Raw genomic sequence first — 50,302 nt, 5'->3', positions numbered from 1 at the left:
GGAACGCTGGAACGCTGGAACGCTGGAACGCTGGAACGCTGGAACGCTGGAACGCTGGAACGCTGGAACGCTGGAACGCTGGAACGCTGGAACGCTGGAACGCTGGAACGCTGGAACGCTGGAACGCAGGTTGTTGTTGACTTGGGGTCGGTCTATGCATCTGATTTAAAAGTACAAGGGCAGGCGCCTACTAATTATACACCGAAAGAAATAAAGATCCCAATTCAATGTAACGATATTAGTGCAACGGCCAATCTGACAATGCGAATTGAAGGGACTCCTTCCGCCGATGTTCCTGACGCTATTCAGTCTGATAATAAAGATGTAGGCGTTATTGTTACTGATGAACACAATGTCCCATTAACGCCGAATAATAGCAGCCGTGTTGTTCCATTTAAGCTGGATGATAGCTATCGCTCAAATGTAATATTATATGCCTATCCTGTTGGCACCACAGGGAATCCTCCTCAGGAAGGACTGTTTACAACGCTTGCTTACCTTCGGGTTGATTTTTCCTGAGACAGTTGTGCCGGATAAGCTGCGTTGTGAGTTACGTTGCTATTGATACAGGTAAGTAGGGTAATCAACGATCGTTCATGTAGAAAATCCTTCTGGGCCTTTATACCATTCACCGGCTTTGTTGAATAAATCGAACTTTTGGCCATAGTCAGGATCAGATCACCACACCCCTGATCCTGCAGCGATATCCCGTGGTCGTCCTCAACCTTATTCTGGGCTCGCTATTTCTACCATACTGATGCTCAAACGCGTTTTTCGCCTGACGCTGCGTGACTACGATGGACAGGTTGGTGAGGCTAAGGCCATGATCCGTGCCTTAAACAAAATGACGCGTACAGGGATGCCGGAAAGTGTGCGGATTGCCTGAGGAGGTCAGTGACGGGAGGCGCTTTTATCTAAATCCGATTTATTCAACAACGCCCTTGAATCAATTAGGATTTATCGCCTTGTCGTTATCGTTCCTGAAAAATAGAGTAATAGCCGGACTCTGATAAAAGGAATAGTTAAAATGAAAAAGACAGCAATCGCTTTGTCCCTTCTGTTTGTCGCTACCGGTGCAATGGCCCAGGGCGAAATGCAGCATGCAACAGATGAGACCGTTCAGGCCGCCCATACTGGCGCCGACACAGCTAAAGAAAAACTGCATCAGACCGAACATCGTACTCAGGAACAAATGAGCAAAGCGGAAAGCGACGGCTCAACCACTGACAAGATGAAGCAGGATGGTCAGAAAGCCTGGAACAATACCAAAGAAGGCAGCGAGAAGGCCTGGGATAAAACCAAACAGGGTTCTGAAAAAGCCTGGAATGGCACCAAAGAAGGTAGTCAGAAAGCCTGGGATAAAACCAAAGACGGCAGCCAAAAAGCATGGGATGCCACAAAAGAAGGCAGCACTAAGGCATGGGATAAAACCAAAGCCGGTGCCCAGGATGTGAAGAAAAGCGTCTCTGAATAATACGGTTCAACCGTTATAAATAATAAAGCCCGCGTTTATCGCGGGCTTTTGCTTTTGGTTTACTCAGTTTTATCACGCACGTCGGTGCTGGCACCGTTTTTCTGCACTGACGCAATGCCTTTTTGCGCCGCCGCCTTGCTGGAATACATTTCGCTGCGGGCGATCACCTCATGGTTGCCGGCCTTCAGCACAAAGTAATACGGTTCCTTCGTATCCTTATCGGATTTTTTGATTTCGAAATAGCCCATCACCTTCTCCTCAGTTGAGTGCACAAATGATTTTATAATCATAGGTCTTCGTGCCAGCGATGCCAGTCAGGTATTAATGTCCGTCCTGGAAGAGTAAATCCATCAGGTTATCGGTATCCATATTTTCGCCGCTCAGTTTGCGCAGCAGCATTTCACTGGCGAGAGTTTGCAGGGAAAAAACGATATCCGTCTGGACGCGTTTTATCTTACTCAGGTTTTTATCAGAATTGACCAGCGCGAGGATTTTGGTGTCGCCAGTGACCACTTCTTTCGCCGCCAGCACGATAAAAGCGTTATCTGAATCGTCGTTGCGCAGCACAAGAATATAGCGGGCCTTTTCCGCGCCCGCTAATATCGGGACCGGCTGATTTCATCGGGCATTTCGGACTCAGCTTTTGAAAACGTAGCAAGCCAGGTAACAATCGGCAAATGGAATTTACAGTAAGCCGCAAAGCAGGATGTTAAGGTTCACCAGAATGAGCCAAGTTCGGAGAGAAAGATGAAATCGGCAGTTACCCTAACGTTACTGATGCTGGCGGGGGCCGTGCAAGCCGCGCCAACCAGCCAACAACAGATGCGTCAGCATTTTACCGACACAATGGTAAAACCGTGTGAAGGTAAAAAAGCCGGAGACACGGTGACGATTACTGACCGACGTGGCGGGAAACATATGGCAATTTGCACGCTGACCGCCTTGCCTGTTGCGGAATAACGGTGGAATACCAGCAGGGTGGCGAAAGACCACCCTGTTTTTATTCAACGCTTCTGATAGCGCGGGGCAGGCACACCCGTTCTGGAGGTGGTGAACAGCGCCAGACGAGCGTGTTCGTAAGTATCCCACAAGGTAAGGTCATGCACCGGTGGCAGTGTGACCTGTTCGGCGTTATCCAGCCCGGCAAGTGCTGCATCGACCAAATCCTCCGCACTCATAACCGAATCTTCCGGTAACGTGTCGGGTGCAACACCTGACAAATCCCAGATTTCCGTCGCCGTGGCCGCAGGCAAAACCGCCTGAATGCGTACGGCACTATCGGCAAATTCTTGCTGTAGTCCACGTGTGAAGTTGACGACCCAGGCTTTGGTCGCGCTGTAGACCGCACTGCTACCGAGGGCGTGGAAGGCGAGGACCGACGCGATGTTGATCAAAGTACCGCTGTTTTGCGCGGAAAAGCGCGCCAATGCCGCGTAGCTCAGACGCATCAACGCCGTGGTGTTCAATGTATGAATAGTTTCATGCTCATCGATATCAACCGACAGAAATGCTCCCATCCGCGCCGATCCGGCATTATTCACCAGTAGCGCAACGCGGGCGTCGCTTCGCAGACGCTGCTCTACTTCGCGGATCCCGTCGTCATGGCTGAGATCGGCTTTTAAGGTCGAGACCTCAATGGCGAATTGTTGCTGCAGACGCAGCGCGAGTGACTGGAGTCGATCTTCCCGACGGGCTACCAGCAGTAAATCGTAACCGCGAGCGGCAAGGCGATCGGCATAAATGGCGCCGATCCCGGAAGAAGCGCCGGTAACGACGGCGACAGGGCGTTGTGCGTTCATGGAAGTTCCTCAGCGTAATAATATGGTTGCAAAATGAAACCAAATTCAGCATGGTTTAAATGGTTTTAATATGCAACCAATTGGCGAGGATTATTTTAGTTTTGAGGAAACTCGTGTTCGACCGGCAGCCAGGCATTACCCCATTCGGCTAACGAATCCAGCACGGGCTGGAGCGCCCGACCTTTGTCTGACAGTACGTACTCCTGCCAGGCGCTGCCATCTGAGGCGGGCCGTAATTCGAGAATACCTTCTTGCACCAGCAGCTTAAGGCGAGCAGTGAGCATGTTCCTGGCGATCCCCAGACTGCGCTGAAATTCACTAAAGCGGCGTTTGCCGTGAAAGGCATCGCGAACGATAAGCAACGACCACCAGTCGCCGATAATGTCCAGCGAGCGGGCGACAGGGCAGCAGTTTTCTTCGAGGCGGGTACGTTTCACGTGAACTCCAGATAGGGCGATAAGTTTTATTATAAAACCATTTAGCCACAAGAGAAGAGAAAATCACCAGTTTGCGGCCCACTTCCCGGTAAAGTGTCATAAATCTGTCACACTTGATTCAGTTCATTAACGCATGAGGACAAAGGGATGAGAAAAAGCGTACTGGCCGTGGCGGTTATCGGCTCAATGATGGCGGGCTTTGCGGCCCAGGCAGAAACGACGCCGGAGGGGTATCAGCTCCAGCAGGTGTTGATCATGAGCCGGCACAACCTGCGTGCGCCGCTCGCCAATAATGGCAGCGTTCTTGAACAATCCACGCCGAATAAATGGCCGGAGTGGGATGTACCCGGCGGACAGCTCACGACTAAAGGCGGCGTGCTCGAAGTGTATATGGGCCATTACATGCGGGAATGGTTGGCGGAAAAGGGGATGGTGACCACCGGTGAATGCCCGTCGCCGGATACGGTGTATGCCTACGCCAACAGCCTGCAACGCACCGTCGCCACCGCGCAGTTCTTCATTACCGGTGCGTTCCCTGGCTGTGATGTGCCGATCCATCATCAGGACAAAATGGGCACCATGGACCCGACATTCAACCCGGTGATTACCGACTCGTCAGCGGCCTTCAGCCAACAGGCAGTGAAGGCGATGGACGAAGAGCGGCAGAAAATGAACCTCGGCGAAAGCTACAAGCTGCTGGAAACGCTCGTTGATTACAAAAACTCTCCGTCCTGCAAAGAGAAGAAAGTGTGCTCCCTGACCGATGGCAAAGACACCTTCAGCGCGCCATTTGAAAAAGAACCTGGTGTCGACGGACCGCTGAAAGTGGGTAACTCACTGGTTGATGCTTTCACCCTTCAGTATTACGAAGGTTTCCCGGCCGATCAGGTGGCGTGGGGACAAATCAAAACCGACAAGCAGTGGCGCGTGCTGTCAGAGCTGAAAAATGGCTATCAGGACAGCCTGTTTACCTCGCCAGAAGTGGCCCGCAATGTGGCTGCGCCGCTGGTGAAATACATCGATAAAACACTGGTCACCAACGCCGGAAAAGGTCCAAAAGTGACGCTGCTGGTGGGGCATGACTCGAATATCGCATCGCTGTTAATGGCGCTGGATTTCAAACCGTATACGCTCCACGATCAGTACGAACGCACGCCGATTGGCGGCAAAATTGTGTTTGAACGCTGGCGTGACGCGGCCGGTAACCGCGAACTCATGAAAATCGAATATCTGTATCAGAGTACGCAGCAGTTGCGTAATGCGGATGTGCTGACGCTGCAAGCGCCGCCACAGCGTGTCACGCTGGAGCTGAAAGGTTGCCCGGTAGATGCAGACGGATACTGCCCGGTAGATAAGTTCAATGAAGTGCTGAATAACGCGGCGAAGTAAAACGCATTCTCCCCCGCCTGGCGGGGGAGTCTGTTTCAGACGTTTTTACGCTCGATGGTTTGTTCGCCCCAGAACAGCGAATCCTTATCGGTTTTCTTAAAGGCCAGCGCCAGCACTTCATCGCTGCCTTCTTCCCAGACTTTTTCAGCCAGTTTTTCGTCGTACTTAACCAGTTCGAAAATGGCCTCGGCGATTTCCGGTGAGGTGTTTCGCAAGCTCGCCCATTCACCTACGTGATGCGCTTTGGATTCCTGTGTTGGCATAGTATTCCTCCTGACAGACGTTTAGCTTTTCAGTTTGCGCGCCAGATTGGCAACGTGTTGTCCCTGATAGCGGGCAATCGCCAGTTCTTCCTGGCTGGGCTGACGCGAACCATCCCCGCCTGCAATGGTCGTCGCGCCATACGGCGTACCGCCGCGTACCTGAGAGACATCAAATAATTCCTGCGCGCCATAGCCGATCGGCACAATGACCATGCCGTGGTGGGCGAGGGTAGTCCATGTCGAGGTAATGGTTTGCTCCTGACCGCCGCCGGTGCCAGTGGAGCTAAAGACGCTGGCAAGTTTGCCGTACAATGCGCCAGATGCCCACAGGCCACCGGTTTGATCGAGGAAAGTGCGCATTTGTCCGGCCATGTTGCCGAAGCGGGTAGGCGTTCCGAAAATGATAGCGTCGTAATCCGCCAGTTCCTGCGGTGTTGCCACCGGGGCGGTATGTGTTTTGCCGCCCGATTTCGCGAAAACTTCCGCCGACATCGTTTCAGGCACGCGTTTTACCGTTACATCAACGCCATCCACCTGGTTCGCACCGTCCGCAATAGCCTGCGCCATTGTTTCGATGTGTCCATACATGGAATAAAAAAGAACCAGAATTTTTGCGTTTCCACTCATAGCCTTATTCTCCGTAATGACACTGTGTATACCCGCCATACTTCAAGCTGCATCTTTGTTGGCTGCGTTCACTCGCCCGAATCACTTAGCTTACTAAGCTCATCGGGACTCATTCTCTTGCCGCCGTGATGCGACTCGAATTATTTTGGGTATAAGGAAGATTCTCCTGAAAGTGTTGGTCACATACCGGGTCTGGTCAACTGTTGGCCGGGATTAAAGCGGCAGAGAACAAGGCGGTGGGGATTTTTTCAAATGAAACCCTGTTTCACATCTTTCCTACAAATCCTACTGTCTAAGCTATTTGTGCTGTAACAATAGTAAACAGTTACCCTCCTGAATTGTTTACAACTCAAATTTTTCTCATGTGAAACATTTTGAAAAATTATTTTAAATCAATTTTTACACTTTCCTGTGCCTCTAAAATCACTCCCACTTCACCGGATATCACCAGGGTAAAAGGATTTTTATTTGTAAGGTGTCATTCCAGGTTTCAGCTCAGGGATATTTGTACTGATATTTCCTCGACCTTTAAATATTGATCTGATGGTAATTTAATGAAATTCTCAATATCCGCGTGCTTAATTTTCTCTGCTCTGGTTCCTTCTGCCTATGCGTTAACGGGTGCCGATCTTGATGCGGCCAATGCCTATTTTACGTTGCATCCTGAAATTCAAAAGTCCGTCCCTGATGTTTACAATTTAGTCATGAGCGCGAATACGCTTGAGCAAGCCAATGATTTTCTGTCGAACAATAAGCCGTGGAATCCCGTGACAAACGATTATTGGATATTCGATCCGATCCCACGCAGCACAATCCAGAGCGTGCCAATGGTCAATCTTACCCCGGCAATCGCGCCGCCTGTCCACGTCTCAGATACTGATTCCCATAGCTATATGGATAACCAGATTGCGCCGTTAAAAACCACGCTTGATCAAGATAACCAACAAATTGCGCAGAACGTTGCAGGTATTACGCAGAACCATAATGATATTGCAGAGAACCATCACGATATCGTGAAAACGCAAGGTGAAGTTGCCGAGAATCAGGATGCTATTCACCGCACCCGTGAAGTGGTGACAGAGAACAGCGAGCATATCGCACAGAACAACGATGCTATTCACCGCACCCGTGAAGTCGTGACGGCAAATAGCAAAGCGATTATTAAGGACGAACACGATATCGAAAAGAATCAGGAAGGTCTTAAGCAGACTCATGAGCAAATCCAGCGCACCCGCGAAGTGGTTGCAGAGAACAGCGGCCATATTGCTGATAACAGCCATGAGATTGACCGCAACCATAAAGGTATCGAGCAGAATCAGGATGCGATCGTAAAAAATAGCGACACAATAAAGCAGGATGAGAAATTCATCGGCAATAACCAAAAGGCCATTACTGAAAACCGTCGTGATATTGATGCCAACGGAAATAACATCAATACCGTTCATTCCGAAGTACGTGCCACGCAAGCGCAGACGGAAAGTAATACCGGGCAAATTAATAAACTGAACAGGAATTTCAGCAACCTCAAATCTGAAGTCAATGAAAATAAAAAAGAGGCTTCAGCGGGGATTTCCGGGGCAATGGCGCAGGCCAATATTCCGCAGGTGATTCAGGGACAAACTTTTGCCATTGGCGCAGGCGTGGGTGGCTACGAAGGCGAAAACGCCGTCGCGGTAGGGATGTCGGCACGCGTATCGCAAAGCGTCATCGTCAAAGCCACCATGTCAGACGACACCCAACAAAATGTCGGCTACGGCGCAGGCGTGTCAATCGGTTGGTAATCCATTTCTATCGGGGCTAAACCCCCACAAAAATAAAATTCCGTCCTGAACGGAAATAAAGAGAGTGAATGATGATGAGCATGAAGTCTGTTGTGTCAGGTCTGCTGCTGGCTGGAACCTCGTTGTTCTGCCAGGCGGCAACACATACGCCGCACAGTTACACTGGGTATGGCGTCAGTTTCCGCATGGATAATGGCTATTTCGCCTATCTGGATGACAAGCCGTGTGCGCTGGATGAGAAAACGTCCAGCGCCACCGTTTACAGCGCCGGTTTGTACCAGGTGATTGTTTATAAAACGGGAAAAGTGGCGCTGATGAAGCAAGGGGTTTACGTCGGTAATTTACACGGCTGATGCGGGGCCAGTTAAATCGGGAAAACATTCATTAATTCAGTCGGTTGAATGTGATGGCATGCGGCAATGATTCTGTAGCAAAATGACACACTTTCCTGTGCGTTTTTTTCATAAGCCATAAGAGTCGCTTATGCGTCGCGGAGCGGCAAACTCATACTTTCCGCTGAGCGCATGTTGCAAGATATTACCGTTTACTGGAGGAATGAGAGGCTTCCACTAAGCTTAGTTCCACGCGGCGATAAACAGGCCTCTGGCCCGTCACCGCGTAGTGGAATATTCCACATCACGTAATGCAATATGATGTCTGAACAATTGATTGGAGGTCCGTAATGGCAAACCATCGTGGCGGTTCGGGTAATTTCGCCGAAGACCGTGATAGAGCATCAGAAGCAGGTCGTAAAGGTGGCCAGCACAGCGGGGGTAACTTCAAGAATGATCCTCAGCGTGCCTCTGAAGCTGGCAAAAAAGGGGGGAAAAACAGCCACGGCAGCAATCGCAATAGCTAGTGGACTGACGCCGTACGATGTGGCGACCTGAGCCCCATCAAATCCCCACCGCCGGGCTTTCCCGGCGGTTTTTTTATGCCTGCTGGTTGCAGCAGTCCGCGGTAATCTGCACACTGTTGGGCTGAATGTTATCCCGGCGGTACTATGTCCTTTCTTTCTCGCTATCAATTTTCCGTAAAGCCTCAGGAAGCGCTCCTGATTGTCATCACCATGTTCTGGGGTGGCACGTTTCTGGCGGTGCAATACGCCGTCACCATGAGCGACCCGTTCTTTTTTGTCGGACTGCGCTTCGCCACCGCGGCTATCGCCGTGGGTCTGCTCTCACTACGCTCCCTGCGTGGGTTAACGCGGCTTGAATTGAAAGCGGGCGTGATGATTGGAATCGCTATCGCGTTTGGCTACAGCCTGCAAACCTGGGGCTTACAGTCTATTTCCAGCAGTAAATCCGCCTTTATTACCGCGATGTACGTGCCGCTGGTGCCATTATTGCAATGGTTGTGCCTCGGGCGTATGCCGGGGCTGATGTCCTGCGTCGGGATTATGCTGGCGTTCATCGGCCTGATTTTACTCGCCGGGCCGGACGGAAACTTACTGGCGCTTGGTGCCGGGGAAATCATTACCCTCGCGGGGGCGCTGGCTATCGCCGCAGAAATTATTCTGATCAGCGCGTGGGCCGGGAAGGTCGATGTGCGCCGGGTCACCGTCGTGCAGCTGGCCACCGCGTCGCTGGTAGCATTTACCATGATGATCCCCGCCGGAGAATCCGTTCCGTCATTTTCACCGGGTCTGCTGGTGGTTGCCCTGGGTTTAGGGATTTTCAGCGCCATTATTCAGGTGGTGATGAACTGGGCCCAGCGCAGCGTTTCCCCGACGCGTGCGACGGTGATTTATACCGGTGAACCCGTGTGGGCGGGCATCTTTGGCCGCATGGCGGGTGAACGCTTACCGATGCTGGCCCTGCTTGGCGCGGCGTTTATCATCGCGGGCGTGTTGGTCAGCGAATTGAAATTCAAAAAGAAAAAGGCGTTACCACAGGTGGTGGAAAACGCAGAAAACAAATGTACCGCGCAGGAATAAGGAGAGCGTCATGGCTCAGGCAGCCGTAAAAAAAACCGGGAAACGTAGTCTGGCGGTGAGCGCTAAAAAAGAGGCCATTCTGACGGCAGCGCTGAACACCTTTTCTCAGTTCGGCATTCACGGCACGCGTCTTGAACAGGTGGCGGAACAGGCGGGCGTCTCGAAAACGAATCTGCTTTATTACTATCCGTCGAAAGAAGCGCTGTACGTGGCAGTCATGCGCAATATCCTCGATATCTGGCTGGCGCCGCTGCGCGCCTTTCGCGAAGAATTCACGCCGCTGGTGGCGATTGGTGAGTATATTCGCCTCAAGCTGGAAGTTTCGCGAGATTACCCGGAAGCCTCGCGCCTGTTTTGTCTTGAGATGTTGCAGGGCGCACCGCTGCTGATGGCGGAATTGACCGGGGATTTAAAATCCCTTGTGGCAGAAAAATCGGCGATCATTTCAGGCTGGGTCGCGGAGGGCAAGCTGGCGCCCATCGATCCGAACCATCTGATCTTCATGATTTGGGCCGCCACGCAGCACTATGCGGACTTCTCCACTCAGGTCGAGGCGGTCACCGGTAAAACGCTGCGTGATGAGGCGTTCTTCCAGCAAACTGTGGAAAATGTGCAGCGCATGATTATTGAAGGGATCCGTCTGCGTTAACGCGGCGGGAAAACGCAGCTCACATCGCCTTCTTCACAGGTGAGAGTGCTTTTCAGCAGTTCGATACGTTCGCGGGTTTTGTCGGTCATGCACTGGGCGTGAACCATCGGGGCGACGGAGGCGCCGTCAGCGCCGGAGGTCAAAAATGCGCAGTCGGCGTCGCGAAAGGCGAGCCACGCTTTTTGCGCGGTTACGAGCTGAGTTTTCTGTGTCGAGGTGGCGAGTTTCATCGCCTCTTTATAGGTCTGATTGAGCAAGTCATCCTGCTTTTTATATTCATTGCTGGCACACTCGTTAAGTCCCGCCTGGGACGTGGCGGATTCACAGCTGTCCGCCAGAGCGGAAGTGCTCATCAGCAGGGCGGCAGCGGCGATAATAGTCAGTTTCATCGTGTGATCTCCAAAAAAGCCCGGTGGCGTTGTCGCTTACCGGGCTTACAGGGTGATGGGGCGCATTGCCACTAATTAATCACAAGCTTAGCCGATTGTCATCAGGCTGGCGTTGCCGCCCGCCGCAGCGGTATTGACGCTCAGGGAGCGTTCAACGTACAGGCGTTCCAGCAGCAGATTAGTTTCCCCACGAGCAAAGCCCTGTACCGAGATAATCGCCCCATCGCGAGCCGCCACCTGCTGGCACAGTTCACGCAGCTGATCTGAATCACCGTGATAAATCACCGCATCAAAATCTTCGTTCACAATCTGCTCGCGTTTGGCGAAGCGAATGCGCTCGTTGACCGCTTTCGGCAACTGTTTTGCCAGCCCACGATGCAGACTTTCATCCGGCCACAGGATTTCACTGCCGACGGAGGTAACGGCGGCGAGCTGCACCAGCGCATCTTCTTCATTATCCGCAAGACACAGTACGCGTTCACGCGGCATCAAAGTCCAGGTATTGCGCTCGCCGGTTGGGCCTGGCAATAAACGCTGGGTCCCGGCCTGCGCCAGTTCGCCGTAACGATGACAAAGTGTGCTCAGTTCAGGACGACCGTTGGCCCATTCGCGCAGGGCGACCAGCGGTTGTTCCAACAGTGTTTTCAGCTGTGCATCCACCGGACGCCCGGCATCCTGACGGTTCAGCGTGGTTAATAGCGCGTTTTCCGGGCGGCTGGAGAGCAGGCGATAGAGGTACATCGGGCCGCCGGCTTTCGGACCTGTACCGGACAAACCTTCGCCGCCGAACGGCTGCACGCCGACGACCGCGCCCACCATATTACGGTTCACGTACAGGTTGCCGACGTTGGCGCTGCCGGTGACCTGGGCGATGGTTTCGTCGATGCGGGTATGCACCCCGAGGGTCAAACCGTAGCCGGAGGCATTAATCTGGGAGACCAGTGCATTAAGGTAATTGCGGTTGTAGCGCACCACGTGCAGCACCGGGCCGAACACTTCTTTTTGCAGCTCATCGAAGCTTTCCAGCTCAATCAGCGTCGGCGGCACGAAGGTGCCGGTGGCCCATTCGTGGCGGTCTTCACCGTTATCACGTGCGGCCTGGAACACCGGTCGACCTTTGCTGCGCAGGGTCTGAATGTGACGCTCGATATTGCCTTTGGCTTCGGCATCAATCACCGGGCCAATATCCGTGGTCATCCGTCCTGGGTTGCCCATTCTGCATTCCGCCATCGCACCCTTCAGCATCGTCAGGGTGTGGTCGGCGATATCGTCCTGCAAACACAGCACGCGCAGGGCAGAGCAGCGCTGCCCGGCGCTGTCGAACGCGGAGGCCAGAACGTCAATCACCACCTGTTCGGTCAGCGCAGAGGAATCAACGATCATCGCGTTCATCCCGCCGGTTTCGGCGATAAGCGGTGTCGGACGACCCTGCGGATCGAGGCGGCTGGCGATATTACGTTGCAGCAGGGTTGCCACTTCGGTGGAACCGGTAAACATCACCCCGCGCACGCGGTTGTCGGACGTGAGCTGCGCGCCGACGGTTTCACCGCGACCCGGCAGAAGCTGCACCACGCCCGGCGGTACGCCCGCTTCCAGAAGAATATTGATGCCCTGAGCGGCTATCAGCGGCGTCTGCTCGGCAGGTTTCGCCAGCACGCTGTTTCCGGCGGCGAGTGCTGCGGCGATTTGTCCGGTGAAGATGGCCAGCGGGAAGTTCCAAGGACTGATACAGACCACAGGACCAAGCGGGCGATGGGTTTCGTTGGCGAAATCATCCCGGACCTGTCCCGCGTAGTAATGCAGGAAATCCACCGCTTCACGCACTTCGGCGATAGCGTTACTGAAGGTTTTACCCGCTTCGCGCACCAGAATGCCCATTAGCTGCTGCATCTGGCCTTCCATTAATACGGCGGCACGTTCAAGAATGGCGGCACGTTCGTGCGGCGGCGTGGCGAACCAGATAGGCGCGTTATTGACCGCGTTGGTCAGTGCCTGTTCCACTTCGCGTTCGGACGCATCACGCGTATAGCCGACGATATCTTTCGGCTCAGCCGGGTTGACCACGGGCTGCATGTCGCCGTCGTCAACCGCCTGTTCCAGCATCGGCAGGGCACGCCATTTTTGCAGCGCGCTGTTAAGCAACGAAGAGGAGAGGGACGCCAGACGGTGTTCGTTAGCCAAATCCAGCCCGGCGGAGTTATCGCGGCCTTCGCCGTACAGCTCGCGTGGCAGTGGGATCTTCGGATGCGGCAGACCGGCCTGGCCTTCCTGCTGCGCCAGTTTCTCGACGGCGGAAACCGGATCAGCCACCAGTTCATCCAGCGGCAGGGTGGTATCGGCGATTCGGTTCACAAAGGAGGTGTTCGCGCCGTTTTCCAGCAGGCGACGCACCAGATACGCCAGCAGCGTTTCGTGCGTGCCCACCGGCGCATAAATACGGCATGGACGGTTCAGTTTTCCATCGGCCACTTTACCCACCACCTGCTCGTACAGCGGTTCGCCCATCCCGTGCAGGCACTGGAATTCATACTGGCCCGGATAATAGTTCTGGCCCGCCAGCTGGTAAATCGCCGCCAGGGTGTGAGCGTTGTGGGTGGCGAATTGCGGATAAATCAGGTTCGGCACCGCCAGCAATTTTTTTGCGCACGCAAGGTAGGACACGTCGGTATACACCTTGCGGGTATACACCGGATACCCTTCGAGGCCGTCCATCTGCGCACGTTTAATTTCGCTGTCCCAGTACGCGCCTTTCACCAGACGGATCATCAGGCGACGGCGGCTACGGGTAGCGAGGTCGGTCAGGTAATCAATCACCGCCGGGCAGCGTTTCTGATACGCCTGAATAACAAAGCCGATGCCGTTCCAGCCTGCCAGTTCCGGTTCGAAACAAAGTTTTTCCAGCAGATCGAGGGAGATCTCCAGGCGGTCGGCTTCTTCGGCGTCAATGTTGATGCCGATATCATACTGGCGCGCCAGCAGGGTCAGGGATTTCAGGCGTGGATACAACTCGTCCATCACACGGTCGAACTGCGCGCGGCTGTAGCGCGGGTGCAACGCCGACAGTTTAATTGAGATGCCTGGGCCTTCATAAATGCCGCGCCCGTTAGAGGCTTTACCAATCGAGTGGATTGCCTGCTGATAGGAGACCATGTACGCCTGCGCGTCGGCGGCGGTCAGCGCTGCTTCGCCGAGCATATCGTAGGAGTAGCGGAAGCCTTTATCTTCCAGCTTGCGGGCATTGGCCAGCGCTTCGGAAATGGTTTCGCCGGTAACGAACTGTTCGCCCATCAGGCGCATCGCCATGTCCACGCCTTTGCGGATCAACGGCTCGCCGCTCTTACCGATAATGCGGTTCAGCGAGCGCGACAGGCTGGCTTCGTTGTGCGTCGATACCAGTTTACCGGTGAACAGCAGGCCCCAGGTGGCGGCGTTGACGAACAGTGACGGGCTGCGGCCAATGTGCGAATGCCAGTTGCCGTTGCTGATTTTGTCGCGGATCAGCGCATCGCGGGTGGCTTTGTCCGGAATACGCAGCAGCGCTTCCGCCAGACACATCAGTGCTACGCCTTCCTGCGAGGAGAGCGAAAATTCCTGCAACAGGCTTTGCACCATACCGGCGCGACCGCTGGCGGTTTTCTGGTTACGCAATTTTTCGGCCAGCTGGTAAGCGAGGGAATGCGCTTGTTCTGCGATGCTGTGTGGCAGACGGGCCTGCTCCAGCAGCATGGGTACCGCGTCGGTTTCAGCCCGACGCCAGGCGGCCGTAATCGCAGAACGGGTCACCGATTGCGGCAGGATCTGCTCGGCAAAGTCGAGGAACGGCTGAGGCGACTCTTCGGTCTGCACCAGGCCTTCGTCGCTTTCATTCGCCGCACCTGACAGCAGGGCAGGCAATTCCGGCAACGCTTCGTCATTTTCCAGTTTTTCCAGATAATTAAAAATGGCCTGTTTAATCAGCCAATGTGGGGTGCGATCAATGCGCGTTGCCGCGCTTTTAATTCGTTCGCGCGTGGCGTCATCCAGTTTTACGCCCATGGTGGTGCTGGCCATAAAAAACTCCCTCAATATTAATTGCTGCTCTAGTTGCACAGAAATATCCATCATGTTGCAACTTTGTGCAACCGTGTTAAGTGTGACGTCGCCAGCAATCAGGAAAAGCAATGACTTGTTAAATCGTTTTAACACTGATTAAAACGTGGGGTTGATGTGATGAGTCCAGGTTTTATGCGGCGCTTAACACTTTTGCGCGGTGCAACCGTGAAAAGCGTGAGCGAGTGCAACCTATAAGAAATTGATCCTGTTGACGGGGTGTTTTATCTGTAAATGCAGTGTTAAATCGTTTGTGAATAAATTCACTATACGGCAGGATACGCTCCGCCCGTAACAAAGAGCCCATTACTTCGTTCCGGTAATAGGGATAAAAAGAGTTATTCTGGAGATTTTTTGATGGCTACTAGCACACCGATGGTGGTGACGTTTCTAATTTATATATTTGGCATGATCCTGATTGGGTTTATCGCCTGGCGTAATACCAAAAACTTTGATGACTATATTCTGGGCGGGCGTAGCCTGGGCCCATTTGTCACCGCATTATCTGCGGGTGCCTCTGACATGAGCGGCTGGCTGCTGATGGGCCTGCCGGGCGCCATTTTCATTTCTGGTATCTCTGAAAGCTGGATTGCCATTGGTCTGTGCCTTGGCGCATGGATTAACTGGAAACTGGTGGCCGGACGCCTGCGCGTTCACACCGAAGTGAACAATAACGCACTGACGCTGCCGGACTATTTCACCGGTCGTTTTGAAGATAAAAGCCGCGTGCTGCGTATTATCTCCGCGTTGGTCATTCTTCTGTTTTTCACCATCTACTGTGCGTCCGGCATTGTGGCGGGGGCACGTCTGTTCGAAAGCACCTTCGGTATGAGCTATGAAACTGCGCTGTGGGCCGGTGCGGCGGCGACCATCCTTTACACCTTCATCGGCGGCTTCCTGGCCGTGAGCTGGACCGACACCGTGCAGGCGAGCCTGATGATTTTCGCGCTGATCCTGACGCCGGTGATTGTCATTATCACCGTTGGCGGTTTCGGTGACTCGCTGGAAGTGATTAAGCAAAAGAGCATTGAAAACATCGATATGCTCAAAGGGTTGAACTTCGTGGCCATCATTTCCCTGCTGGGCTGGGGTCTGGGCTACTTCGGTCAGCCGCACATTCTGGCGCGTTTCATGGCGGCGGATTCCCACCACAGTATCGTTCATGCGCGTCGCATCAGTATGACGTGGATGATCCTGTGCCTGATGGGGGCGGTGGGCGTAGGCTTCTTTGGTATTGCCTTCTTTAATACCCATGCTGATCTGGCGGGTGCGGTAAATCAGAACGCCGAGCGCGTGTTCATCGAACTGGCGCAAATCCTGTTCAACCCGTGGGTTGCCGGTATTCTGCTTTCTGCCATTCTGGCGGCGGTGATGTCGACCCTGAGCTGTCAGCTGCTGGTGTGCTCAAGCGCGATTACCGAAGATTTGTACAAAGCGTTCCTGCGTAAAGGCGCGAGCCAGAAAGAGCTGGTGTGGGTCGGTCGCTTTATGGTTCTGGCCGTGGCGCTGGTGGCGATTGCGCTGGCCGCAAACCCTGAAAACCGCGTGCTGGGTCTGGTGAGCTACGCCTGGGCCGGTTTCGGTGCAGCGTTTGGCCCGGTGGTGCTGTTCTCCGTGCTGTGGTCCCGCATGACGCGTAACGGCGCGCTGGCCGGAATGGTCATCGGTGCGGTCACGGTTATCGTCTGGAAACAGTTCGGCTGGCTGGGCCTGTATGAAATTATCCCAGGCTTCGTGTTTGGCAGTATCGGGATTGTGGTCTTTAGCCTGCTGGGCAAAGCGCCATCTGCTTCTATGCAGAAACGCTTCGCTGAAGCGGACGCGCACTATCACTCTGCGCCGCCGTCCCGGTTACATGCCGAATAATCATTCCTGCTCTGCTAAGGCCCGCGAAAGCGGGCTTTTTTCTTGCTAATTGCCTGAAAATGCGCTGATATCTTCCGGCTAAAAAAAACAATGAGGATAGCAGGCAATGACACTAAAAATGGGGTATGCCGCCATCGCTTTGGCGTTCGCGCTCAGCGGTTGTACGGCTCCATCGCAAAAATCCGTCGCAGACACGCAAAGTTGCAAAGCGGATAACCAGATGCAGCAAACCACGCTTTATTTCGGCTTGAGCCGTCCGGCGGGGAAAGATATTACGCCTCAGGAATGGCAGCAGTTCGTGGACAATGACGTCACGCCGCGCTTTCGCGATGGGCTGACGGTGCTTGATGCACGCGGGCAATGGCTCGGTAATGACGGCAAAGTGGCCCGTGAGCAGAGCAAAGCGTTGATGCTAATCCACGGTAAAGATGCGCAGAGTGAAAGCAACATTGAAGCGCTGCGTAACGTGTATAAATCACGCTTCACGCAGGAATCGGTGATGCGGGTTGATAACCCGGTGTGCGTCCAGTTCTGATAAAAAAACGGCGGGATTATTATCCCGCCGTTTTTATTTTCGTAGGCCCGAGCAAGCGCAGCGCCGTCGGGCGTTTATACGCTTACAGGAACAACCCCGCAAAGCTCGCCGACAGCAAGCTCACCAGCGTCGCGCCGTACACCAGGCGCAGACCAAAGCGCGAAACCGCATTTCCCTGCTTCTCGTTCAGTCCTTTAATCGCGCCCGCCACAATGCCGATAGAAGCAAAGTTAGCAAACGACACCAGGAACACAGACAGAATGCCTAAGCCCCGCGGTGTCATCTGTGCGGCAATCTTTTGCAGCTCAATCATCGCCACAAATTCATTCGCCACCAGTTTGGTCGCCATGATGCTGCCCGCGTTCAGCGCATCGCTCAGTGGAATGCCAATCAGCCATGCCAGGGGATAGAAAACGTAACCGAGGATCTGCTGGAAGCTCAGGCCAAACACCGTCGAGAACAGGGCGTTCACCGCGCTTATCAACGCAATAAAACCAATCAGCATCGCCAGAATAATCATCGCCACTTTAAAACCGGCGAGAATGTATTCCCCGAGCATCTCAAAGAAACTCTGCGACTCATGCATTTTCTCGAGTTTAATCTCCGCTTCGGTATCCGGACGCGTCGGGTTAATCACCGACAGGATAATGAAGGTGCTGAACATATTGAGGATGAGCGCCGCCACGACATATTTCGCGTCGAGCATGGTCATGTATGCGCCGACAATCGACAGCGACACCGTCGACATCGCCGTGGCGGCCATGGTGAAAAGCCGACGAGAGGAAAGGTCTGACAGCACGCCTTTGTAAGCAATGAAGTTTTCCGATTGACCGAGGATAATCGAGCTTACGGCGTTAAATGATTCCAGCTTGCCCATGCCATTCACTTTCGACAGCAGGGTGCCTATCACGCGAATGAAAATCGGCAGAATACGCCAGTGTTGCAGAATGCCGATCAGCGCGGAAATAAAGATAATCGGGCACAGCACGCCTAAGAAGATAAACGCGAGGCCTTTATCGCTCATGCCGCCGAAGACGAAATTGCTGCCCTCTGCGGAGAATTTAAGCAGCGATTCAAATACCCCTGAAACCGATTTAATCAGAACTAAACCGCTTTCGGCGTGCAGGAAAAAGAACGCCAGCGCGATTTCAATAATAATGAGCTGCGTAATATAACGAATACGGATGGTTTTGCGGTCAAAACTGACCAGCCAGGCGAGCGCGAGGATGACCACCAGCGCCAGCAGGAAGTGAAGAATATTAGCCATTTCATTTTTGTTTGCAGGTAAACGGGGCGCATATTTAGCCACAGCGAAGCGGCGGCGTAAACGATTACCTGTTAATAGCCTCAGACTAAATTGCTTTGCCTGATAACGATATCGACTGCAAGTTTTTACAACCTGACATCATTATCCGCACATTTCGCTTGTGTTTCTCTGTGCCGTAATGATAATCACTATCACTCATATTTACGAAACTTTGCATCGATTGACTGCGTTTCACACTGAAGGGTTTCAGGCATGTTTGTTCCATTTCTCATTATGTTACGCGAAGGGCTGGAAGCAGCGCTGATTGTCAGCCTGATAGCGAGCTACCTTAAACGCACGCAACGAGGACGCTGGATTGGCGTCATGTGGATTGGCGTGTTTCTCGCCGCCGCGCTGTGCCTGGGACTCGGCATTTTCATCAACGAAACCACCGGTGAATTTCCGCAGAAAGAGCAGGAAATGTTCGAGGGTATCGTGGCGGTTATCGCGGTGTTTATCCTGACCTGGATGGTGTTCTGGATGCGCAAAGTGTCGCGCAATGTGAAGAAACAACTGGAAGACGCGGTGGATAATGCGCTGCAAAAGGGCAATAACCACGGTTGGGCGCTGATCCTGATGGTCTTTTTCGCCGTGGCGCGTGAAGGGCTGGAATCGGTATTCTTCCTGCTGGCCGCATTCCAGCAGGATCTCGGCATCTGGCCGCCGCTCGGTGCAATGCTCGGGCTGGCGACCGCGGTGGTCCTTGGATTCCTGATTTACTGGGGCGGCATTCGCCTGAATCTTGGCGCGTTCTTCAAATGGACCAGCCTGTTTATTTTGCTGGTGGCTGCAGGGCTTGCCGCCGGGGCGATTCGGGCCTTCCATGAGGCAGGGCTGTGGAATCACTTCCAGGACGTCGCGTTTGATCTCAGTAACACACTTTCTACCCACACGCTGTTTGGCACCCTGCTGGAAGGTATTTTCGGCTATCAGGAAGCGCCAAGCGTCAGCGAAGTGGCGGTGTACTTTATCTATCTGATCCCGGTGCTGGTGCTGTTTTCCATGCCGCCGCGGGCCTCGACGAGTCCTTCTCGTACGGCGTAATCAGCGACAGCAATGATTGACTATTAGTTACAACATACTTATTGAAAGGGATGGGTCATGACGATTAATTTCCGCCGTAGTGCGCTGCAGCTGGGCATCGCTGCGCTGTTCTCTTCTGCGTTCGCTGCGCAGGCCTCCGATATTCCGCAGGTAAAGGTCACGGTCACCGACAAACAGTGTGAACCGATGAACATCACCGTTAACGCTGGCAAAACCCAGTTCAACATCCAGAACCACAGCCAGAAAGCGCTGGAGTGGGAAATCCTCAAAGGGGTGATGGTGGTGGAAGAGCGTGAAAACATTGCGCCGGGCTTCACCCAGAAAATGACCGCCAATCTACAGCCGGGTCGTTATGAAATGACCTGTGGCCTGCTGACTAACCCGAAAGGCACGCTGATTGTTAAAGGTGAAGCCACCGCGGATGCGGCGAAAGCCAACGCCGTGCTGAGCCTGGGTGACGCGATTGCCGACTATAAAACCTACGTGACGGCACAAACCGCAGAGCTGGTGAAAGGCACTCAGGCTTTCACCGACGCGGTGAAAGCGGGCGATATCGAGAAAGCCAAAGCGCTGTACGCCCCGACTCGTCAGTACTACGAACGCATCGAACCGATTGCTGAACTGTTCTCTGACCTCGACGGCAGCATCGATGCCCGTGAAGACGATTACGAGAAGAAAGCGGAAGACCCGAAATTCACCGGCTTCCACCGCCTGGAGAAAGCGCTGTTTGCTGACAACTCCACCAAAGGCATGGAGCACTACGCTACTCAGCTGAACAGCGACGTGCAGGAACTGCAAAAACGCATCAGCGAACTGGCCTTCCCACCGTCAAAAGTGGTGGGCGGTGCTGCCGATCTGATTGAAGAAGTCGCGGCCAGCAAAATAAGCGGTGAAGAAGACCGTTACAGCCATACCGATCTGTGGGATTTCCAGGCTAACGTCGACGGCGCCCAGAAAATTGTCGACCTGTTGCGTCCTCAGCTGCAGAAAGAAAACAGCGCGCTGCTGGCCAAAGTGGATGCCAACTTCAAGAAAGTCGACACCATACTGGCGAAGTACAAAACCAAAGACGGCTACGAGACTTACGATAAGTTGACTGACGCTGACCGCAATGCGCTGAAAGGGCCGGTAACGACACTGGCAGAAGATTTAGCGCAGCTGCGTGGGATCCTCGGACTGGACTAAAGCGTTATGACACAGAGCAAATCGCACGACGTGACCGAGCCATCACGTCGTCGCTTACTGAAAAATATCGGCGCGCTGGGAGGCGCGCTGGCGTTGACCGGGGGTTGCCCGGTCGCCCATGCGGCGAAACCGCAAAGTGCACCGGGGACGCTATCTCCGGATGCGCGAATGGAAACCCAACCGTTCCACGGACTGCATCAGGCGGGCGTGCTGACCCCTCAGCAGGCATCGATGATGCTGGTGGCGTTTGACGTGCTGGCGAGTGATAAAGCTGACCTGACGCGCCTGTTCAAACTGCTGACCGACAGGATAACTTTCCTCACCACCGGTGGGCCCGCGCCCGATACGCCGAACCCGCGACTGCCGCCGATGGATTCCGGGATCCTCGGGGCGTATATCGCGCCGGATAACCTGACCATTACCGTTTCCGTTGGCCAGTCGCTGTTTGACGAGCGCTACGGGCTAGCGGCACACGCGCCGAAAAAACTGCAGCGCATGACGCGTTTCCCCAACGATTCGCTGGATGCGGCCCTGTGTCATGGGGACCTGCTGCTGCAAATCTGCGCTAACACCCAGGACACGGTTATTCACGCTCTGCGTGACATCATCAAGCATTCGCCGGATTTGCTGAGCGTGCGCTGGAAGCGGGAGGGGTTTATCTCTGACCACGCCGCGCGCAGCAAAGGCAAAGAGACGCCGGTGAATCTGCTGGGCTTCAAAGATGGTACTGCCAACCCGGATAGCCATGACGCGAAGCTGATGGATAACATCGTCTGGGTGACGGACGGGCAGGGTGAACCGGCGTGGACTACGGGTGGTTCTTACCAGGCAGTGCGCATTATCCAGTTCCACGTGGAGTTCTGGGACCGTACGCCGCTGAAAGAACAACAGACCATTTTTGGGCGCGATAAGCATTCAGGCGCGCCGTTGGGAATGCAGCACGAGCACGATGTGCCGGACTACGCTAAAGATCCTGATGGTGATGTCATTGCGCTCGACAGCCATATTCGTCTGGCCAACCCGCGCACGCCGGCAACCGATTCAAACCTGATGATGCGCCGCGGCTACAGCTATTCGCTCGGCGTAACTAACTCCGGCCAGCTGGAGATGGGCCTGCTGTTCGTTTGCTACCAGCATGACCTCGAGAAAGGGTTCCTGACCGTGCAGAAGCGGCTCAATGGCGAAGCGCTGGAAGAGTACATCAAGCCTATCGGCGGCGGATATTTCTTTGTTCTGCCGGGCGTAAAAGAACGCACGGGCTACCTCGCACAACCGTTGCTGGAAGCCTGATTATTGTCCTGCCCGTGAGGGCAGGATGGTTACTCTGCTAACAATTTTATCCCTTCCTGTTTTCACACTTTCCCAAAGCATCATTTTTTTGTATTGGCAGGTCATTGATATATTTCTGTAATATTTTTGTCAGATGATGATGACGTTCGGGCAGAACGTAGCTTGGTTGCTCGAAAGTAAAAAATATGTTGCATTTATGATAATTCATGATGTACTTATTACAACAGCGGTAGTTCCCGGCAGTGAGTGAAAGTAGCCACTTAGGAGATCGCGAATGGTAGGGTCCTGTTCTGGACATAAAAGTAAAAATAACCGCACCAAACAGCGCGGAGGCCTCACCTCCGGCAGCGATTTCTTCACCACTGAATTTCCCTCTTCGACAGCAACTCATGACTCCACTGATGTGATGCGCGGTGCGCGTAGTCGTGTCATCACGCCCGATCAACCGGCAAGCAATGGCTTGAAAGGAAGCCAAACCTCAGACGTTAGTGCGCATAATCGTGCCGAAACGGGCACGTGTAATGTTGACCAACAACTCAAGGTGCTATCCATGGGAAGACAAAAAGCAGTGATCAAAGCTCGTCGCGAAGCAAAACGTGTGCTGAGACGGGATTCACGCAGTCATAAACAACGTGAAGAAGAATCGGTCACCTCGCTTGTGCAGATGAGTGGCGTAGAAGCAATTGGCATGGCAAGAGACAGCCGTGATCATTCTCCAATTGAAGCTCGCAATGAAGCTCAGGCGCACTACCTGAATGCTATCGAGAGTAAACAGCTGATTTTCGCCACCGGCGAGGCAGGGTGTGGGAAGACCTGGATCAGCGCAGCAAAAGCAGCAGAGGCCCTGGTTCATAAGGATGTGGACAGGATAATCGTCACCCGTCCGGTTCTGCAGGCCGATGAAGATCTTGGCTTCTTACCCGGGGATATTTCCGAGAAGTTCGCCCCGTATTTCCGCCCGGTCTATGACGTTTTGGTCAGAAGGCTGGGGGCGTCCTTTATGCAATACTGCCTGCGCCCGGAAATCGGCAAGGTAGAGATCGCGCCGTTCGCCTATATGCGCGGACGTACATTTGAAAACGCGGTGGTTATTCTGGACGAGGCCCAGAACGTGACCGCGGCGCAAATGAAGATGTTCCTGACACGCCTCGGGGAAAACGTGACGGTTATCGTTAACGGCGACATCACCCAGTGTGACCTCCCGCGGGGTGTGGTGTCCGGTTTGAGCGATGCGCTGGCACGTTTTGAAGAGGACGATATGGTCGGTATCGTTCGCTTTAACAAAGACGACTGCGTGCGGTCCGCGCTCTGCCAACGTACATTACACGCCTACAACTGAGTCTGGTTTGCCGAAAATAAAGCCCGCGAAATGCGGGCTTTGCTGTTTCTGAGGCGGGGTATTGTTGCCTGATGGCGCTACACTTTTCAGACCTACGGCCCCTGTCGCCAGCCGAGACGCATCTCAATCGTTTTGGCGCTGGATTGTGCCAGTTTGCGTAGGTCCGGCTGAGTCTGATCGACTTTACTAGCCGGGACGACAATCGATACGGTAGCCCGGCAGACGCCACTGGTGTCACAAATCGGTGACGCGATACACGCCACAGAGAAGTCTGATTCGTTAGCCTGAATCGACAGACGCTGTTGCAGCGCGACGGCGGCACTTTGCGCCAGCAGGTGCGGATCGGTTTCTGCCCGACCTGTTGGTGAGGGTGGGGCGGAAGTGGTGAACAATTCGATACGCTCATGTTCACTGAGATGGCCGACCAGCAGGCGTCCGGAAGCCGACCAGTTCAGTGGGATTCGAGTGCCGACTTTCGATGACACATAAAAATGGTCACGCCCTTCGGCCATCGCCAGCACCACCATTTTATCGTTGTCTCTACCGCAAATCTGGATCACTTCACCGCATGTCTCGCTCAAGTTTTCCATCTCCTGGGCGGCGACGGTGAGCAGATCCAACTGACGACTATAGGAAAGCCCGTAATAGTACAGCCGTGGCCCCAACCAGATCAGTCCATTTTTCTGGCGTTCGAGCATGGATTTACTGACCAGATCATCCACTACTGAATAAATAGTAGAGAGCGGAGCGCCTGCCTCTTTAGCCATTTCATAACAGGTGAGTGGGTGTTGATGCTGTTGTAATAAATCCAGAATCTGTAATGCCCGATCGATACCGCTGGTACGCGCACGTTTTTGTGGGGGCGAAAGTCCGTCTGTTTCAGTGCTCATGATCTCTTCCTTCTGCGCATTGACGGGTTAATCTGGCCAGCGTAGTGCGGCCTGCTGACGCTGCAATATGTGTTGCTCAAAGGGGGTAATTATCGCTTCCTTTGATTGCTGTGCAAGATTGAGTTCATCCAGGATTCGCTCCAACACGGTATATTCTTGTTCATGATGCAGGTTACAGGGGTCGAGATAGATATAGCCTTTTTCTGCCTCGTGATCACGCACAATGATGGCGGGGTGGCCCGCTGACAGAAGGTGGCTTAAATCCCATGCGCTTATCTTTGCTTTCTGCGGATCAATAACGATTTTACATCGCTCCAGCGGATTACCTGTTGGATCGGCAACTAACGACACCTTAATCCCTGGTTTTTCCTGCAGGCCGTCGCGCCATATCTGCAAGGCCTGCGTTTCACGCTGACGAACCGCTTGATGGTCGCGCTTTTTCCAGGCCTGAAGTGCGGCCACTACGCCATAAATACTCTCTTTGCCGACTTTCATGCCCCGGCCAATGCCGCGGTTTTGCAGCCAGGCGTTGCGTATCAGTGATTTTCTTCCGGCAATAATGCCGGATGTTGGGCCCCCCAGAAATTTATGCCCGGAGTATATGACCACGTCGGCACCGTCACGCAAGAAACGCTGTAAATCATATTCTGATGCGGCATCGACGATCACCGGGATGTCACGCGCGTGGCAGATTTTACAGAACAGGGACAGTGGTAATTGCCCGTGATCAACCACGTGGTGCGAAACAACATACATAGCGGCAACGGTGCGCTCGGTGATGCTGTTTTCCAGATGATACGGTGAACATTGTGTCGCCTGGCCAATAGCCACGCACTTCGCCCCGGTCAATTTGACTGCCTGGTCGACGGAAGCGCCGTAGTTCACCAGATGCCCGGCCTGCACCAGCACTTCGTTTTGCGGAGTGTGGATATCCGGTAATTGCTCGATCGCCAGCAGATTGTCTTTGGTGATACAGCCCGCAATCACCATCGAAATCGCCGCTGCGCTGGAAGAGGTAATAAAGCCGGCTTCGGCGCCCGTTATTTCAGCGATGACTCCGTTGGCGTAGCGCTGCAACTCTTCCATTTTAACGAACTCGGGCAAAATCTTCTGCATCGCGGCGATAGCTTCAGGGACGACGATGGAGGCACCAAGATAGGTCATAGTGCCCGCCACATTGATAAGCGGGGTGAGGTGGAGTTCGCGACTCAATTCATTGTTTCTCATCTTTTACAGTTTCCTGGTGTTACTCAAAGGCGACGATGGCTTCAATTTCGACAGTAATTTGCGCGGGCAAAGAGGAAAAACCGACTGCCGAACGGGCGTGAATACCCTGTTGACCAAAAACACTGACCAGGAGATCGGAACAGCCGTTGATCACTTTCGGGTGCTCGGCGAATTCACTGTCCGCATTGACCATCCCGAGCAATTTCACCACTTGCTTCACGCGTCCTAAATCCCCCAGCGCTTCATGCATGACCGCCAGCAGGTTGATGCCCGTAAGCCTGGCGTGCTGGTAGGCTTCTTCTACTGAAACATCTCTGCCGACTTTTCCTTGATGCTTTCTATTGTCCGCTTCCACGGGACCCTGTCCGGAGAGAAACAGTAAATTGCCCACAATCACGTGGGAGCTAAAATTCGCTATCGGCGCAGGTGACGCGGGCAGCACGATGCCTTGCTCTGCCAGACGTTGATAAGTAATTCCCTGCAAAGTATCCGTGGTCATGATCAGTTCCTACCCCTGGTGATTGAGTTCATGCAGGCGGACGCAGCTTACCCAGTGCTCGTCGTTCACCTGTTGTTCTTGCGGAATGTTCTGGGCACATGCGTCAGTGGCACTTGGGCAGCGGGTACGAAATACGCAGCCAGATGGCGGAGATATAGGGCTTGGAATATCGCCTTTGAGCACGATGCGCTGTTTCTTTTTCGTTGGGTCCGGTATCGGGGCGGCGGAAAGCAGCGCTTGGGTGTAGGGGTGGCGTGGGCGGGAATACACCTCTCGACAGGGGCCTCGCTCCATAACGCGACCTAAATACATGACGATGACCTCGTCACACAAATACTCGACGACGCTGAGATCATGGGCAATAAAAAGCAGCGTTAGCCCGAGGGATTCCTGCAATTCACCGAGTAAATTCAGTACCTGCGCCTGCACTGACACATCCAGCGCAGAAACGGATTCATCCGCCACAATAAAATCTGGCTCCACGGCAATGGCCCGGGCGATGCCGATGCGCTGACGTTGACCCCCTGAAAATTCATGAGGGTAACGATCCGCATGTTCCGGCTGTAGCCCGACTTGAATCAGCAACGCCTCGATGCGCTTTTTACGTGCTTCACCTGTCGGAAAGCCGCAGGTATTCAGCGCTTCGGCGATGATTTGCGCCACTTTCATTCGTGGATTGAGGCTGGAAAACGGATCCTGAAAGATTATCTGCATTTTTTGGCGATAACGTTTCATCGCTTTTGGCGGGAGCGCCAGCACATCGGTATCGTCAAAAAACACTTTGCCGGAGGTGGGTTCCAGCAGACGTAAAATTGCTCGTCCGGCGGTGGTTTTCCCTGAACCCGATTCGCCGACCAGCCCCACGGTGCTGCCACGTTTTATATCGAAGGTGAGCGATTCAACCGCGTGAACTGTGCGCCCATCCGGCGTTTTAAAATACTGGCACAACCCTTCGACGCGTAATAACGGCAGGGATGGGGTGGTTAATATTTCACTCATGATGGTCACTCCAGATACAACGCGACAATGCGCCATTGCGTGTGGGCAGGAGTTTTGGGCGCTCCGTCAAACAGGCATTGCTGACATGTTCACAGCGGGGAGAGAACGCACATCCTGCGGGCAAGTTGCTTAACGGCGGGACTGAGCCCGGGATAGCATAAAGTTGTCCGCGAGAGGTTTCTGAGGCAGCCACATGATTATTGGGCGTGCAGGCCAGTAGCCCGCGGGTGTAGGGGTGCTGCGGATGAGCGAATAGCGTATCGACCGGAGCGTGTTCCACAACGCGTCCGGCATACATAACCACCACATCCTGGGCGATTTCCGCCACCACACCAAGATTATGCGTGATGAAAATCATGCTCATTCCCATCTCACGCTGCAGGTTTTTGAGCAAATCGAGTATTTGTGCCTGAATAGTGACATCCAGCGCTGTTGTGGGTTCATCGGCAATCAGTAGCGAAGGATTGCAGGAGAGGGCCAGGGCTATCATCACGCGCTGACGCATCCCGCCTGACATGCTGTGGGGATAATCATCAATACGCGTCGCGGCGGCGGGGATCTCGACTTTTTCCAACATTTGAATAGCCCGGCGGCGCGCGTCCTGTTTGGACATGGGCTGATGCAGGGTGATCATTTCCATGATTTGTTCGCCGACCGTGAACAGTGGGTTCAGGCTGGTCATCGGTTCCTGAAAAATCATGGCAATCTCTTTGCCGCGGAGGGTCTGATACTGCGCAGGCGTAAAATTATCCAGGCGCAAATTCTCCTGTTTACGGTTGCGGTAAAGAATTTCGCCTCCGGCTATCCGCCCATTTTTTGCCAGCAACCCCATGATCGATAAGCTGGTAACCGATTTTCCCGAACCGGATTCGCCGACGACGGCCAGCGTTTGTCCACGCTTCAGGTCAAAGGTGACACCATCAACCGGCATCACACTTTGACGCTTCTGGTCAAAACAAATTTGCAGTTCGTTGACCGACAAAATGACATCGTCATGATGGGCTGACGTCATACATGCCCCCCGCAGGTGCAGTGCGTGGTGGTCTCAGTGGGCTGATAGCGTGAGGCTTCCCAGAATTGAGCCCCAAGTACGGTAAAGCGGGGATCAAATACCTGCTTCAGCGCACTTGGCACGCCTTTAGAATCACGTACCACCAAATCAGAATCGTTCAAATCGAATAGGGTGAAGTTGGCGCGATCCCCTGATTGCAGACCGTTCGGGTAAGGGCGATTGATAACCTGGCGCGGACGGGTGCTGGAAGCATGGATAACATCCACAAGCGGCATACCGAGCGACAGCAACTTCGACATGGTGGTGGACATATCCCATACGGAGCCTGCCATCGAGCGCTTATGAATATCAGTGGAAATGGTGTCAGGTAGCAGCTTATTACCCAAGGCCGCTTTGGCCACATCGAAGGAGAAGGAGGCCCCGCCGTGGCCGACATCCATCACCACACCCCGTGCCTGGGAGGTTTCCACCAGGCGATAGAGTTCTTCGTCTTCGAGAATTGAGCCGCCGATTTTGCCATTAAAGCAGTGGGTAATAATGTCACCTTCGCCCAACTCTTTCAGCACATCGTCGTACAATGGCAGCGGTTCACCGACGTGAACCATAATGGGTAATTTGAGGATTCGACCCAGTTTTTTGGCGAGTTTGACCGGGGCGATATCCCAGCCTCCCGTGATGGTCCCACTGGCACGGACTTTTAAACCGACGATTAAATCGCGGTTGGCTTCGACCGTGGCGGCAATGCGGTCAACATCGACCGAGGCCAGTCCGGTTAATTCGCTAACGCGGTTACAAGCGACCAGGCCAATGGATCCCAGATTCAAAAACGCAAAAATGTCTTCACTGGCCGATTCTATTATCAGCTCGCGTAAGCCATGGAAGTTCGCCTCCCCTGCGGAACCGGCATCGACCAGCGTGGTGACGCCACGCGACAGGCCGCATACTTCGGGCTTAATAGAGATATCGGTGCCGCCATACCAGATGTGGGTGTGTAAATCTGTCCAACCCGGCGACAGCCAGCTGCGGTTGCCGTTGATTATCTTAACGTCACGGGTTGGACGGATATTTGCCGCAGCGTGCATCACGCGTCCGTCGCTACCAATCAAAATATCTACACAGCCGTTTTCGGTTTGTGGCATCGCCGCCGCAAAGCCAATTGGCTTCACTGCCTTGATCAATAACGCTTCTTGAATTTGTGTATTGTCAGTATTCATCAGGCACCTTTTGCAAGTCGAGGATCGAGTAAGTCGCGCAACCCATCGCCCAGTAACTGGAGCGACAGAACGGTAATCACAATGGCAAGACCGGGGAACAGCATGATCCAGCTGGCCTGATCCATATATTGACGGCCCTGGCTTATCATCGTGCCCCAAGTTGGAATATCCGGCGAAACGCCGACGCCCAGGAAGGACAGACCGGCCTCCGCCAGAATGGCGTTGGCAAAAATAAACGTACACTGCACTAACAGTGGCGACGTCAGGTTGCGCAGAATATGACGATATAAAATCACCGGTGTTGGTACGGCCAGAGCTTTGGCGGCTTCAACGTACGGCAGTTCACGGATGACCAGAGTCGATGCGCGAATCACCCTTGCCATTCGCGGCGTGTAAACAATCCCCAACGCGATAACTACGTTCGTAGAGGAGGGGCCAAGTGCGGCGACCAGTGCAATTGCCAGCAGGATGTCCGGGAACGCCATCATGGCGTCAATCAGTCGTGAAAGAGGGGCATCTAATGCGCGGAAATATCCTGCAAGTAAGCCGAGTAATACGCCGGTGATAGAGGTGAAAACCACCACGGAAATGCCCACGCTTAACGACGTTTGTCCGGCGAACAGGATTCTGGAAAAGACATCCCGCCCTAGTTCATCGGTACCCATAATATGGAGCAGGTCCGGGGCCTTAAGACGATGGATAATGGCCAGTTGGCCAGGATTGAAAGGCGCAAGCCAGGGTGCCAGCGCGGCGCTGACGACAATCAGGCCGAGTAAAACCGCGGCAATGGCAGTCGTCGGTCGCGACATTAACTGCCAGAAAAAGGAATCCTGGCGTGCGCTTGTGTTTACAACGAGTGAAATAGACATCAGTAACGTACCCTCGGATCAATCCACAGATACAACATATCGACCGCGAAATTCATCAGCACATACAGGCCAGAAATGACCAGCAACGTACCCTGAATAACGGGATAATCCCTGCGTAATACCGCCGAAACGGTGAGGCTACCGACGCCTGGGATACCAAATACTGTTTCGGTGACGATCGCGCCCGAAATAAGCAGTGCGGCGGTCAGTCCGATAACGGTTACTACGGGGATGAGCGCATTTTTAAATGCGTGTTTTACCACCACGCGATACTCGGACATCCCTTTAGCCCGCGCGGTACGTACGTAATCATCATTCAGTACATCGAGCATACTGGCGCGGGTAAAACGCATAATCAGGGCTGAACACACCGCACCCAATGAAAGTGCAGGTAGCAACAGATGATTCATTCGTTCGCCAAAGGTGGCCGTGGGGCCGCCATAGCCTGAGGTATCGAACCAGCCGAGTTTGACGGCAAAGAACTGAATAAAGAGCAGGCCCAGCCAGAAAGAGGGAATACTGGCTGAAAGCATGGCCACGGATGTGGCGATTTGGTCGAACCATGATCCGCGGTAGTAAGCGGATAAAATCCCGACAGGTAGAGCGATAAGCGTCGCTACCAGCAACGCCATCAGCGTCAGGAAAAAGGTCGGTTCAGCCCGCTGCCACAGAGCTTCTGTCACCGGGATATTCAGGAATATAGAGCGACCTAAGTCTCCATGCAGCACCCCGATTATGTAGTGAAAAAACTGCTGCCACAGTGGGGCATTTAACCCCATCTGATCGCGCAGGGCGGCAATATCAGCGCCGGTTGCATCAGGTCCTAACATAACCGCAGCAGGATCGCCGGGCGTAATATGGACAATCAGAAACACGAGGCTAATGACAATAGCCATCACGACGGCCATGCCAAATAAACGATGTAACGTTGAACGTATCATCCAGAACCTCTGCGTGTTATTGGGTGAGATAGGCATTCCAGAAATACGGCCATGGCGCAGGCGTGACGCCCTGTAAACGCGGGGACTGCGCGGCCAGGGCATTAAAGTTTCCGACTTTAAACATCGGCACGTCTTCATAAATGGCTTTCTGCACATTGGCCCATAACGCTATGCGCTTTTGCGGATCTGTCTCGCTATTAAAAGCCTGTAAGGCAGCATGTTTTTTATCGGTGCTCCACCAACCTGGTGAGGTGTCAGACATGATGCCGGTCAGTGAAGGTTCTGGCAGGAAAGGGCTGTGGCTGATGTACATATCCCAGCGCGCAGGGTTCGCGCGGTTTTGAGTCAACGATGCCCATTCCTGAACATCAAGCTGGACTTTAAATCCTGCGGCTTCCAGGTAGGCCTGAGCCACCTGCGCAAGCTTGTAGTGGAACTCATACTGGCGGCTGGTCAGAATGCGCAGCGGCTGACCCTGATAATTTGCCTGCTTCAACAGTTGCTGTGCTTTGGCGGTATCGCCCATTGACCGATAAAGCGACGTATCCTCTTCGGTATGCCAGATATTTCCTTTGGGGTACATCGCGCCATCAAGGGTGAAAAACTCAGGGGAACCGAACGCTGCAGTCATCATATCTTGCGGTGCCAGTGCGGCCTGAATAGCTTTCCTTATCAGAATATTCGACGCCACCCCTTGTTTGGTGTTCATGACAAATACTGGCCAACCGTAGGGTTTCAGCAGGACAGGTTTATCTTTTCCACCCTGTATCTTGTTAAAGGATTCCACCGGCAGCGAGTCGACATACTCAAACTGACCGGAAATCGCACCTTCAACACGCGTATTGGGATCGGTGACCGGCACAAAACGGATCTCATCCAGATACTGCTTACGTGCGCCGCCGTAGCCATCGGGAGCACCCTCCAGGTTGTGATAACCCACAAATCGAACCAGTTGAATAAAGCGATCGGGTTGATGGGATTTTAATTGGTAAGGCCCAGTACCTATGAACGTGGTCAATGGAGATTCTGTGGTTTGCGCCTCCGGCATGATGACAGCCGCTGAATTGTTAAGCGACAGCAGTGCCAGCATCGGCGCATAGGGCTGGTTCAGAACAATTTTGATGGTGTAATCGTCGGGCGCGGAGAGTTCGGTAATTTTTTCTGCGGTCTGACGTCCACGACTGGAAATTTTCTCCCAGCGTTGTAATGACGCGAGTACATCTTTTGCCGTCATCGGCTGGCCATTATGGAATGTAACGCCATGACGCAGTGGGATCACATACGTTTTGCCGTCGTCAGAAAGGGTTGGCATTGCGTTGGCGAGCAGCGGAATCACTTGGCTTTTGCCGTTAAAGGTATATAGCGTTTCGAAAATGTGTTGGGTAATGGTTCCCACCAGGTCAGCGGTCGAGACCATCGGGTCAAGGGTGGGAGGCTCGCCAATCATGGCGACATTGATAATGCCGCCTTTCGCAGGCTCACTTTGTGCGGAAACACTTACACAGCTTAACGTCAGTAAGGCGACAAGGGTGTACCGTAATATTTTGCGCATGTATTGTTACCCTGTTTCACAATTATGGAATATATGTTTTATTTGTGTAACCGGGATGTAAAATTGCAGTTTCCGAAAAGGGGGTCAAATACTTTTGGTCCCGTATTGTATTTTCTGAATCTGATTCACATTTTGGGGTGGTTTTTGAGCGAAAAGCGAAGGAAGGGTAGGCAAACCGTGTAAGGCAGCGCGAAGCTGGACTCCGTGGCCTGTTCTACAGACGAAAAAAAAGCCCGTACTTTCGTACGAGCTCTTCTTCAAATATGGCGGTGAGGGGGGGATTCGAACCCCCGATACGTTGCCGTATACACACTTTCCAGGCGTGCTCCTTCAGCCACTCGGACACCTCACCATATTGTATCGCTGCCTTTCCTCTCGGGGGCAACGGGGCGCTACTATAGGGAGTTGGATGAAAACGGTCAAGAATATTTTCCTGTTTTTGGCGTGTTCGGTTAAGCAATGAACACCCCTTCGCGGTTCCGCTTTTATTTACCTCCCATTGCGATGATTTCCTCCGCTTTCCAGCAACGCGTGGCATGGTTGTCTGTCAACCTGCGCAACGGTTGAGGCACTGCGCAGCCACTTTCAGCCCACGGACAGCGCTCGCGAAAATAGCAGCCTGTCGGGAGATGGCGGTTACCGGGCAGCTCGGTGTTTTGCGGCGCTTCGCCCAGCGGGGTGTCGAGGCGGGGCACGGATTCCATCAGCAGCCGGGTATAAGGATGGGCCGGTGCTTCGAGCACGCTTTGAGTCTCGCCCATTTCCACCACCTGGCCGAGATACATCACCGCCACGCGGTCGCTCATATGACGCACTACCGAGACGTTATGCGAAATGAGAATGTAGGTCAGATTTTGCTGTCGCTGCAACGTCACCAGCAGATTCAGGATTTGCGCCTGTACTGAAATATCCAGTGCCGAGGTGGGTTCGTCGAGCACCATAATATCGGGCTGGGCAGATAACGCGCGGGCGATAGCGATACGCTGTCGCTGCCCGCCGGAAAAGGCGTGCGGTGGGCGGTCAAGATACTCTGGCCGTACCCCGACCTGTTGCGCCAGTTTTTCTGCCAGCGCCCGGCGCACTTTTTCACTGGAGCGTGATGCAATCCATACCGGCTCCGTGATAATGCGCCAGACCGGCAGCCGTGGATCAAGGGAGGAGAGCGGATCCTGAAACACCATCTGCATTCCGCCTCCAGGTCTGTCTGCCGGTAAGCGGGAACGATCGAGCTGGCCTGTGCCCGGCGTCAGCATTCCCATCAACAGTTTTGCCAGGGTGCTTTTGCCGCAGCCAGATTCTCCCACAATGCCCAGCGTTTCGCCGCGTCGTACCGTTAAATCCAGGCCATTGAGCGCATGAACATATTCGGTCACCTTACCGAGCCAGTTTCTCCGGGACGGGAAGGCAAGGTGAACATCGGTCAGTTCGAGCAGGCAATCAGACATGCGCGTTCTCCTGTTGTGGATACCAGCAGGCGATGGCCCGACTGCCGTCATCCAGCGGACGTAAAGGGGGCACGTTGCCACAGGCTTCACCCGCGGCGAAGCAGCGCTCGCGGAAGACACAGCCTGTCGGTAAATTTGCCAGGTTGGGCACCGTTCCAGGAATAGAAGGCAGCGTTGAACGAGGCTCGCGGAATTCTGGCGCGCTGTTCAGCAAACCGAGGGTGTAAGGATGTTGTGGATGGTTCAACAAGCTGTGCGTATCCCCGCTTTCGATTACCGATCCGGCGTACATCACATACAAACGGTCACAAAGCTGGGCGATGATCGCCATATCATGGCTAATAAACAGGACGGCGGTACCCGTGGCTTTTGCTTTTTGTTTCAGCAGCCGCAGCACCTGGCGCTGGACTGTCACATCCAGCGCGGTAGTCGGTTCATCGGCAATCAGCAGGTCCGGATCGCACGAGAAGGCGAGGGCAATCATCACCCGCTGACGCATCCCGCCGGAAAGTTCAAAAGGGTAGCGGTCCATCACCTGTAACGGATCGGCTATTTGCATATCGGTTAACAGCGAGGCGGCATGCGTGCGGGCATCGCGGACTGATAACCTGCGGTGCTGCCGAATCACATCGACCATCTGTTTGCCAATGCGGCGTGTAGGATTGAGGGCGGTCATCGGCTCCTGGAAGATCATCGCCACCCGACGGCCACGTAGCGTTCGTAAGGTTTTCTCCGGCGCTGTCAGCATATCAGTACCGAGCAGGTTCACGCTGCCGCTATTGATATGGTAGCTATCGGACGGGATCAGGCGCATCGCGACCATTGCCGTCACTGATTTACCGGATCCTGACTCACCCACCACACCGACGATTTCCCCACGGTTAACGTGCAGGGAAACCGCGTTCAGTACATGCGCCTCGCTTTGATAGAGCGGGAAGCTTAAACGCAGGTCCTGAATGCTTAATACCTGTTCGCTCATCACTGACGCTCTCCCGATTTCGGATCCAGCAGGTCCTGAATTCCGTCGCCAAACAGATTAAACCCCACTGCGGTAATCAGTATGGCAGCCCCAGGAAAGGCGCAATACCACCACTGATCAAGCACATAATTGCGCCCATTAGCGACCATCGCTCCCCATTCTGCCGTCGGTTGTTGCGCTCCCAGACCGATAAACCCCAGTGTTGCGGCCATCAGAATGGCGCTGCCGATATCCAGCGATGCCTGAACGACCAGCGGCGGCAGGGCATTACGCAAAATATGCCAACTGATCAAATGCCAACGGGAGGCGCCAAAGGTGACGGATGCCTCAACAAAGGTGTGCTGACGCACCACCAGCGTCTGGCCGCGCGCCAGGCGTACATAAAACGGAATGCGCACAATGGCGATGGCCAGCATAGCGTTGAACAGGCTGGGGCCGAGTGCCGCCGCCAGCGCCATGGTCAGCACCAGTGAGGGAATCGACAACATGATGTCCATCAGCCGCATAATAAGGGCGTCGCTGCGCCCGCCGAGCACACCGGAAAGGCAGCCCAGCAGCGAACCACTGATCCCGGCGATAAGCACCACCGCCAGCCCGGCGGCCACCGACTGCTGGCTGCCAATCAACACCCGGCTAAAGAGATCCCGTCCGACTTCATCGGTCCCGAACCAGTGGGCAAGAGACGGCGCCTGCAAACGGGCGGAGAGATCGATAGCATTCGGATCGTGTGGCACCAGCCACGGGGAGAAGACCATTAGCAGTAGCACCAGCACCATGATCCCACCGCCGATAAGGGTTAACGGGCTTTTACGTAACAGCCACAGTCGGCGTTTCCAGATTAGTGCGGGGTTCCTTTTCACCACCGCCAGCGGTTGTTGCTGGGTCATTATCATTGTTTTTCTCCCCTTCCAACGCGCGGATCAATCCACAAATACAATAAATCAACGGCCAGATTCACCAGCACGTAAGCAAACGACACCACGATGGCGAAGCCCATCACCGCCGGGAAATCGAGGGACTGAATAGAGGTCACAACGTAAGCCCCCATCCCGGGCCAGGAGAACACCGTTTCGGTGAGTACCGCGCCGTACAACAGGTCTCCGAGTGCCAGCCCCAGTACCGTGACGGAAGGGATCAGCGCATTCGGCAGGGCGTAGCGCACCACGATGGTGAACTTGCTCAGACCGCTTGCCAGCGCGGTGCGGACATAATCTTCGCTCAGTTGTTCCAGCATCGCGGAGCGGATCTGGCGGGCGACAATCCCGACGTGCACAAACGCCAGCGTTAAAGCAGGCAATATCAGGTGCTGTAGCGCGTTGAAGAACACCTCCATATCTCCGGCCAGCAGCGAATCAATGAGATAGAAACCGGTGATACGGGCCGGCGGGTCAAGCCAGTCATCAAGCCGTCCGCTACCCGGTAGCAGATTGAGCTTGCCGTAAAACAGCACGATAACCCCGAGTCCCAACCAGAATGCTGGAGTGGAGATTCCGGTCAGCGCCATCAGTCGCACCAGATGATCGGTCCAGCGATTGCGGTAAACTGCCGACAGCACCCCCAGGGGGACACCGACAATCAGCGCAATAAACAAGGCACAGATTGCCAGCTCAAGGGTCGCAGGGAAAAAGGCCCGCAAATCTTCCAGCACCGGGCGGCCGGTACGGATGGAGGTGCCCAAATCGCCGTGGGCCAGGGCGTTGACATAATGGGCGAATTGCTGCCACAGCGGCAGATCCAGCCCCAGTTGATGACGAATGTGCTGCACAATTTCATCGCTGGCTCGCTCACCAGCCAACAGCCGCGCCGGGTCGCCGGGGATCAGGTGTGAAATAATAAAGGTGATCACACAAACCCCGATGACGACCAGAACCAGTCCCCAGCAGCGCTGGCGTAGTAAACTCCAGAAACTCATATTGACGCCCTCTGCCAGGCCCGAAGGCCTGGCATCGTGTGGTAATGATGCTGAGGGTTATTTGTGCATCTCCGCGATGTTGAAGATCTGCTCCAGCATGGGGTTAAACACATAGCCTTTGACCTCTTTATTGACGGCGACCTGATAGTTTTTCTGGAACAGATAGACATAAGCCGCCTCATCGATGACCCTTTTTTGCGCCGCCTGGTAATCCTGGGTACGCGCGGTCTGGTCGGTGGTTGAGACGGCTTTTTTCAGCAGCGCATCTACCTGCGGATTGCTATAGAACGAGCGGTTCCCCGGCAGCCCTTTTTTGTCGGATTCGAACCAGTAGTTCATGAACATATACGGATCGGCAAAATCGGGGCTCCAGTTACCGATGGCGATGTCGTAATCCCCTTTACCAATGCGCTCGCGCATGGTGGCGTTCGCCAGTTTCTCCAGCTTGACGCCTATCCCCAGTTTTTGCAGGTTTGCCTGCGTCGAGAGGGCAATAGGTTCCCAGTTAGGGTCGCTATCGGAATAGAGGAAGGTCAGCGATGACGGCTTGCTGGCAACTTTCTCTAATGCCGATTTGGCTTTGTCGAGGTCGAAACTGTACTGCATGGCGTTGGCGTCGTAACCCCACATCCCTTCCGGAATAGGCCCGCGCATCTGCTTGCCATTACCGCCGAGGATCCCTTTCACCATCCCCTGATAATCGGTCGCCCAGGATACCGCACGCCGCAGGTCAACCTGGTTCATCGGCGGTTTGCTGTTGTTCAGATACAGATAAGTAACCCGTAGCGCAGGGTAGTCATTGACCGCCACTTTGCCTTCTTTTTTCAGTGCCGCGAACTGATCCACCGGCAGGGCGTCGGCAATGTCCACATCACCTTTTGTGACCTGAAGGCGACGGGCTGCGCTTTCACCGATAATTTTTACGCTGACGCGTTTAAAGGCCGGGGCCGGGCCGCTGAAATGGGGGTTAGGGACGAGGATTAACTGCTGGCCTTTTTGCCAGCGTTGCAGTTTAAAAGCACCTGATCCGGCGGTATGCTCCGCCAGGTAACCCCTGGCGTCATCGGCAGCGTGTGCTTTCAATACCGTTGGGTTAATGATGGAAGCCCCGTCATTGGCGAGGGTGTGTAGGAACGGAGCGAACGGTTCACTGAGGGTAAAGCGCACCGTTGTCGGGTCGACCGCATCAATTTTCAGGCTCGCAGGAAAGGCTTCCGACGGGCCTTGCTTGATGCGTAACAGGCGTTCGAAGGAGAGTTTCACGGCTTCAGCGGTAACCGGTGTGCCGTCGTCAAATTGTGCGTTGTTGTGCAGGGTAAAGGTCCAGGTTTTACCGTCGTCAGAGGCCTGCCATTTTTCCGCCAGATCACCTTCGACATCGGTTGACCCTTTGCCGTCTTCGGTTTTGTATTTCACCAGACGCTGATAAGCCGGGTAAGTGACGGTCCAGTCGTTGTTATCAATGGTCACTGCCGGATCCAGGGTTTGCGGATCGGCGGCTTTGCCAATCACCAGCATATCTTTTGGAACGGCCGCTAAAGCCGGATGAGCAAAGGCTGCCAGGGCCGCAGCAAGCAGCAGAGGGCGAAAACGTAAAGAGGCTGTGTGGGTCTTGTTCATGGCTAAACTCCGTCGCGTTGGTCTGGAGAAATACAGGTGAATACATCATCAAGCAGCGGATAACCGGCCGCACCCGGCACTTCAAAATGCCACCATTCGCTGGTGATCCCGACAAAGCCGCCACCGAACATAATGGCGTTGAGCAACAGACGATTGCGCTGGGCAGTCAGGGGAACGTCCGGATGGTAAGGATGTGAAAGGACATCCATCTCATCAAAATCGGTGCCCATATCCAGCGGTTCACCTTGACCGTCCAGCAATGTGACGTCGATGGCGGTGCCACGACTGTGGTTCGAGCCGCGTGACAGCGGGACGACATATTCCTGATTAGGACAGGCCTCCCACAGATACGCCTGCGCCTGTTGCGGGCGATAGGCGTCCAGCACCAGTAGCGTCAATCCGGCTGCATCGGCAATCGCCAGACTTTTCTCCAGTGCCCTTGCGGCCTCTGGATGCAGCAGACAACGTGCTTCACTGTAAATCGCCCGACCGGTGATGTTATCGGTGGTGGCGTATTTCAGGTCTATCTTCAACCCGGGAAAGCGGGCGGCGATATCGACCAGTTGTTGTTCCTCACTCATCTCAACTTTCCTGTCTGATTAACGTTCAAACTGCCCAAATTCCTGCTGGAGCTGGCGATTGTGCGCAAGCCGTTCCGGGAGTGCCGGACCCAACTGTTCTACTACCGCCGACAGCAACAGATTGAAAAGACAACTCACCGGTGCGAGGGAATCCCAGAAATGACCGGTATCGGTTTTGACCTGTAATAAATCCAGTGGGTAATCGCGCGCCCACGGACACCAGATATCGGTGACCAGCGCCATTGGGATGTTGCGGGCCGCCGCCGCCTGACAAAACTGGCGTGCGGTGATGGAGTAGGCGCGCGTATCCGTCAGCACAATATAGGGATCGCGGTACTCAGAATTCAGCGCTTCCAGCCAGCTGCCGGAACTGCCGTCGGCGTAGATAACCCGCGGGCGCAGATATTCGAGATGGCTGAAGAAGGTATTGGCGATTCCGCGGGTCGACTGGATGCCGACCACGATAATGGCGTCAGCATGCGCAATTCGCTGGCTGATGCGAGTGAAGGTTTCCTGTGAAGCGAGATGGTAAACGTAGCGTATGGCATCCAGCTCCATCTGCAGCGAGAGGCTTTCCCGGTCAGGCTGGTGTTGCTGCTGCGCCCAGCTATCCAGCCTGTCGGTCACGCCCCAGTGGCGATACGGCGAGCTTGAATGCACTTTCAGGCTGTTTTTAACATCCTCGAGATTGCGGTAACCAAGCTTGCGTAAATAGCGCCCCACGGTGATGCCGCTGGTGCCGGTCGCCAGCGCAATGCTGTCGGCAGTCTCAAAGGGAATATGTTCCCGATGGCTCAGCAGCCAGGCGCCAATTCGTTTTTCACTTGGCGTAAGAAGGCTGAAAGCGGATTCAATTTTTCTGAACAGGTCTGCGTTATCGCTCATGGTCGCCTCGATGACAGCGTGCTCTCATACTTTCATGGCGTGTTACCTGAATAACAAAGCACGATGTATGCCATGTTGCCGGGGGCGCAGGAAAACGCGGTCTACAGCGAATGCGGTGTACTCAGGTGAAAGATAATCGTAGGCGGGGGCCAAAAAATGCACAAAAGCAGTGCAATGAAAGCGGATGGTGCATCACAAAAATAAAACATTAAATTAACATTTATGACACTCACATCTGATTATTGACCCTTAACACAGGACCAAAATATTCCGGCTCAGCACCCCGACAGCCGTCATCGGGGGCAGAGGCGTTGTGGTCCGTCGCAAGAAGCGCGACTGCCGTGATTTACTCTCTGGCGGCGCTCAGTGCGGCAGTACCGGCGCTGGTTTTAGGCAGTTGTCTGTGTTGCACACTGCGTGCGGCAAGCGGGGTGATGATCAGCGACAGTATCGACAGCGCGCCAATCACTAAATATCCAGAGGTCAGGTTCACGTGTTGCAACATGATGCCCATTAACACCGGACCGACAAACATGCCGCAGGAATAGATAGTCTGAAACAGCCCCATTCGTGTCGACTGTTCATCTTCGGCGGTGTTCACCACACTCAATGACATGGTGACGGCAAAGGCGGCCCCAAACGAAAAGCCAGCCATCGCCTGCCAGAGATAAATGATATACAGATTACTGGTATAGGGAATGGCGACGCTGGAGACTATCTGCATCACGACAGCAATCAGCGCGGTATTCAGCAGTCCGAGGCGGGAATAAAACACCGAACTACACAGCGCGATAGCCAGCGCATAAAACAGCAAATGAACATTGCTTAACAGGGTCAGGATGCCGGCTTTGCCGCCAAGCTGTTGAGCATAGATTGGCGTTAAGGTATCGCGGGTGGCATAGGGTACCAGTATTACGAGGGTCGCAAGTAAGCCAATCAACCAGACCGAGGGATCGGCCAGTTGTCGACGGGCACTTAAGATACAGGCACTCAATGTCGGTGCCCGCGTTGCATCATGCACATCCTTGATACGTATCGTCAGGATCAGTGCCATAAATGCGGAGATGCTTGAAACAAAATACCCTGCGCCATGGCCAAAAAAGTGGATCAGCGTGCCCCCGATACAGTTACCGAGAAAAACGCCCAGCGGCCCGGCAAGCGCCAGTAGCGCCACAGCCGCTGGCGCATCTTTGCGATCAAAGTAACGAATAAATAAGACGTTGTACAAAACCCATGTGGCCGCCGTCATCCCGTCAGCTGCTTTCGCGATATACAGGGTGACATAATTAGGTTCCAGCCACGCAATCGGCCAGGTGACCAGCGGTAACAGCAAGCTGAGCTGGATGAAAATCTTACGGCTCTTTACCACATCAGAGAGGATGCCGATCGGGAAGCGGACAAACAGCGTCGCCAGACCGCTGGCCCCCATAATTAATCCCACAACTTCGGGTTGCATACCGTCACTGATCAGCATCGGGGCCAGAAACGCATCAATGCTGTGAATACAGATGTAAAACAGAACGCTGATGCAGAAAAAAAGTCTGACGTCTGAACGACGAAGGAGTGCACGAAACATGGTGGTGAACCTCTTTTAATGAAGGGGGGATTACCCATCAAGTACGGCATTAACCGGGACCATCCGCTGTCGCAGACCGCATCTTACCGGTATCACTGACGGCATTTTTTAGTTCATTGCATACGAATGCAAGCAATGAAGTTATGAAAAGGTTTCCAAGTTGTAAAGGTTAAGTTTGTAAATGTGAAAAAAATAATTTTGTTTGTTGCATACGCATGCAAAGATGGTGTAAGTATAAAAAAAGACATTCCGCTGAGGACCAAAGACGCCAGTCTGGCGTTGCCCGGTGAGTCCGTTACACTGATATAACAAGAGGTTAGGGGACTTAAGCGTGATGGCTGAAATGTTAAAAAGGAACCGCGGCAATGAAACGTAAGACTTTTGGTCCGGTGACGTCGCAACAGGTTGCACAGATAGCGGGCGTGTCACAATCCGCTGTTTCAAGGACCTTTACCCCAGGGGCGAGTATCTCACCGGCGACGCGTGAAAAAGTGCTGAAAGCAGCACGCGAACTGGGGTATCGGCCTAACGCTATTGCCCGTTCGCTCAATACTGCACGTTCGCGGATTGTTGGGGTGGTGATGTCCTACTTCGACAACCAATTTTATCCGCAGGTGCTTGAGACGCTGGCGCAAAAACTGGATGAGCTTAATTACCATTTACTGCTGTTTGTCGGCGATCGTGACGGCAACGTCGACCGGATTTTTGACCAAATCATGCAGTATCGCGTCGACGGTATCGTGCTGGCGTCAGTCTCGCTGTCGATGGAATTATCGCAGGAGTGCGTGGCCGCAGGGATCCCGGTGGTGCTGTTTAATCGCAGCGAGGAGAGCGGCATGGTCTCCAGCGTGAATAGCGATAACGAAACGGCTGCCCGACAAATAGCCCACTTTTTGTTGGCCGGGGGGCATCATCGTTTTGCTTATGTCGCGGGGATTGCCGATTCGTCGGTGAACCAGGCGCGGCAGAAGGGTTTTACGGAAACCCTTCACCGCCAGGGCATTGCCTCTGTCCATGTGGTTCAGGGAAATTACGATGCAGAGCAAACCCGACGGGCAGCCAGCGAACTCTTCTCGGTATCACCCACGCCTGATGCCGTGTTCGCCGCAAACGATCATATGGCCCTGACGGTAATGGATGTTGCGCGCTACGAATTTGGTCTGCGCATCCCGGAAGATGTCTCGGTGATTGGCTATGACGATACCGGGCCTTCTGGCTGGCCTTCTTATGCGCTGACTTCAGCCTCGCAGCCCGTAGAAGCCATGGTTCAGGCAACGGTGGCGTTACTGATGAAACAGATTGATAGCGGAACGATTGAACCTGAGCAGGTGGTGGTGCCCGGACTGCTGGTGGTCCGTCACTCTGCCCGGCGCCCACAGGCGGGCGTGGTGGAAAAAGATGGCGTCTCGCTGTTCCAGTTGCAGGAGGTTGAATGAGCAGGTTACCGGGCTTCAGCCCACAGTTTGATTCTATCCAACAATTTATTTTGACTCTGACGCACGTGGTATGGGAGCAAAAGGATATTGGTCAGTTGGCCGACTTCTACGCCACCCCCGTCGTGTTTCAGACGCCGGAAAAGCGGCTCACCGACCTGTCGCAGTTTATGCGTTTAACGCTGGAAGCGATGCACAGTTTTCCGCAGCGTAAAGTCCTGACCGAAGACATTCTGTGTAGTCACTCTGCGCATAACGAATATTATGCAGCGCAGAGATCGCTGGCCTGTATTCAGCATTCGGGCGAAGGTTTTTATGGGTTACCCAGCGGTAACACCCTGTGGGTGCGTACATTTACCGACCGTATTTGTGCCGAAGGCGCGGTTCGCCAGGAATGGTTGTTACAGGACAGAGCGGCGATCATTAACCAGATTGGGCTCAATGTCCGGGAGTTCGCGTGCGAACTGGTGCGGACGCGTCAGGAAGCAGGCATCGAGATGCTGTCGGCAGAAGAACTGGATGCTCTCTGGGCTGGTGGCCCGGAAGGTGATGACGTTGAAGGCGCGCTGGCGGGGCTTGTGGAGCGCTATCTGTCGATGTGGGCGGGCGGCAACAGCGGTGTGGTGCCTGGGCTGTACCATCCGGCGGCGACGCTGCATGGGCCCGGACATGTGTTACGCACTGGCGAGCAGGATATCGGTGCCTTCCTGTCAGGCTATCGTGCTTCATTTGCCGATAGCGAAACGCAGCTTCATCATTTGATTGTTCGTCGTGATGCAAATGAACCCGTGAGACTCTCTTTACGCTGGTCGTTATTAACCTGGCATGATGGATATGGTCAATTTGGCGCACCGTCTCGTCGCCCAATATCGATTACCGGTATTAGCCAACTTGAATTACGCGACGGGTTAATCATACGTGAATATCTGGGGATCGATGAATTAGCTATCTGGTCGCAGATCTACAGTTAATCCAGGGGGAGAAACACTCCCCTTAAAATAAAGAATTTCGAAGCGATAAACCGTCTGTTTATTGCGGGAAGCATTTGTCTACATTTTTTTAATCAGCATTATCACCGCAATTAGGTGAGGCGTCACTGTAGCCGTAGTCTGTGTATATAAAACGATATTTCTGCTGCAACGGGGTGGGCATAAATAACGTGTACAGAATGCGACATAATATAAATGCAATGCAGGAGGTTATATGTCTTCAACTGAAACTACCCAAAAAGCACCGGCAGTCGCAGAAAAAAGTAATGTAAAATCCAGCCGTGATGAACCTGTATTACAGGTTGAGCGTCATGACTTTGTCGATCTGGTACCAGAAAAACGGCCACGTGCGCAATCACTTCGGGGCTTTGATGATTGCTATACCGATATTGTCGATTATATCGTGCGCTGTACCCATAAAATTTGGGACGAACGTGATGTCGGTTTAATTTATACCCACTATACCCACAACTGCGTGTTATATAACGCACTGGGGACAATGTATAACCGCGAGCAGGTTGTGCAAGATACTATTCAGCGCCTGGTTGCATTCCCGGACCGCCGTGGGATGGCGACCCAGGTTATCTGGAACGGGGATGATATTAACGGTTTTTATACCTCGCATCTGGTCACCGGTACCGGCCGCCATACCCAATACAGTCATCTGGGTAAACCGACCAATCGCACGTTTGTGACCCGGACAGTCGCCGACTGTATGATCTTCGAAAATAAAATCTATCGTGAGTGGCTGGTCAGCGACAATATGTCGATGATGCGCCAGTTAGGGCTTGATACCGATGCCGTGGCTTACGGGATGGCGAAGGAGCAATTTGATAAAGGCTTCCGCGTCACCGATATTGGCGAGAATCGCCGCCTGGTCGGCCAGTATCCTCCGGAAATGGCATGTGATGACTCTATCGCCCATACCGATATCGAAGCGCAATGTCTGCAATGGTTCCATGAAATTTATAACCGTCGCATGCTGGGTAAAATCAAGGACGTCTATGCCCCGAATGTGCAATGGCATGGTCCATTGATGAAGGAACTTTACGGCCAGGCCGCTGTGATTCATCAAACGCTGGCGCTGATTGGGATGATCCCGGATGGCGCATGGATCCCGCAGCACGTGTGCTCGAACCCTTGCGATGAAGGCGGCACCAAAGTGGCGATTCGCTGGATAATGGAAGGGCACCATCTTGGCTATGGCGAACTGGGTAAACCAACCGGCGAGCGACTGTTCGTGATGGGGATGTCCCATTACCACATTGTGAATGGCAAGATTGTGGATGAGTGGGTGATTTACGATCATCTGGCTCTGCTGGCGCAAATTAAACTGGGTCAGATGGAGGCCTGAACAATGAGTCGGATCAGTGATAACGAGGTCCAGTTTGTCAAGCGACCACAGGGACAGGATCTGCAAGCCGATCTTACGTTGAGTACAACCGTGCAGCAGATTATTGCGCAGGTTCGTGCCCGGGGCAATGAGGCGCTACGTGATTTCTCTGCAAAATTCGACCGTACCGTGCCGGAGGCGTTCGAGGTTTCCGCGCAGGAAATAGAGGAGGCGCTTGCCGGGATTGACCCGCAGACCCGTAAGGACAGCGAATTCGCTATTGCTCAGGTCAAACGGTTTGCGCAGGCACAACTGGCGACGATGCAGCCGCTTGAGATTGAAACGCTACCCGGTGTACACCTCGGTCATCGCATTATTCCCATTGAAACGGTAGGTTGCTATGTGCCGGGTGGACGCTACCCGATTCTGTCTGCGCCGATTATGTCAATCGTGCCTGCGGTGGTTGCCGGATGCGACAATATCATCGCCTGCTTACCGCCAGGCGCTCACTCTGCGATGATCGCCATTTGCCATCTGGCGGGTGCGCACCGTATTTTCAAAGTTGGGGGCGCTCAGGCTATTGCCGCGATGGCCTGGGGTACAGCGTCGATCCCGGCTGTCGATAAAATCGTGGGGCCTGGCAATGCGTTTGTGAATGAAGCGAAACGCCAGGTGTTTGGCAAAGTGGGTATCGATGCGCTTGCCGGGCCGAGCGAAATCTATATCGTCTCTGATGACAGTGCCGATCCGCGTATCCTGGCGGCCGATTTGCTGGCACAGGCAGAACATGATGTTCACACCCGTGTCGGCCTGGCCACTACCAGTGAGCGCGTTGCGCAGCAAACCCTGGCTGAAATTGAACGGCAGTTGCTGAACCTGCCAACGGCAGTCACTGCGGGTGAGGCCTGGAAACGGCAGGGCGAAATCGTGATTTGCAAAGATGAAGAGCAGCTGATTACCTGGGCCGATCATATCGCGACAGAGCACCTGCAGGTCCACACTCGCGACCCGCATGGCACCGCCAGTAAGATCCGTAATTATGGTTCGCTGTTCATTGGACAAAACGCCAGCGTGGTGTTTTCGGACAAATGCTGTGGCACCAATCATACGCTGCCAACCATGGCGGCAGCGCGTTACACCGGCGGACTTTGGGTCGGTGCTTATGTGAAGATTTGCACCCATCAATGGATAGATGACCACGGAGTTGCTGCCATTGCAGCACCTGCGGTGCGTCAGAGTCGAACCGAGGGGATGCAGGCGCATCGTCGCGCCGCTGAAATCCGCCTGGATCCTCAGGCAATAGATGAAATTACGGCGGGGCAAAAGGATTGACCTGAGCGACGGAAATGTGTTTTCCGCACAGGCATGCAAGGCCGCAATGACGTTATTGCGGCCTTGCAAACTGCAGACGAAAAAAAAGCTCGTACTTTCGTACGAGCTCTTCTTCAAATATGGCGGTGAGGGGGGGATTCGAACCCCCGATACGTTGCCGTATACACACTTTCCAGGCGTGCTCCTTCAGCCACTCGGACACCTCACCATATTGTCGTCCCAACGCTGCTGGGACGGGCGCTAATGTAGGGAAAAGCGTAACTTACGTCAATCAACTTTTTCAAAAAAACGTCCAATAAGACAAACTTCGTCCAACCTGCTTTCGTAATAACCGCGATTCGCTTTTTTTCTCAGCATTCGCCTTTCCGCCGACAGGCTGCAAAAATTTGCTATGCTGACAAACCAATATAAAACAACACGAAATCGACGCGCCGCAGACCTGCATAAGAAAGGCGCAGTATATAAAGGAGAGCAGTATGGAGATTATTTTTTACCATCCCACCTTCGACACCCAGTGGTGGATCGCCGCGCTGGAAAAACAACTGCCGGGCGCCCGCGTCCGTGAGTGGAAAAGCGGTGACAATGAGCCCGCCGATTACGCGCTGGTGTGGCACCCGCCGGTTGAAATGCTGCAAGGTCGTGAGCTGAAAGCCGTCTTTGCGCTGGGCGCAGGCGTCGATTCCATTCTCAGTAAGTTGCGAGAACACCCGGAGATGCTACCACTTTCCATTCCGCTGTTCCGCCTCGAAGACACCGGCATGGGCTTGCAGATGCAGGAGTACGCCGTCAGCCAGGTGCTGCACTGGTTCCGTCGCTTTGATGATTATCAGGCGCTCAAGCAGGAGACGCGCTGGGAGCCGCTGCCAGAATTTACCCGTGAAGAGTTCACTATTGGCATTATGGGCGCGGGTGTGCTCGGCAGTAAAGTGGCGGAAAGCCTTCTGGCCTGGGGATTCCCGGTGCGCGTCTGGAGCCGCAGCCATAAAGACTGGCCGAATGTGCAGAGCTTCGCGGGTGAAAGTGAAATGGGTGATTTCCTGCGTGAAACGCGCGTGCTGATTAACCTGCTGCCGAACACGGCGGAAACGGTCGGCATCATCAATCATGCGCTGCTCAATCAATTGCAGGATAAGAGCTATCTGCTGAACCTCGCACGCGGTGTACATGTCAATGAAGATGAACTGTTGCGCGCGCTGGAAAATGGCAAGTTAAAGGGTGCGATGCTCGACGTGTTCAGCCGTGAACCATTGCCGGTGGAAAGCCCGCTGTGGCGCCATCCTCGCGTGGCCATGACGCCGCACATTGCGGCGGTTACCCGACCGCAGGAAGCCATTGCCTATATCGGTAAAACCATCACCGGCCTGGAGCGCGGAGAGACGGTCACTAGGCAGGTCGACAGGGCCCGCGGATACTGAGTTCAACCCGGCAATGCCGGGTTTTTCGCTAATAAAGGCCGCCCATTCCTGCTATGCTTGGACATATAAAGAAAGAGGAGAATGTGATGTATCCTGTTGACCTGCATATGCACACCGTCGCCAGCACCCACGCTTACAGCACCCTTCATGACTATATCGCCGAAGCGAAACGTAAAGGGATCAAACTGTTTGCCATTACCGATCACGGTCCAGATATGGCCGATGCCCCGCACTATTGGCATTTCGTGAATATGCGTATCTGGCCGCGAATGGTTGATGGCGTGGGTATTCTGCGTGGGATCGAATCCAACATTAAAAACACGCTCGGCGAAATTGACTGCACCGGCCCAATGCTGACGTCGCTGGATTTCATCATTGCCGGTTTCCATGAGCCGGTTTTCCCGCCGCAGGATAAAGCCACGCACACCGAAGCGATGATTGCCGCTATCGCCAGCGGCAATGTCCACATGATTAGTCATCCGGGGAACCCGAAGTTTCCGATTGATATCAACGCCGTGGCGGAAGCGGCGGCGAAGCACCATGTCGCGCTGGAAATTAACAACTCCTCGTTTGTTTCATCTCGTCCGGGCAGCGAAGATAACTGTCGGGCCGTAGCCGCGGCGGTGCGTGACGCTGGGGGCTGGGTGGCGTTAGGTTCTGACTCCCACACCGCGTTTACGCTGGGCAATTTTACCGAATGCCGTAAGATTCTCGACGCTGTCGAGTTCCCGGAAGACCGTATTCTTAACGTTACGCCGCGCCGTTTCCTGGATTTCCTCGAATCGCGCGGCGTGCCGCCGATAGCCGAATTTGCTGAACTGTAATTCTCTGAATGGAATAATTGAATGAACGAGTTTTCAATCCTCTGCCGCGTTCTGGGCTCATTGTACTATCGCCAGCCGCAGGACCCGCTGCTGGTCCCGCTGTTTAACCTCATTCGTGATGGCAAACTGGCGGCGAGCTGGCCGCTGGAACAGGATGAGCTGCTGGAGCGCCTGCAAAAGAGCTGCGATATGCAACAAATCTCCGCAGACTACAATGCACTGTTTGTTGGCGACGAGTGCAGCGTTTCTCCGTACCGCAGCGCATGGGTTGAAGGCGCGACCGAGGCTGAAGTGCGCAGCTTCCTGTCCTCACGCGGCATGCCGCTGAGCGACACGCCTGCCGACCATATCGGCACGTTGTTGTTGGCGGCGTCCTGGCTGGAAGACAATTCCGCGGATGATGAAAGTGAAGCGGTCGATACGCTGTTCACGGACTATCTGCTGCCGTGGGTCGGGACATTCCTCGGGAAAGTTGAAGCGCACGCCACGACGCCATTCTGGCGCACGCAGTCGACTATCACTCGCGAGGCAATCTCAGCGATGTGGGATGAGATCGAAGAAAGTAGCGAACAGTGATATGTGATCTTAATCACATATAAAATGTAACGATACATCATCCGTTGCAAATTTTGTGCTCGTGATCTCATCTGGAAACCGCGTATCTGCTATGATGCGCGGCATGAACATACTTCTCTCTCTCGCACTGACAACAGGCATTCTCTCCGGACTCTGGGGATGGGTAGCCGTGTCTCTCGGCCTGCTCAGCTGGGCGGGTTTCCTCGGCTGTACCGCTTACTTTGCCTGTCCGCAAGGTGGGCTGAAAGGTCTCGCCATCGCAACCGCCACCGTCTTGAGCGGTGTGGTATGGGCGCTGGTGATTATCCATGGCAGCGCGCTGGCGCCGCATCTGGAAATCTTCGGCTATGTCATGACCGGTGTGGTGGCGTTCCTGATGTGCCTGCAGGCCAAACAGCTGTTGCTGTCTTTTGTGCCGGGCACGTTCATCGGGGCTTGTGCCACGTTTGCAGGGCAGGGCGACTGGAAGCTGGTGGTGCCGTCGCTGCTGGTAGGGCTGATATTTGGCTACGCGATGAAAAATAGCGGGTTATGGCTGGCAGCAAGAAGTGCCAGACGGCAGGCACCGGATAACGCCGTGAAGCAATAATCGTCGAACAAGAAACAAAAAAAGCGTAGCCTCGGGGCTACGCTTTTTTTGTCTGAACCAGAATCAGGATTCCGGCGGTGAAGCCATATCACGGTATTTTGCGAGAATCGGGTTATTGGTTTCTGAAGAACTTTGCAGGTTCCACAGGCCACGATCGATCCCATCGTTAATCAGATAAATAACGCCGGTTTCAATCGCTGACATCAGACACA

At 54.0% G+C, this 50,302-nt stretch carries 49 protein-coding genes, 2 tRNA genes and 2 pseudogenes (1 of these 53 running past the window's edge); 24 read left to right on the top strand and 29 right to left on the bottom strand.

Going from position 1 to position 50,302, the window contains the following annotated elements; all coding sequences use genetic code 11:
- The 3 genes and pseudogenes from MUU51_RS06245 to MUU51_RS06235 form a co-directional block, all read left to right on the top strand.
- On the top strand, positions 1–519 hold a 519-nt coding region (locus MUU51_RS06245; protein ID WP_258967355.1), incomplete at its 5' end, for a fimbrial protein.
- A 256-nt stretch (positions 520–775) separates the two neighbouring features.
- Positions 776–886 (top strand): annotated as a pseudogene (locus tag MUU51_RS22175) (IS5/IS1182 family transposase); the annotation flags it as partial.
- Positions 887–1,027: 141 nt separating this feature from the next.
- Positions 1,028–1,474, top strand: coding sequence for a KPN_00521 family repetitive protein (locus MUU51_RS06235; protein ID WP_159773234.1), 447 nt, complete (start codon positions 1,028–1,030; stop codon positions 1,472–1,474).
- A 59-nt stretch (positions 1,475–1,533) separates the two neighbouring features.
- On the opposite strand, the gene MUU51_RS06230 is transcribed toward MUU51_RS06235, so the two are convergent.
- Positions 1,534–1,722: a YegP family protein gene (locus MUU51_RS06230; RefSeq protein WP_110509847.1), complete on the bottom strand. Its 189-nt coding sequence runs from the start codon at positions 1,720–1,722 to the stop codon at positions 1,534–1,536.
- Between the two features lie 73 nt (positions 1,723–1,795).
- A complete protein-coding gene (locus MUU51_RS06225; RefSeq protein ID WP_258967362.1) occupies positions 1,796–2,077 on the bottom strand; it encodes an NAD-binding protein in 282 nt (93 codons plus the stop codon).
- 144 nt (positions 2,078–2,221) lie between these two features.
- Here MUU51_RS06225 and MUU51_RS06220 point away from each other — a divergent pair, with 144 nt between their 5' ends.
- Positions 2,222–2,434: a hypothetical protein gene (locus MUU51_RS06220; protein ID WP_159773232.1), complete on the top strand. Its 213-nt coding sequence runs from the start codon at positions 2,222–2,224 to the stop codon at positions 2,432–2,434.
- A gap of 44 nt (positions 2,435–2,478) precedes the next feature.
- On the opposite strand, the gene MUU51_RS06215 is transcribed toward MUU51_RS06220, so the two are convergent.
- Both MUU51_RS06215 and MUU51_RS06210 read right to left on the bottom strand, forming a co-directional pair.
- On the bottom strand, positions 2,479–3,273 hold the full coding sequence (locus MUU51_RS06215; RefSeq protein WP_258967354.1) for an SDR family NAD(P)-dependent oxidoreductase: 795 nt from the start codon (positions 3,271–3,273) through the stop codon (positions 2,479–2,481).
- A gap of 125 nt (positions 3,274–3,398) precedes the next feature.
- Positions 3,399–3,710: pseudogene (locus MUU51_RS06210) on the bottom strand (winged helix-turn-helix transcriptional regulator); the annotation flags it as partial.
- A gap of 147 nt (positions 3,711–3,857) precedes the next feature.
- On the opposite strand from MUU51_RS06210, the gene agp reads away from it, so the two are divergent.
- Positions 3,858–5,099, top strand: a complete 1,242-nt coding sequence (gene agp, locus MUU51_RS06205; RefSeq protein ID WP_258967353.1) for a bifunctional glucose-1-phosphatase/inositol phosphatase — start codon at positions 3,858–3,860, stop codon at positions 5,097–5,099.
- A 35-nt stretch (positions 5,100–5,134) separates the two neighbouring features.
- Here agp and MUU51_RS06200 read toward each other — a convergent pair whose 3' ends face one another.
- Both MUU51_RS06200 and wrbA read right to left on the bottom strand, forming a co-directional pair.
- On the bottom strand, positions 5,135–5,362 hold the full coding sequence (locus MUU51_RS06200) for a YccJ family protein (protein ID WP_125354743.1): 228 nt from the start codon (positions 5,360–5,362) through the stop codon (positions 5,135–5,137).
- A gap of 21 nt (positions 5,363–5,383) precedes the next feature.
- The gene (gene wrbA / locus MUU51_RS06195) at positions 5,384–5,989 is read right to left on the bottom strand and encodes an NAD(P)H:quinone oxidoreductase (protein ID WP_159761279.1); all 606 of its coding nucleotides are present in this window, start codon (positions 5,987–5,989) and stop codon (positions 5,384–5,386) included.
- A gap of 554 nt (positions 5,990–6,543) precedes the next feature.
- On the opposite strand from wrbA, the gene MUU51_RS06190 reads away from it, so the two are divergent.
- The 5 genes from MUU51_RS06190 to rutR all read left to right on the top strand — a co-directional run bounded on the left by MUU51_RS06190 (position 6,544) and on the right by rutR (position 10,355).
- Positions 6,544–7,770, top strand: a complete 1,227-nt coding sequence (locus tag MUU51_RS06190) for a YadA C-terminal domain-containing protein (RefSeq protein ID WP_258967352.1) — start codon at positions 6,544–6,546, stop codon at positions 7,768–7,770.
- A gap of 80 nt (positions 7,771–7,850) precedes the next feature.
- On the top strand, positions 7,851–8,123 hold the full coding sequence (locus MUU51_RS06185; protein WP_159773222.1) for a hypothetical protein: 273 nt from the start codon (positions 7,851–7,853) through the stop codon (positions 8,121–8,123).
- 329 nt (positions 8,124–8,452) lie between these two features.
- The gene (locus MUU51_RS06180) at positions 8,453–8,629 is read left to right on the top strand and encodes a con-10 family general stress protein (protein ID WP_015964929.1); all 177 of its coding nucleotides are present in this window, start codon (positions 8,453–8,455) and stop codon (positions 8,627–8,629) included.
- 144 nt (positions 8,630–8,773) lie between these two features.
- A complete protein-coding gene (locus MUU51_RS06175; protein WP_258967351.1) occupies positions 8,774–9,706 on the top strand; it encodes a DMT family transporter in 933 nt (310 codons plus the stop codon).
- Positions 9,707–9,716: 10 nt separating this feature from the next.
- Complete coding sequence (gene rutR / locus MUU51_RS06170; protein ID WP_159773218.1) at positions 9,717–10,355, top strand: HTH-type transcriptional regulator RutR; 639 nt, start codon at positions 9,717–9,719, stop codon at positions 10,353–10,355.
- On the opposite strand, the gene MUU51_RS06165 is transcribed toward rutR, so the two are convergent.
- The gene (locus MUU51_RS06165; protein WP_258967350.1) at positions 10,352–10,744 is read right to left on the bottom strand and encodes a lysozyme inhibitor LprI family protein; all 393 of its coding nucleotides are present in this window, start codon (positions 10,742–10,744) and stop codon (positions 10,352–10,354) included. The genes rutR and MUU51_RS06165 overlap by 4 nt on opposite strands.
- An 87-nt stretch (positions 10,745–10,831) precedes the next feature.
- Positions 10,832–14,794 carry a trifunctional transcriptional regulator/proline dehydrogenase/L-glutamate gamma-semialdehyde dehydrogenase gene (gene putA, locus MUU51_RS06160; RefSeq protein WP_258967349.1) on the bottom strand — a complete coding sequence of 1,321 codons (3,963 nt, stop codon included), beginning with the start codon at positions 14,792–14,794 and terminating at the stop codon, positions 10,832–10,834.
- 396 nt (positions 14,795–15,190) lie between these two features.
- Here putA and putP point away from each other — a divergent pair, with 396 nt between their 5' ends.
- Together putP and MUU51_RS06150 are read left to right on the top strand one after the other, a co-directional pair.
- Entirely contained in the window at positions 15,191–16,699 is a 1,509-nt protein-coding gene (gene putP, locus MUU51_RS06155; protein WP_258967348.1) for a sodium/proline symporter PutP, read from the top strand.
- 106 nt (positions 16,700–16,805) lie between these two features.
- Positions 16,806–17,234: a DUF3574 domain-containing protein gene (locus tag MUU51_RS06150; RefSeq protein ID WP_258967347.1), complete on the top strand. Its 429-nt coding sequence runs from the start codon at positions 16,806–16,808 to the stop codon at positions 17,232–17,234.
- Positions 17,235–17,316: 82 nt separating this feature from the next.
- On the opposite strand, the gene MUU51_RS06145 is transcribed toward MUU51_RS06150, so the two are convergent.
- Positions 17,317–18,501, bottom strand: a complete 1,185-nt coding sequence (locus tag MUU51_RS06145; protein ID WP_159773208.1) for a NupC/NupG family nucleoside CNT transporter — start codon at positions 18,499–18,501, stop codon at positions 17,317–17,319.
- 252 nt (positions 18,502–18,753) lie between these two features.
- Between MUU51_RS06145 and efeU the strand changes: the two genes are divergently transcribed.
- From efeU to phoH, 4 genes are all read left to right on the top strand, one after another.
- A complete protein-coding gene (gene efeU / locus MUU51_RS06140) occupies positions 18,754–19,584 on the top strand; it encodes an iron uptake transporter permease EfeU (protein ID WP_159773206.1) in 831 nt (276 codons plus the stop codon).
- 57 nt (positions 19,585–19,641) lie between these two features.
- A complete protein-coding gene (efeO, locus tag MUU51_RS06135) occupies positions 19,642–20,769 on the top strand; it encodes an iron uptake system protein EfeO (protein WP_258967346.1) in 1,128 nt (375 codons plus the stop codon).
- A 6-nt stretch (positions 20,770–20,775) separates the two neighbouring features.
- The gene (gene efeB / locus MUU51_RS06130) at positions 20,776–22,059 is read left to right on the top strand and encodes an iron uptake transporter deferrochelatase/peroxidase subunit (RefSeq protein WP_159773202.1); all 1,284 of its coding nucleotides are present in this window, start codon (positions 20,776–20,778) and stop codon (positions 22,057–22,059) included.
- A 550-nt stretch (positions 22,060–22,609) separates the two neighbouring features.
- Positions 22,610–23,398 (top strand): phosphate starvation-inducible protein PhoH, encoded by a 789-nt coding sequence (gene phoH, locus MUU51_RS06125; protein ID WP_168713829.1) that lies wholly within the window; start codon positions 22,610–22,612, stop codon positions 23,396–23,398.
- A gap of 92 nt (positions 23,399–23,490) precedes the next feature.
- Here the strand turns inward: phoH and MUU51_RS06120 are convergent, their stop codons facing one another.
- The 18 genes from MUU51_RS06120 to MUU51_RS06035 all read right to left on the bottom strand — a co-directional run bounded on the left by MUU51_RS06120 (position 23,491) and on the right by MUU51_RS06035 (position 41,599).
- The gene (locus MUU51_RS06120; protein WP_258967345.1) at positions 23,491–24,288 is read right to left on the bottom strand and encodes an IclR family transcriptional regulator; all 798 of its coding nucleotides are present in this window, start codon (positions 24,286–24,288) and stop codon (positions 23,491–23,493) included.
- A 27-nt stretch (positions 24,289–24,315) separates the two neighbouring features.
- A complete protein-coding gene (locus MUU51_RS06115; protein WP_258967344.1) occupies positions 24,316–25,515 on the bottom strand; it encodes an aminotransferase class V-fold PLP-dependent enzyme in 1,200 nt (399 codons plus the stop codon).
- A 19-nt stretch (positions 25,516–25,534) separates the two neighbouring features.
- Entirely contained in the window at positions 25,535–26,014 is a 480-nt protein-coding gene (locus MUU51_RS06110; protein ID WP_258967343.1) for a RidA family protein, read from the bottom strand.
- A 9-nt stretch (positions 26,015–26,023) separates the two neighbouring features.
- Complete coding sequence (locus tag MUU51_RS06105; RefSeq protein ID WP_258967342.1) at positions 26,024–27,013, bottom strand: ABC transporter ATP-binding protein; 990 nt, start codon at positions 27,011–27,013, stop codon at positions 26,024–26,026.
- Positions 27,006–28,025, bottom strand: a complete 1,020-nt coding sequence (locus MUU51_RS06100; RefSeq protein ID WP_159775071.1) for an ABC transporter ATP-binding protein — start codon at positions 28,023–28,025, stop codon at positions 27,006–27,008. The genes MUU51_RS06105 and MUU51_RS06100 overlap by 8 nt, the downstream gene beginning before the upstream one ends.
- The gene (locus MUU51_RS06095; RefSeq protein WP_159775073.1) at positions 28,022–29,239 is read right to left on the bottom strand and encodes an amidohydrolase/deacetylase family metallohydrolase; all 1,218 of its coding nucleotides are present in this window, start codon (positions 29,237–29,239) and stop codon (positions 28,022–28,024) included. The genes MUU51_RS06100 and MUU51_RS06095 overlap by 4 nt, the downstream gene beginning before the upstream one ends.
- Positions 29,239–30,108, bottom strand: a complete 870-nt coding sequence (locus MUU51_RS06090) for an ABC transporter permease (RefSeq protein ID WP_159775075.1) — start codon at positions 30,106–30,108, stop codon at positions 29,239–29,241. The genes MUU51_RS06095 and MUU51_RS06090 overlap by 1 nt, the downstream gene beginning before the upstream one ends.
- Positions 30,108–31,049, bottom strand: a complete 942-nt coding sequence (locus MUU51_RS06085) for an ABC transporter permease (RefSeq protein WP_159775077.1) — start codon at positions 31,047–31,049, stop codon at positions 30,108–30,110. The genes MUU51_RS06090 and MUU51_RS06085 overlap by 1 nt, the downstream gene beginning before the upstream one ends.
- Positions 31,050–31,065: 16 nt before the next feature.
- Positions 31,066–32,601 carry an ABC transporter substrate-binding protein gene (locus tag MUU51_RS06080; RefSeq protein ID WP_159775079.1) on the bottom strand — a complete coding sequence of 512 codons (1,536 nt, stop codon included), beginning with the start codon at positions 32,599–32,601 and terminating at the stop codon, positions 31,066–31,068.
- Positions 32,602–32,865: 264 nt separating this feature from the next.
- A tRNA-Ser gene (locus MUU51_RS06075) sits at positions 32,866–32,953 on the bottom strand.
- 133 nt (positions 32,954–33,086) lie between these two features.
- On the bottom strand, positions 33,087–34,046 hold the full coding sequence (locus MUU51_RS06070) for an oligopeptide/dipeptide ABC transporter ATP-binding protein (protein ID WP_258967341.1): 960 nt from the start codon (positions 34,044–34,046) through the stop codon (positions 33,087–33,089).
- Positions 34,039–35,025, bottom strand: a complete 987-nt coding sequence (locus MUU51_RS06065; RefSeq protein ID WP_258967340.1) for an ABC transporter ATP-binding protein — start codon at positions 35,023–35,025, stop codon at positions 34,039–34,041. The genes MUU51_RS06070 and MUU51_RS06065 overlap by 8 nt, the downstream gene beginning before the upstream one ends.
- Complete coding sequence (gene ddpC / locus MUU51_RS06060; RefSeq protein ID WP_258967339.1) at positions 35,025–35,918, bottom strand: D,D-dipeptide ABC transporter permease; 894 nt, start codon at positions 35,916–35,918, stop codon at positions 35,025–35,027. Before ddpC ends, MUU51_RS06065 begins: the two co-directional genes overlap by 1 nt.
- The gene (locus MUU51_RS06055) at positions 35,915–36,937 is read right to left on the bottom strand and encodes an ABC transporter permease (protein WP_159775087.1); all 1,023 of its coding nucleotides are present in this window, start codon (positions 36,935–36,937) and stop codon (positions 35,915–35,917) included. Before MUU51_RS06055 ends, ddpC begins: the two co-directional genes overlap by 4 nt.
- Positions 36,938–36,994: 57 nt before the next feature.
- Entirely contained in the window at positions 36,995–38,557 is a 1,563-nt protein-coding gene (locus MUU51_RS06050; protein WP_258967338.1) for an ABC transporter substrate-binding protein, read from the bottom strand.
- 2 nt (positions 38,558–38,559) lie between these two features.
- Positions 38,560–39,138: a D-alanyl-D-alanine dipeptidase gene (gene ddpX / locus MUU51_RS06045; RefSeq protein ID WP_159775091.1), complete on the bottom strand. Its 579-nt coding sequence runs from the start codon at positions 39,136–39,138 to the stop codon at positions 38,560–38,562.
- A gap of 18 nt (positions 39,139–39,156) precedes the next feature.
- Entirely contained in the window at positions 39,157–40,023 is an 867-nt protein-coding gene (locus MUU51_RS06040; RefSeq protein ID WP_159775093.1) for a MurR/RpiR family transcriptional regulator, read from the bottom strand.
- 346 nt (positions 40,024–40,369) lie between these two features.
- The gene (locus tag MUU51_RS06035) at positions 40,370–41,599 is read right to left on the bottom strand and encodes an MFS transporter (protein WP_159775095.1); all 1,230 of its coding nucleotides are present in this window, start codon (positions 41,597–41,599) and stop codon (positions 40,370–40,372) included.
- Positions 41,600–41,964: 365 nt separating this feature from the next.
- Here MUU51_RS06035 and MUU51_RS06030 point away from each other — a divergent pair, with 365 nt between their 5' ends.
- The 4 genes from MUU51_RS06030 to hisD all read left to right on the top strand — a co-directional run bounded on the left by MUU51_RS06030 (position 41,965) and on the right by hisD (position 46,686).
- A complete protein-coding gene (locus tag MUU51_RS06030) occupies positions 41,965–43,035 on the top strand; it encodes a LacI family DNA-binding transcriptional regulator (RefSeq protein WP_159775097.1) in 1,071 nt (356 codons plus the stop codon).
- On the top strand, positions 43,032–44,003 hold the full coding sequence (locus MUU51_RS06025) for a nuclear transport factor 2 family protein (RefSeq protein ID WP_159775099.1): 972 nt from the start codon (positions 43,032–43,034) through the stop codon (positions 44,001–44,003). The genes MUU51_RS06030 and MUU51_RS06025 overlap by 4 nt, the downstream gene beginning before the upstream one ends.
- A 232-nt stretch (positions 44,004–44,235) precedes the next feature.
- Positions 44,236–45,375 (top strand): nuclear transport factor 2 family protein, encoded by a 1,140-nt coding sequence (locus MUU51_RS06020; protein WP_159775101.1) that lies wholly within the window; start codon positions 44,236–44,238, stop codon positions 45,373–45,375.
- A gap of 3 nt (positions 45,376–45,378) precedes the next feature.
- Positions 45,379–46,686: a histidinol dehydrogenase gene (gene hisD, locus MUU51_RS06015; RefSeq protein ID WP_258967337.1), complete on the top strand. Its 1,308-nt coding sequence runs from the start codon at positions 45,379–45,381 to the stop codon at positions 46,684–46,686.
- A gap of 120 nt (positions 46,687–46,806) precedes the next feature.
- Here hisD and MUU51_RS06010 read toward each other — a convergent pair.
- A tRNA-Ser gene (locus tag MUU51_RS06010) sits at positions 46,807–46,894 on the bottom strand.
- Between the two features lie 268 nt (positions 46,895–47,162).
- On the opposite strand from MUU51_RS06010, the gene ghrA reads away from it, so the two are divergent.
- The 4 genes from ghrA to MUU51_RS05990 all read left to right on the top strand — a co-directional run bounded on the left by ghrA (position 47,163) and on the right by MUU51_RS05990 (position 50,090).
- On the top strand, positions 47,163–48,101 hold the full coding sequence (gene ghrA, locus MUU51_RS06005; protein WP_258967336.1) for a glyoxylate/hydroxypyruvate reductase GhrA: 939 nt from the start codon (positions 47,163–47,165) through the stop codon (positions 48,099–48,101).
- Between the two features lie 86 nt (positions 48,102–48,187).
- Positions 48,188–48,925 carry a phosphatase gene (locus tag MUU51_RS06000; protein WP_258967335.1) on the top strand — a complete coding sequence of 246 codons (738 nt, stop codon included), beginning with the start codon at positions 48,188–48,190 and terminating at the stop codon, positions 48,923–48,925.
- A 21-nt stretch (positions 48,926–48,946) separates the two neighbouring features.
- Positions 48,947–49,501 (top strand): TorD/DmsD family molecular chaperone, encoded by a 555-nt coding sequence (locus MUU51_RS05995; protein ID WP_159775109.1) that lies wholly within the window; start codon positions 48,947–48,949, stop codon positions 49,499–49,501.
- Positions 49,502–49,604: 103 nt separating this feature from the next.
- Positions 49,605–50,090: a DUF1097 domain-containing protein gene (locus MUU51_RS05990; protein ID WP_258967334.1), complete on the top strand. Its 486-nt coding sequence runs from the start codon at positions 49,605–49,607 to the stop codon at positions 50,088–50,090.
- A gap of 63 nt (positions 50,091–50,153) precedes the next feature.
- Here MUU51_RS05990 and csgG read toward each other — a convergent pair whose 3' ends face one another.
- On the bottom strand, positions 50,154–50,302 hold the 3' portion of the coding sequence (csgG, locus tag MUU51_RS05985) for a curli production assembly/transport protein CsgG (protein WP_159775113.1). Its footprint extends 685 nt past the window's final position; the window shows 149 of its 834 coding nt (coding positions 686–834); the start codon falls outside the window, past its right edge — the gene reads right to left on this strand; the stop codon is at positions 50,154–50,156.

This window comes from Scandinavium manionii (assembly GCF_024764775.1).
In the GTDB taxonomy this organism is placed as follows: Bacteria; Pseudomonadota; Gammaproteobacteria; order Enterobacterales; family Enterobacteriaceae; genus Scandinavium; species Scandinavium manionii.
The sequence above is the reverse complement of the archived record's forward strand: the minus strand, read 5'-3'. Positions and strand labels throughout refer to the sequence as shown.

Coding starts and splice junctions, on each gene's coding strand:
- MUU51_RS06235 (WP_159773234.1), top strand. CDS start 1,028: ATGAAAAAGACAGCAATCGCTTTGTCCCTTCTGTTTGTCGCTACCGGT.
- MUU51_RS06230 (WP_110509847.1), bottom strand. CDS start 1,722: ATGGGCTATTTCGAAATCAAAAAATCCGATAAGGATACGAAGGAACCG.
- MUU51_RS06220 (WP_159773232.1), top strand. CDS start 2,222: ATGAAATCGGCAGTTACCCTAACGTTACTGATGCTGGCGGGGGCCGTG.
- MUU51_RS06215 (WP_258967354.1), bottom strand. CDS start 3,273: ATGAACGCACAACGCCCTGTCGCCGTCGTTACCGGCGCTTCTTCCGGG.
- agp (WP_258967353.1), top strand. CDS start 3,858: ATGAGAAAAAGCGTACTGGCCGTGGCGGTTATCGGCTCAATGATGGCG.
- MUU51_RS06200 (WP_125354743.1), bottom strand. CDS start 5,362: ATGCCAACACAGGAATCCAAAGCGCATCACGTAGGTGAATGGGCGAGC.
- wrbA (WP_159761279.1), bottom strand. CDS start 5,989: ATGAGTGGAAACGCAAAAATTCTGGTTCTTTTTTATTCCATGTATGGA.
- MUU51_RS06190 (WP_258967352.1), top strand. CDS start 6,544: ATGAAATTCTCAATATCCGCGTGCTTAATTTTCTCTGCTCTGGTTCCT.
- MUU51_RS06185 (WP_159773222.1), top strand. CDS start 7,851: ATGAAGTCTGTTGTGTCAGGTCTGCTGCTGGCTGGAACCTCGTTGTTC.
- MUU51_RS06180 (WP_015964929.1), top strand. CDS start 8,453: ATGGCAAACCATCGTGGCGGTTCGGGTAATTTCGCCGAAGACCGTGAT.
- MUU51_RS06175 (WP_258967351.1), top strand. CDS start 8,774: ATGTCCTTTCTTTCTCGCTATCAATTTTCCGTAAAGCCTCAGGAAGCG.
- rutR (WP_159773218.1), top strand. CDS start 9,717: ATGGCTCAGGCAGCCGTAAAAAAAACCGGGAAACGTAGTCTGGCGGTG.
- MUU51_RS06165 (WP_258967350.1), bottom strand. CDS start 10,744: ATGAAACTGACTATTATCGCCGCTGCCGCCCTGCTGATGAGCACTTCC.
- putA (WP_258967349.1), bottom strand. CDS start 14,794: ATGGCCAGCACCACCATGGGCGTAAAACTGGATGACGCCACGCGCGAA.
- putP (WP_258967348.1), top strand. CDS start 15,191: ATGGCTACTAGCACACCGATGGTGGTGACGTTTCTAATTTATATATTT.
- MUU51_RS06150 (WP_258967347.1), top strand. CDS start 16,806: ATGACACTAAAAATGGGGTATGCCGCCATCGCTTTGGCGTTCGCGCTC.
- MUU51_RS06145 (WP_159773208.1), bottom strand. CDS start 18,501: ATGGCTAATATTCTTCACTTCCTGCTGGCGCTGGTGGTCATCCTCGCG.
- efeU (WP_159773206.1), top strand. CDS start 18,754: ATGTTTGTTCCATTTCTCATTATGTTACGCGAAGGGCTGGAAGCAGCG.
- efeO (WP_258967346.1), top strand. CDS start 19,642: ATGACGATTAATTTCCGCCGTAGTGCGCTGCAGCTGGGCATCGCTGCG.
- efeB (WP_159773202.1), top strand. CDS start 20,776: ATGACACAGAGCAAATCGCACGACGTGACCGAGCCATCACGTCGTCGC.
- phoH (WP_168713829.1), top strand. CDS start 22,610: ATGGGAAGACAAAAAGCAGTGATCAAAGCTCGTCGCGAAGCAAAACGT.
- MUU51_RS06120 (WP_258967345.1), bottom strand. CDS start 24,288: ATGAGCACTGAAACAGACGGACTTTCGCCCCCACAAAAACGTGCGCGT.
- MUU51_RS06115 (WP_258967344.1), bottom strand. CDS start 25,515: ATGAGAAACAATGAATTGAGTCGCGAACTCCACCTCACCCCGCTTATC.
- MUU51_RS06110 (WP_258967343.1), bottom strand. CDS start 26,014: ATGACCACGGATACTTTGCAGGGAATTACTTATCAACGTCTGGCAGAG.
- MUU51_RS06105 (WP_258967342.1), bottom strand. CDS start 27,013: ATGAGTGAAATATTAACCACCCCATCCCTGCCGTTATTACGCGTCGAA.
- MUU51_RS06100 (WP_159775071.1), bottom strand. CDS start 28,025: ATGACGTCAGCCCATCATGACGATGTCATTTTGTCGGTCAACGAACTG.
- MUU51_RS06095 (WP_159775073.1), bottom strand. CDS start 29,239: ATGAATACTGACAATACACAAATTCAAGAAGCGTTATTGATCAAGGCA.
- MUU51_RS06090 (WP_159775075.1), bottom strand. CDS start 30,108: ATGTCTATTTCACTCGTTGTAAACACAAGCGCACGCCAGGATTCCTTT.
- MUU51_RS06085 (WP_159775077.1), bottom strand. CDS start 31,049: ATGATACGTTCAACGTTACATCGTTTATTTGGCATGGCCGTCGTGATG.
- MUU51_RS06080 (WP_159775079.1), bottom strand. CDS start 32,601: ATGCGCAAAATATTACGGTACACCCTTGTCGCCTTACTGACGTTAAGC.
- MUU51_RS06070 (WP_258967341.1), bottom strand. CDS start 34,046: ATGTCTGATTGCCTGCTCGAACTGACCGATGTTCACCTTGCCTTCCCG.
- MUU51_RS06065 (WP_258967340.1), bottom strand. CDS start 35,025: ATGAGCGAACAGGTATTAAGCATTCAGGACCTGCGTTTAAGCTTCCCG.
- ddpC (WP_258967339.1), bottom strand. CDS start 35,918: ATGATAATGACCCAGCAACAACCGCTGGCGGTGGTGAAAAGGAACCCC.
- MUU51_RS06055 (WP_159775087.1), bottom strand. CDS start 36,937: ATGAGTTTCTGGAGTTTACTACGCCAGCGCTGCTGGGGACTGGTTCTG.
- MUU51_RS06050 (WP_258967338.1), bottom strand. CDS start 38,557: ATGAACAAGACCCACACAGCCTCTTTACGTTTTCGCCCTCTGCTGCTT.
- ddpX (WP_159775091.1), bottom strand. CDS start 39,138: ATGAGTGAGGAACAACAACTGGTCGATATCGCCGCCCGCTTTCCCGGG.
- MUU51_RS06040 (WP_159775093.1), bottom strand. CDS start 40,023: ATGAGCGATAACGCAGACCTGTTCAGAAAAATTGAATCCGCTTTCAGC.
- MUU51_RS06035 (WP_159775095.1), bottom strand. CDS start 41,599: ATGTTTCGTGCACTCCTTCGTCGTTCAGACGTCAGACTTTTTTTCTGC.
- MUU51_RS06030 (WP_159775097.1), top strand. CDS start 41,965: ATGAAACGTAAGACTTTTGGTCCGGTGACGTCGCAACAGGTTGCACAG.
- MUU51_RS06025 (WP_159775099.1), top strand. CDS start 43,032: ATGAGCAGGTTACCGGGCTTCAGCCCACAGTTTGATTCTATCCAACAA.
- MUU51_RS06020 (WP_159775101.1), top strand. CDS start 44,236: ATGTCTTCAACTGAAACTACCCAAAAAGCACCGGCAGTCGCAGAAAAA.
- hisD (WP_258967337.1), top strand. CDS start 45,379: ATGAGTCGGATCAGTGATAACGAGGTCCAGTTTGTCAAGCGACCACAG.
- ghrA (WP_258967336.1), top strand. CDS start 47,163: ATGGAGATTATTTTTTACCATCCCACCTTCGACACCCAGTGGTGGATC.
- MUU51_RS06000 (WP_258967335.1), top strand. CDS start 48,188: ATGTATCCTGTTGACCTGCATATGCACACCGTCGCCAGCACCCACGCT.
- MUU51_RS05995 (WP_159775109.1), top strand. CDS start 48,947: ATGAACGAGTTTTCAATCCTCTGCCGCGTTCTGGGCTCATTGTACTAT.
- MUU51_RS05990 (WP_258967334.1), top strand. CDS start 49,605: ATGAACATACTTCTCTCTCTCGCACTGACAACAGGCATTCTCTCCGGA.